At 69.2% G+C, this 57,020-nt stretch carries 47 protein-coding genes and 4 pseudogenes (1 of these 51 running past the window's edge); 27 read left to right on the top strand and 24 right to left on the bottom strand.

Annotated elements, in window-relative coordinates:
- Positions 1-640: 640 nt before the first annotated feature.
- Positions 641-934: a hypothetical protein gene (locus tag FREUN1FDRAFT_RS43695; RefSeq protein WP_157474643.1), complete on the top strand. Its 294-nt coding sequence runs from the start codon at positions 641-643 to the stop codon at positions 932-934.
- A gap of 203 nt (positions 935-1,137) precedes the next feature.
- Here the strand turns inward: FREUN1FDRAFT_RS43695 and FREUN1FDRAFT_RS11180 are convergent, their stop codons facing one another.
- Positions 1,138-1,596 carry an SRPBCC family protein gene (locus FREUN1FDRAFT_RS11180; protein ID WP_006540141.1) on the bottom strand — a complete coding sequence of 153 codons (459 nt, stop codon included), beginning with the start codon at positions 1,594-1,596 and terminating at the stop codon, positions 1,138-1,140.
- Between the two features lie 270 nt (positions 1,597-1,866).
- Between FREUN1FDRAFT_RS11180 and FREUN1FDRAFT_RS11185 the strand changes: the two genes are divergently transcribed.
- Positions 1,867-2,403 (top strand): DUF6328 family protein, encoded by a 537-nt coding sequence (locus tag FREUN1FDRAFT_RS11185; protein WP_006540142.1) that lies wholly within the window; start codon positions 1,867-1,869, stop codon positions 2,401-2,403.
- Positions 2,404-2,539: 136 nt separating this feature from the next.
- On the opposite strand, the pseudogene FREUN1FDRAFT_RS11190 reads toward FREUN1FDRAFT_RS11185, so the two are convergent.
- From FREUN1FDRAFT_RS11190 to FREUN1FDRAFT_RS11215, 5 genes and pseudogenes are all read right to left on the bottom strand, one after another.
- A pseudogene (locus FREUN1FDRAFT_RS11190) lies at positions 2,540-2,728 on the bottom strand (iron-containing redox enzyme family protein); the annotation flags it as partial.
- A 49-nt stretch (positions 2,729-2,777) separates the two neighbouring features.
- Entirely contained in the window at positions 2,778-3,860 is a 1,083-nt protein-coding gene (locus FREUN1FDRAFT_RS11195; protein WP_006540144.1) for a CHAD domain-containing protein, read from the bottom strand.
- 429 nt (positions 3,861-4,289) lie between these two features.
- Complete coding sequence (surE, locus tag FREUN1FDRAFT_RS11205) at positions 4,290-5,081, bottom strand: 5'/3'-nucleotidase SurE (protein WP_006540145.1); 792 nt, start codon at positions 5,079-5,081, stop codon at positions 4,290-4,292.
- Positions 5,081-6,004, bottom strand: coding sequence for a 1-phosphofructokinase family hexose kinase (locus FREUN1FDRAFT_RS11210; RefSeq protein WP_006540146.1), 924 nt, complete (start codon positions 6,002-6,004; stop codon positions 5,081-5,083). Before FREUN1FDRAFT_RS11210 ends, surE begins: the two co-directional genes overlap by 1 nt.
- A 265-nt stretch (positions 6,005-6,269) precedes the next feature.
- A complete protein-coding gene (locus FREUN1FDRAFT_RS11215) occupies positions 6,270-8,558 on the bottom strand; it encodes a SpoIIE family protein phosphatase (RefSeq protein ID WP_006540147.1) in 2,289 nt (762 codons plus the stop codon).
- Between the two features lie 182 nt (positions 8,559-8,740).
- Here FREUN1FDRAFT_RS11215 and FREUN1FDRAFT_RS11220 point away from each other — a divergent pair.
- Positions 8,741-12,786, top strand: a pseudogene (locus FREUN1FDRAFT_RS11220) (HAMP domain-containing protein).
- A gap of 162 nt (positions 12,787-12,948) precedes the next feature.
- Here FREUN1FDRAFT_RS11220 and FREUN1FDRAFT_RS11225 read toward each other — a convergent pair.
- Both FREUN1FDRAFT_RS11225 and FREUN1FDRAFT_RS11230 read right to left on the bottom strand, forming a co-directional pair.
- A complete protein-coding gene (locus FREUN1FDRAFT_RS11225; RefSeq protein ID WP_035951303.1) occupies positions 12,949-13,527 on the bottom strand; it encodes a hypothetical protein in 579 nt (192 codons plus the stop codon).
- A 766-nt stretch (positions 13,528-14,293) separates the two neighbouring features.
- The gene (locus FREUN1FDRAFT_RS11230; RefSeq protein ID WP_035951296.1) at positions 14,294-14,752 is read right to left on the bottom strand and encodes an SRPBCC family protein; all 459 of its coding nucleotides are present in this window, start codon (positions 14,750-14,752) and stop codon (positions 14,294-14,296) included.
- 337 nt (positions 14,753-15,089) lie between these two features.
- Here FREUN1FDRAFT_RS11230 and FREUN1FDRAFT_RS11235 point away from each other — a divergent pair, with 337 nt between their 5' ends.
- The 3 genes and pseudogenes from FREUN1FDRAFT_RS11235 to FREUN1FDRAFT_RS47970 form a co-directional block, all read left to right on the top strand.
- Positions 15,090-16,217 carry a glycosyltransferase family 9 protein gene (locus tag FREUN1FDRAFT_RS11235; protein WP_006540152.1) on the top strand — a complete coding sequence of 376 codons (1,128 nt, stop codon included), beginning with the start codon at positions 15,090-15,092 and terminating at the stop codon, positions 16,215-16,217.
- Positions 16,218-16,491: 274 nt separating this feature from the next.
- The gene (locus FREUN1FDRAFT_RS11245) at positions 16,492-17,349 is read left to right on the top strand and encodes an SDR family oxidoreductase (protein ID WP_006540153.1); all 858 of its coding nucleotides are present in this window, start codon (positions 16,492-16,494) and stop codon (positions 17,347-17,349) included.
- Between the two features lie 21 nt (positions 17,350-17,370).
- Positions 17,371-17,517, top strand: a pseudogene (locus FREUN1FDRAFT_RS47970) (glutathione-dependent formaldehyde dehydrogenase); the annotation flags it as partial.
- Positions 17,518-17,562: 45 nt separating this feature from the next.
- Here FREUN1FDRAFT_RS47970 and FREUN1FDRAFT_RS11250 read toward each other — a convergent pair.
- From FREUN1FDRAFT_RS11250 to FREUN1FDRAFT_RS11270, 5 genes are read right to left on the bottom strand one after another with little or no spacing between them, the layout of a single operon-like run.
- Positions 17,563-18,669 (bottom strand): NAD-dependent epimerase/dehydratase family protein, encoded by a 1,107-nt coding sequence (locus FREUN1FDRAFT_RS11250; protein ID WP_006540154.1) that lies wholly within the window; start codon positions 18,667-18,669, stop codon positions 17,563-17,565.
- Between the two features lie 53 nt (positions 18,670-18,722).
- Positions 18,723-19,691, bottom strand: a complete 969-nt coding sequence (locus FREUN1FDRAFT_RS11255) for a glycosyltransferase (RefSeq protein WP_006540155.1) — start codon at positions 19,689-19,691, stop codon at positions 18,723-18,725.
- A complete protein-coding gene (rfaE2, locus tag FREUN1FDRAFT_RS11260) occupies positions 19,688-21,244 on the bottom strand; it encodes a D-glycero-beta-D-manno-heptose 1-phosphate adenylyltransferase (RefSeq protein WP_006540156.1) in 1,557 nt (518 codons plus the stop codon). Before rfaE2 (FREUN1FDRAFT_RS11260) ends, FREUN1FDRAFT_RS11255 begins: the two co-directional genes overlap by 4 nt.
- Positions 21,241-22,173 (bottom strand): glycosyltransferase family 2 protein, encoded by a 933-nt coding sequence (locus FREUN1FDRAFT_RS11265; RefSeq protein WP_006540157.1) that lies wholly within the window; start codon positions 22,171-22,173, stop codon positions 21,241-21,243. Before FREUN1FDRAFT_RS11265 ends, rfaE2 (FREUN1FDRAFT_RS11260) begins: the two co-directional genes overlap by 4 nt.
- Positions 22,170-23,261, bottom strand: coding sequence for a glycosyltransferase family 9 protein (locus FREUN1FDRAFT_RS11270; RefSeq protein WP_006540158.1), 1,092 nt, complete (start codon positions 23,259-23,261; stop codon positions 22,170-22,172). The genes FREUN1FDRAFT_RS11265 and FREUN1FDRAFT_RS11270 overlap by 4 nt, the downstream gene beginning before the upstream one ends.
- Positions 23,262-23,395: 134 nt before the next feature.
- Between FREUN1FDRAFT_RS11270 and FREUN1FDRAFT_RS11275 the strand changes: the two genes are divergently transcribed.
- The 8 genes from FREUN1FDRAFT_RS11275 to FREUN1FDRAFT_RS11310 all read left to right on the top strand — a co-directional run bounded on the left by FREUN1FDRAFT_RS11275 (position 23,396) and on the right by FREUN1FDRAFT_RS11310 (position 33,269).
- On the top strand, positions 23,396-24,736 hold the full coding sequence (locus tag FREUN1FDRAFT_RS11275; RefSeq protein ID WP_006540159.1) for a glycosyltransferase: 1,341 nt from the start codon (positions 23,396-23,398) through the stop codon (positions 24,734-24,736).
- A complete protein-coding gene (locus FREUN1FDRAFT_RS11280; RefSeq protein WP_006540160.1) occupies positions 24,687-25,928 on the top strand; it encodes a glycosyltransferase family 9 protein in 1,242 nt (413 codons plus the stop codon). The genes FREUN1FDRAFT_RS11275 and FREUN1FDRAFT_RS11280 overlap by 50 nt, the downstream gene beginning before the upstream one ends.
- A 51-nt stretch (positions 25,929-25,979) precedes the next feature.
- Complete coding sequence (locus FREUN1FDRAFT_RS11285) at positions 25,980-26,678, top strand: HAD-IIIA family hydrolase (RefSeq protein WP_006540161.1); 699 nt, start codon at positions 25,980-25,982, stop codon at positions 26,676-26,678.
- Positions 26,675-27,724, top strand: a complete 1,050-nt coding sequence (locus FREUN1FDRAFT_RS11290; RefSeq protein ID WP_006540162.1) for a glycosyltransferase family 9 protein — start codon at positions 26,675-26,677, stop codon at positions 27,722-27,724. Before FREUN1FDRAFT_RS11285 ends, FREUN1FDRAFT_RS11290 begins: the two co-directional genes overlap by 4 nt.
- A complete protein-coding gene (locus FREUN1FDRAFT_RS11295) occupies positions 27,721-28,974 on the top strand; it encodes a glycosyltransferase (RefSeq protein WP_006540163.1) in 1,254 nt (417 codons plus the stop codon). Before FREUN1FDRAFT_RS11290 ends, FREUN1FDRAFT_RS11295 begins: the two co-directional genes overlap by 4 nt.
- Positions 28,971-31,253: a D-glycero-beta-D-manno-heptose 1-phosphate adenylyltransferase gene (gene rfaE2 / locus FREUN1FDRAFT_RS41350; RefSeq protein WP_083828659.1), complete on the top strand. Its 2,283-nt coding sequence runs from the start codon at positions 28,971-28,973 to the stop codon at positions 31,251-31,253. Before FREUN1FDRAFT_RS11295 ends, rfaE2 (FREUN1FDRAFT_RS41350) begins: the two co-directional genes overlap by 4 nt.
- Positions 31,240-32,049, top strand: a complete 810-nt coding sequence (locus FREUN1FDRAFT_RS11305; protein WP_006540165.1) for an SDR family oxidoreductase — start codon at positions 31,240-31,242, stop codon at positions 32,047-32,049. Before rfaE2 (FREUN1FDRAFT_RS41350) ends, FREUN1FDRAFT_RS11305 begins: the two co-directional genes overlap by 14 nt.
- A 245-nt stretch (positions 32,050-32,294) precedes the next feature.
- Positions 32,295-33,269, top strand: a complete 975-nt coding sequence (locus FREUN1FDRAFT_RS11310; protein WP_369809787.1) for a glycosyltransferase family 9 protein — start codon at positions 32,295-32,297, stop codon at positions 33,267-33,269.
- Positions 33,270-33,286: 17 nt separating this feature from the next.
- On the opposite strand, the gene FREUN1FDRAFT_RS11315 is transcribed toward FREUN1FDRAFT_RS11310, so the two are convergent.
- A complete protein-coding gene (locus tag FREUN1FDRAFT_RS11315; protein ID WP_006540167.1) occupies positions 33,287-33,481 on the bottom strand; it encodes a DUF2795 domain-containing protein in 195 nt (64 codons plus the stop codon).
- Between the two features lie 95 nt (positions 33,482-33,576).
- Between FREUN1FDRAFT_RS11315 and FREUN1FDRAFT_RS11320 the strand changes: the two genes are divergently transcribed.
- Positions 33,577-33,876, top strand: a complete 300-nt coding sequence (locus FREUN1FDRAFT_RS11320) for a hypothetical protein (protein ID WP_035951299.1) — start codon at positions 33,577-33,579, stop codon at positions 33,874-33,876.
- Positions 33,877-34,112: 236 nt separating this feature from the next.
- Here the strand turns inward: FREUN1FDRAFT_RS11320 and FREUN1FDRAFT_RS11325 are convergent.
- The 4 genes and pseudogenes from FREUN1FDRAFT_RS11325 to FREUN1FDRAFT_RS11340 form a co-directional block, all read right to left on the bottom strand.
- Positions 34,113-34,340, bottom strand: a pseudogene (locus tag FREUN1FDRAFT_RS11325) (transposase); the annotation flags it as partial.
- Positions 34,341-34,563: 223 nt separating this feature from the next.
- Positions 34,564-35,910 (bottom strand): ABC transporter substrate-binding protein, encoded by a 1,347-nt coding sequence (locus tag FREUN1FDRAFT_RS11330; protein ID WP_006540170.1) that lies wholly within the window; start codon positions 35,908-35,910, stop codon positions 34,564-34,566.
- A gap of 335 nt (positions 35,911-36,245) precedes the next feature.
- Positions 36,246-37,445 carry a cytochrome P450 gene (locus FREUN1FDRAFT_RS11335; protein ID WP_006540171.1) on the bottom strand — a complete coding sequence of 400 codons (1,200 nt, stop codon included), beginning with the start codon at positions 37,443-37,445 and terminating at the stop codon, positions 36,246-36,248.
- A gap of 197 nt (positions 37,446-37,642) precedes the next feature.
- Positions 37,643-38,443 (bottom strand): class II aldolase/adducin family protein, encoded by an 801-nt coding sequence (locus tag FREUN1FDRAFT_RS11340; RefSeq protein WP_006540172.1) that lies wholly within the window; start codon positions 38,441-38,443, stop codon positions 37,643-37,645.
- A gap of 332 nt (positions 38,444-38,775) precedes the next feature.
- On the opposite strand from FREUN1FDRAFT_RS11340, the gene FREUN1FDRAFT_RS11345 reads away from it, so the two are divergent.
- Positions 38,776-39,153, top strand: a complete 378-nt coding sequence (locus FREUN1FDRAFT_RS11345; protein WP_006540173.1) for a VOC family protein — start codon at positions 38,776-38,778, stop codon at positions 39,151-39,153.
- Here the strand turns inward: FREUN1FDRAFT_RS11345 and FREUN1FDRAFT_RS11350 are convergent.
- A complete protein-coding gene (locus FREUN1FDRAFT_RS11350) occupies positions 39,150-39,779 on the bottom strand; it encodes a TetR family transcriptional regulator (RefSeq protein ID WP_006540174.1) in 630 nt (209 codons plus the stop codon). The two genes, FREUN1FDRAFT_RS11345 and FREUN1FDRAFT_RS11350, sit on opposite strands and share 4 nt — an antisense overlap.
- A gap of 300 nt (positions 39,780-40,079) precedes the next feature.
- Here FREUN1FDRAFT_RS11350 and FREUN1FDRAFT_RS39675 point away from each other — a divergent pair, with 300 nt between their 5' ends.
- From FREUN1FDRAFT_RS39675 to FREUN1FDRAFT_RS11395, 9 genes are all read left to right on the top strand, one after another.
- The gene (locus FREUN1FDRAFT_RS39675; protein ID WP_006540175.1) at positions 40,080-41,450 is read left to right on the top strand and encodes an amidohydrolase family protein; all 1,371 of its coding nucleotides are present in this window, start codon (positions 40,080-40,082) and stop codon (positions 41,448-41,450) included.
- Between the two features lie 33 nt (positions 41,451-41,483).
- Positions 41,484-42,341, top strand: a complete 858-nt coding sequence (locus FREUN1FDRAFT_RS11360) for a phytanoyl-CoA dioxygenase family protein (RefSeq protein WP_006540176.1) — start codon at positions 41,484-41,486, stop codon at positions 42,339-42,341.
- A gap of 11 nt (positions 42,342-42,352) precedes the next feature.
- Entirely contained in the window at positions 42,353-42,913 is a 561-nt protein-coding gene (locus FREUN1FDRAFT_RS11365; protein ID WP_006540177.1) for a VOC family protein, read from the top strand.
- Positions 42,913-44,568: a class I adenylate-forming enzyme family protein gene (locus tag FREUN1FDRAFT_RS11370; protein ID WP_006540178.1), complete on the top strand. Its 1,656-nt coding sequence runs from the start codon at positions 42,913-42,915 to the stop codon at positions 44,566-44,568. Before FREUN1FDRAFT_RS11365 ends, FREUN1FDRAFT_RS11370 begins: the two co-directional genes overlap by 1 nt.
- A gap of 42 nt (positions 44,569-44,610) precedes the next feature.
- Positions 44,611-45,585, top strand: coding sequence for an enoyl-CoA hydratase/isomerase family protein (locus FREUN1FDRAFT_RS11375; protein ID WP_006540179.1), 975 nt, complete (start codon positions 44,611-44,613; stop codon positions 45,583-45,585).
- Between the two features lie 145 nt (positions 45,586-45,730).
- Entirely contained in the window at positions 45,731-46,888 is a 1,158-nt protein-coding gene (locus tag FREUN1FDRAFT_RS11380; RefSeq protein ID WP_198144298.1) for an amidohydrolase family protein, read from the top strand.
- Complete coding sequence (locus FREUN1FDRAFT_RS11385) at positions 46,885-47,640, top strand: SDR family oxidoreductase (protein WP_006540181.1); 756 nt, start codon at positions 46,885-46,887, stop codon at positions 47,638-47,640. The genes FREUN1FDRAFT_RS11380 and FREUN1FDRAFT_RS11385 overlap by 4 nt, the downstream gene beginning before the upstream one ends.
- A 145-nt stretch (positions 47,641-47,785) precedes the next feature.
- The gene (locus tag FREUN1FDRAFT_RS39680) at positions 47,786-48,199 is read left to right on the top strand and encodes a VOC family protein (RefSeq protein WP_006540182.1); all 414 of its coding nucleotides are present in this window, start codon (positions 47,786-47,788) and stop codon (positions 48,197-48,199) included.
- A gap of 4 nt (positions 48,200-48,203) precedes the next feature.
- Complete coding sequence (locus FREUN1FDRAFT_RS11395) at positions 48,204-48,668, top strand: nuclear transport factor 2 family protein (RefSeq protein WP_006540183.1); 465 nt, start codon at positions 48,204-48,206, stop codon at positions 48,666-48,668.
- A 45-nt stretch (positions 48,669-48,713) separates the two neighbouring features.
- Here FREUN1FDRAFT_RS11395 and FREUN1FDRAFT_RS11400 read toward each other — a convergent pair whose 3' ends face one another.
- The 5 genes from FREUN1FDRAFT_RS11400 to FREUN1FDRAFT_RS11420 are packed head-to-tail and all read right to left on the bottom strand — an operon-like array spanning position 48,714 to position 54,496.
- Positions 48,714-49,844, bottom strand: coding sequence for an acyl-CoA dehydrogenase family protein (locus FREUN1FDRAFT_RS11400; RefSeq protein WP_006540184.1), 1,131 nt, complete (start codon positions 49,842-49,844; stop codon positions 48,714-48,716).
- A complete protein-coding gene (locus FREUN1FDRAFT_RS11405) occupies positions 49,844-50,839 on the bottom strand; it encodes an acyl-CoA dehydrogenase (RefSeq protein ID WP_006540185.1) in 996 nt (331 codons plus the stop codon). The genes FREUN1FDRAFT_RS11400 and FREUN1FDRAFT_RS11405 overlap by 1 nt, the downstream gene beginning before the upstream one ends.
- Positions 50,840-50,891: 52 nt before the next feature.
- Complete coding sequence (locus FREUN1FDRAFT_RS11410) at positions 50,892-52,262, bottom strand: SRPBCC family protein (RefSeq protein WP_006540186.1); 1,371 nt, start codon at positions 52,260-52,262, stop codon at positions 50,892-50,894.
- A gap of 37 nt (positions 52,263-52,299) precedes the next feature.
- Positions 52,300-52,764, bottom strand: coding sequence for a VOC family protein (locus tag FREUN1FDRAFT_RS11415; protein ID WP_006540187.1), 465 nt, complete (start codon positions 52,762-52,764; stop codon positions 52,300-52,302).
- A gap of 22 nt (positions 52,765-52,786) precedes the next feature.
- The gene (locus FREUN1FDRAFT_RS11420; RefSeq protein ID WP_157474647.1) at positions 52,787-54,496 is read right to left on the bottom strand and encodes a class I adenylate-forming enzyme family protein; all 1,710 of its coding nucleotides are present in this window, start codon (positions 54,494-54,496) and stop codon (positions 52,787-52,789) included.
- A 126-nt stretch (positions 54,497-54,622) separates the two neighbouring features.
- On the opposite strand from FREUN1FDRAFT_RS11420, the gene FREUN1FDRAFT_RS11425 reads away from it, so the two are divergent.
- Both FREUN1FDRAFT_RS11425 and FREUN1FDRAFT_RS11430 read left to right on the top strand, forming a co-directional pair.
- Entirely contained in the window at positions 54,623-55,555 is a 933-nt protein-coding gene (locus FREUN1FDRAFT_RS11425; RefSeq protein WP_006540189.1) for an SDR family NAD(P)-dependent oxidoreductase, read from the top strand.
- Positions 55,556-56,276: 721 nt separating this feature from the next.
- A protein-coding gene (locus tag FREUN1FDRAFT_RS11430) for an enoyl-CoA hydratase/isomerase family protein (protein WP_006540190.1) crosses the window boundary here: on the top strand, positions 56,277-57,020 show its 5' portion. The gene runs 66 nt beyond the window's last position; 744 of the gene's 810 nt are visible here — the first part of the coding sequence; it begins with the start codon at positions 56,277-56,279; its stop codon lies beyond the right edge, outside the window.

The following is a 57,020-nucleotide window of genomic DNA, read 5'->3' on the forward strand; positions in this document are numbered from 1 at the left end:
AAATAGGATTCAGTGACAATCAAATGGCCATCGTGGCGCCTGCCTGTTCGCCGTTCCCCTACCGGACGAATCGTCCGATACTTGCATTCTCATGCTTCACGCACCAGGCGTGGGAGACCCCATTTCCCTGCATCTTCATGACTTTGGTCCCGGCGCTCTGGACCGTACTTCAGTTCACCTGGCTTTAGCTCCGGTGTCTTCGCGTTGCCGTGCAGGATGATCCGTTCAAGCCAGAGTCGACCGAACGCGCCACGGGCGATCTCACCATCCGAACACATGTCGAGCGACAGCCCTCGATCAGGCTCGACGACGCGGCCCAGTGCACGGTTGCCCCGATACAACCGTTGCCACTGGAAACGTTGCAAGATTCACCCGAGCTCACCGAAGGGCCTCACGGAATGGGACGCAGGCGGGCTGGTCGGTTCATGTTGGTGTTCGGCCAGCTCAGTTCGCAGTTCGACCTGTCCACGTTCGCCGTGCTATGGCGGTTCTTCGACGCGGGAGCCCACCCCGCGCTGTTCCAGACCGGATGGTTCGACTCCGTGACGGGTTGGAGGGGGCCCGCGGCCTGGCCGGCGGTGGGGATGGGCGGTCATGGTCCTCGACGCCGCCCGGAAGACGAGGCCGATGGTCAAAGCCAGTGCCTGCGTTTGAAGAAGATGTACAGGCTGGTGCAGACGACGGCGAGGAGGGCGAGGACAGCGGGGTAGCCCGAGACCTGACGCAGCTCGGCATGTGCTCGAAATTCATCCCGAAGATCCCGACGATGGCTGTCGGCACGGCGGTGATCGCCGCGAGGCTGGACCGCAGCGCGGTGAGGCTGCCATGGGGGCCGCGGCGCAGCGTCACCACGAAGTCAGAGCCCAGGAATACGGTGACGTCGCCGGTCTCCACGACTTCCGAGGTTTCGGTGAGCTTTTCGTGGTCGACGTAGCGGGCGTTCTGCGCCGCCGTACCCCGCCCCTACAGTAGAACCCAGCGGATGCGGGGGCGACGGAGAAGAAGGTCCTCAGCCCGGTCAGTGACGAGGATGACCCCCGCGTGAGTGGGGACGACCAGACGACGCGGACCGGAACACTGGCCGCCCAGGAGAAGGCCCCGTTCCGGTTCCACGCCCACCACGATTGACGGACTGGGTCAGGGTCGGTCGACCTGACGACGCCAGGAACCGGATTCGGTTCCGCGCTCCTCGATGAAGGCCTTGAATCGCCTCAGATCGGCCTTCACCCGCCGGTCGTCCGCGCCAACGGCTGAACCGATCTTCTCGGCGACGCCTTCGGGCTGCCAGTCGAGCTGGACCGTCACACGGGTCTCGTCGGAGTTGAGCCGGTGGAACGTGACGACTCCGGCGTGGTTGGGGCCGTTGGTGCTTTTCCAGGCGACCCGCTCGTCGGGCAGTTGCTCGGTGATGGTCGCGTCGAACTCGCGGTCCTGGCCGCCGATCCTGACATGCCAGTGCGTGTGGGTGTCGTCGACCTGCTGGATCGACTCGACGCCGTTCATGAAGTGCGGGAAGGATTCGAACTGGGTCCACTGGTTGTAGGCAGTGCGGACCGGCACGGCGACGTCGATCGACTCCGCGACTGTGGTGGCCATCAGGTTCCTCCTGGTAGTGGACGTTGGTCCCTACGCCCCTTCCCAGGCACTGGCCGACAACACCGAATCGGCCACCGTTGTGGGAGGGAGGCCGGAGAGCCACCCAGTCACAGGTGGACCGCAGTTCCCGGTGCGCGGGACCACCCGCTGCCGCGGGTTCGGCCGCGGGTTCGGTCACGTACGTGCGCAGGGTCGACGCGCGGCATCGGCTATCCATGCGCAAGCGTTCGCCGACGCATTATGCCGACAGGGCAGGGTAGGCGGTAGATCATGAGCGAGATCGCGCGGCCAGGCACTGCGCACGAGCGTGCGGAGAGCGTGGACGAGGAATGGGGAGGCCGAGCGGCTGGTGAGTCTGCGGAAGCTCGGCGCAATCGGAACTGGGCGGAGATTCTGCAGGAGATTCGAGTCGCGCAGACTGGGGTGCAACTGCTCGCGGCGTTTCTGCTGGCGCTGCCGTTCCAGAGCAGGTTCGCCACCCTGAGCGACGGCCAGGAATGGCTTTATCTGACTGTTGTGGCACTGTCCATCGTGGCTACCGGGCTGCTGGTGACGCCGGTCAGCCTGCACCGCGCGATGTTCCGCAAGCGGGAGAAGGAGAAGCTGGTCGTGATCGCGAACCGGCTGGCGCAGGTCGGCCTCGGCGTGTTCGCGGTGGCCGTGGCCGGCGTGGCAGTTCTCATCTTCGACGTGACGAAGGGTGCTACCGCTGGCGTCACTGCCGGCGTGATCACGCTGGTGCTGTTCATCGCGCTGTGGGTCGTGGTGCCCCTCGCCGTGCAGTCCGTCCCGGCTGAGGGCGACTGAGTTAACCCCGTGCCCGCCATTCCCGCCTGCCTGCCTGCCTATATGGGGTCCGTGGACGGGAGCAGGGAGGAACACCCATGGTGCCACTAGGCCGTGTCGGCGGAGGGCCGCTTCATAGACGGCCATCGGCTCGACACGCTTCATAGACGGCCATCGGCTCGACAGAGGTCATCTCGAAGACGGCGAGGTGTCCGACGAGCGCTCCGCGCGGCCGGCGGTGCAGGCCGAAGTAGGAGGCGATGTTCAACGTGGCGAGGGTCGGGCCGGGCACGCGGTCGAGGTAGGCGCCGTAGCGGGCGTCCAAGCCGAGCCCGCGCATCGTCACCCTGCGACGGCGAGAGCGGAGGGACCCCCTCATGGCACGTCCAGGGCGCTCAGCTCAGCCAGCGGCGGTGGTGCCGGCGAGCGAGTTCGGGCCAGCGTGCGGTGAAGGCATCCCTGGCCAGGTGGGCCTGTTCCCGTTCACCGCCGAGGAGGAGGCCGTAGGTGAACGAGGATTCGCCGGCCTGGTTCGCGGCGATCGCGAACTCGCGCAGGACGCCTTGGGCAATCACGCAGTCCTGGTGCTCACCCAGACTGTTCTGGATCTTCTTGGCTCGCCGGGCATGCTCTTCGGCCAGCTTCCCGTAGACCGGTGTGGCGGTCTCGGCGGCGTAGCGCAGTTGTTTCGCGGCCTTCCGCGCGGCGTGCAGGGCGGCGTCCTGGCCGGCGCCGGCGGGGGTGTGCAGGGCCCGGTCGACCCGGCGGCGCACCTTGCGGTCGGCTTTGCGGATGGGCGCGCGCAGGGCCCGCGCGGCCGGACGTTGCGCGCGCGGGGAATATGGCGGCTCCGCGACGAAAGTGATCAGGTCGTCGAGGAAAGTCAGATACTGGGTGTCGCGCATCCAGGCGAGGGCCTGTTCACGGCCGCGCAGGTGCTGCGAGCGCAGGTGGCCCTGAACCCGCGCGGCGACGGGGCCCAGCAGGTCGCGATCGTCGAGTGCCTCGATCGCGGTGGTGAACCGATCCAGCTGGACCTCGCCGTCGCGGGCAGGGTTGAGCAGCAGGTTGAGCTCTCGCAGCCGGTCCTGCAGCGCGCGTGTGGGGGTCGGGTCGAACAGCCGCCGGAACGTACGCAGGGAGCTGCGCAGCCGACGGGCGGCGACTCGCAGGTCGTGTACGGACTCGGGGTCGCCGAGGCGCACGCGGGCGTCGGCGGCGAGCAGGGTTCGGGTCTGGGTCGCCAGGTAGCCGCGGACGATCTCACCCGCGTTCTCTTCGGCGTCGGCGCCTCGGCTGGATGGCCTGCGGAGCTCGGGGAGTTCCGGCTGGGGCACCTGCGATCCGAGTGCCCGGGCGAGCTTGGAGGGCCCGGCGGCTGGCTGTGCCCCGGCACCGCGCAGGACCGCGCCGGCCGCCGGCAGGACGCGGGGGTCGTCGCCGAGGGCCTCGATCTCGATCTCGCGCCAGCGGGACACTGTCGTCGCCGAGCCGAGTGTCTGGGCGTGGACCTCGTCGTCGGCGAGTTCCGCCAGGTCCTGTCCGTCTGGGGAGCGCAGCGTCGTCGCGCGACGGAGGGTCTGTACCCGCGCGACCGGGGCCAGCGGCCGGCCCCGAGTGGTGGCGGCGACGATATCGGCGAACTCGCCCGGAACGGTGCCCTCCCTGGAGGGATCCCGTTCGCGTGCTCAGCGGCCGACAGGTCGGGCATCCTGCTTCCGGCCGTCGATGATGCCGCCCCGGGCCGTGCTGGCCTGGCTTCACCTCTCCGCCCGGATTAACGAGTCGGGCGAGGGGGGAAAAGAGAGCTACCGGTCGGATTCCGGGAATCCGGCGGAGCAACGGGACGGAGCCGGCCGGGCAGACGCGGACCAACGGTCCGCGCCCAGAGACGCTGCCGGTCATGTTCAGGCATCAGCGTCGCCGGCGAGCCCCGCGAGATCCACGGCACCCGACGCCGCGGGTGCGGCGAGGGCCGTGGCCGTTGCCCAGCCCTGGCGTAGCAGCTCGACGTCGCTGCATGGGGCAGCATCTTCCGAGACTTCGCTGAACGTCGTGGTGACATAGCCGCGTCCCCGCTCGCCGATCCGAGCCTGCACCGCGCCAAATGTGGCCAGGCTCGCGGGCCGCAGCCCAAGCAGCCGCTCGGGCGGCAGGTCGGGCACATTGACATTGAGCAGAAACGGTGGCCCGTCGTACGACACCAGCCACCTGAGGGCACGACCGGCGACCATCGCCGAGGACTCCCAGTGAGAGGGGTCCGTCGCGACGCACGAGACCGCCATCGCCGGCAGTCCGTGGGTGACGGCGGTGAGACCCGCTCCGACCGTGCCGGAGTGCAGTACGGCCTGCCCGGCGTTCGGCCCGTGGTTGATTCCGGACAGCACGAGGTCGGGAGCCGGCCCGAACGCGCCGCGGACGCCGACGAAGACAATCAGCGCCGGGGATGCGTCGGCGGCAAGGGCCACCGCGTCTGCGAGGTGGTCCAGACCCGCGGCTGCGGCCCCACGATCGAGCGCGCGTTCGGTGACGAGGAGGCGCCCGTCCGACTCCAGAGCGGACAGCGACGCACTGCTCCCGCTGCGCTCGCCGTCCGGCGCCACCACGGTCACCTCCATGCCGTTGGAGAGGGCGGCCTTTACGAGGACGCGCAGACCATGGCTGTCGACCCCGTCATCGTTCGTGATCAGTGCGTGCATCAGCGCGCGGTCTCCCCGTTCACCGGGCGGACATCCACCCGGGTGGCCAGGCGTTCGATCAGGTCCCGTACGCCGGTGGCGAGGCCGTGTCGGGTGGTGTTCAGCGCACCGGCCGCGGCGCCGATCCGCAGCGCCCGGTCCAGGTCAGCGCCGCGGGCCAGCGCGGCCGCCATTCCGGCTGTCATGGAATCACCCGCGCCGTGGTGGTCGAGCATGGTGAACCGAGGCGTGCGGATCTCGGCTTCCCGGTCGCCGACCAGCACCAGCGCCGGTTGTTCCGCCCGCGACACGATCACGATCTCCGCGCCGGACCGGGCCAGCTCCGTCATGACCGCCCGCAGCTCTTCCGGCTCGTCGGAGCTGGCATGCCCGTCGCGGATGAGATCATCGTGGCTGACCTTTAGCACGGTGACTCCGCCAGCCAATGCCGCCAGCAGGCAGTCTCCCGACAGGTCCGCCACCACCCGGGCGCCCCCGCCCCGCAGGTCCGCCGCGAGCCTCCGATAGGTGTCGGCGGGCAGGATCTCCTCGTTGTCCGGGCCGCCGAGAACCGCCACACCGGCGTCAAGCCCTTCGACCAGCGCCGTGTTGTACAGCTCATCGAGTTCGTGGCGGGTCAGCGACGGCGCGGGCGTGGTGGCCACGACCTCCCGCCGCCCGGCGCGCCGGTCGTGCACATAGCCTCCGTTCTCCCCGCTCACCGTGACCGGCCGGGCGACGATGCCGCTGCGCCTGACCAGCGCCGTGAGCACCGCCCCCGTCTCCCCTCCAAACGGGGCGCACAGCCGGGCCTCCACATCCATGATCGCCAGAAGATGCGCGATCCACACACCCTGCCCACCGGCATGCACATGGATGTCACTCGCGTCGTCCGGGCGCGCCTCGATCGTCACGGTCAGCAGCGGTGACGGGGCGAAAACCATGGTGCAAGCCGACCGCGGCCGCCCGGCAGGGGTACTCCCCGGCCGCGAACGCTCCACGACAGATGCCGTCACCCCCTGAGGGTGCCCGTCCACAGCGAGCCGACACGCGGCCCCAAGGACGACTGCGCCCGAGCCGCGCCCGAAAGCCGTGAATTTCGGGTAGTCAGGTCCGGTCGTCACGCCGTGCTCGGCTCGCATGCGCAAACCGGACGTCGCGCTGGACGGGCGCCGCACGTGGGGCGTCACGAGCCAGGAGCACGGGTGGTCATCGGATGTGGACGGCGATGAGGCAGGTGTCGTCGTCGGTGTCGGACGCCGCGCCGGCCAGGAGATGGTCGGCGTACGCCTCGACGTCGTCCACTTGGCGTTCCGCGAGACGGAACAGCGCTTCCATGGATTCGTCGAGCGAGGTCCCCCGTCGTTCGACCAGTCCGTCGGTGAACATCAGGAGGATGTCGTCACGTTCGAGGACGGTGGTGCGCTCCTCGTACTCGGCGTCGTCGACCACGCCGAGCAGGATGCCTTCGGGGACCGGGAGGTGTCGGGCGCGGCCGTCTCGCAGGAGCACCGGCGGGAGGTGCCCGGCCTGGGACCACCGCAGTGTCCGGGTGAGGGGGTCGTAACGCCCGCAGATCGCGGTCCCGGTGACCTGGTCGGTGAGGTGGTGGGTGATCGTGTTGAGCCAGCCGAGGAGCTGAGCCGGCCCTGCTCCGGTGACGGCGAGGCCCCGGAGGCTGTAGCGCAGGTTGACCATGGCGGTGACCGCGTCGATGCCGTGGCCGGCGACGTCACCGACGACAAGCAGGACGTCGCCGGTGGGCATGGTCACCGCGCTGTACCAGTCACCACCGACGAGATCGTCCTGTTCCGCCGGGCGGTAGCGGACCGCGATGTCCAACCGCGCCGATCGCGGCAGCGGCGCTGAGGTGGCGATGATCGCCTGTTGCAGACGGAGCGCAATTCGTTGTCTGTCCTCAGAAAGCCGTTCCGCCTCGGCGAGCCGGTCACGGATGGCGGCGAGGGCCACGTGGGCGCCGTAGGCGGCGGTGATGTCCTGGTAGGCCCCGCGCACGGCGGTCCGGGTGCCGTCGGCGGCGGTGACCGGTTCGCCGAAGGCACGGATGCTGCGGGTCGAGCCGTCGGAGTGCATCAGGCGGAACGCACTCACCGCCGGTCGTCCCAGCCGGACGAGACTGTCCCGGAACATTCGCACCCGCTCGGCGTCCTCGGGGTGAGCGTGACCGTCCAGCTCTTCGAGCCGGATCGGGGGCTGCGGCCGAGGGCGGTGGAACACCGCGTGCGCGTTGTCGGTCCAGAGCACCTCACCTGTGACGAGGTCCTGTTCCCAGCCGCCGAGCTGACCCAGCTTCTCCGCGTTCTCCAGCAAGGCCCGGAGCTGAGCGCTGTGGTCGGTAGCCCGCCACCCGACAACGATTCCGTCGAACAGTCCGACCGCGCGGACCTCGAGGTTGACGGCCTTCACAGCGCCCTCGACGAGCACGTGGATGGGGAACTGACGGGCGTAGAAGGGCTTCTCGGCGGCCATGGCCTGACGCAGATGTTCGAACAGTCCGCCGGGCGTCGCGGTGAGCGGGTAGAGGGTGAGGAACCGGCGGTCGAGCAGTTCGGCGCGGCTGCGGCCGGCTGGGTCGAGGAAGTCCTGGGTGAGGTGGTCGACGTGGAGGTCGACGAGGTCTCCAGCCGGGTCTCGGACCGCGCGCGCGAGCATCCCGGATTCGAAGAGTCCGTCCAGGAGGGCTGGCAACCAGTGAGCTCGCTGGTCACGCGACGGGTCCCCGTGCAGAAAGAGTGCCTGCACCGCCACCTGAGCGGCCGCGAGCAACTGACGGCGAAGCACGACGTCGAACTCCGCGACGGATTCAGGCCAGCAGACCTCCATCACCCCGACCAGGGTGCCTGTGTCGGTCATGGGGAGCAGCGCCCGTGCTGCCGCTCGGCTCCCAGCCGTGGGGACGGGTTCGCCGGGTGGGATGCCGCGAGGCCACCACTGGGCGGCCGCGTCGTGGAGGACACGCAGGGGGAGACTGTCGAACTGCGGCGGCACACGTGACCAGCGGCTGGCGTCGAGTGAGCTGAGACCGGCGTGTCCGACCAGGCCGAGGCTGCCGTCGGGCTCCAACGCCCACAGCGCGACCGATTGTGCTCCTGTCCCGGCGAGCATCTGGTCGAACACCACGGCGGCGACGTCGCCCCCGCCGGCCGCGGTGTGCGCCTCGACCTGCGCGAGCCGCGCCTCCCGCCGCCGGCTGACCGGCAGATCCGAGTGCGCGATGTCGTCGAGAGCAGTCTGGTCGACGAGGTCGAGCGCGAGTTCCCGCACTGGGACGCCGGTCTGGCCGGCGAGCCGTGCCAGTTGGGCGGCGGCTTCCGCAGGGGAACAGCGCAGGCGTTCCATCAGGACGCCTTTGGCGAGCTCCACCACAGCCTGGGCGGTCCGCCGCTCCCGTTCGAGGTCGAGCTCGAACTGCAGGCGGGCGACCAACGTGCTCCACGACCGCCAGCGCGGGTCGTCAACAGCTTCGCCGCCGTCCACTCGACCTCCAGAGTCCGCCTGCCAGTCCGAGAGGCATGCCCTACACCGGGAGCGAGATTCTGATCACCGCGTGTGCGCGGCGGTGCACACGCACACACGTTCGGCTGTGTTTACCCTAGCCCACCGCGCTGGACCTAAAATTGATCCATGCCCGGTTACATGGGCCGACATCTGGAGCTCGTGTGACTGAGGCTGAGACGTTTGACCGAGCACTCGACGACGCCGCTCTTCGCCGTCTGCTCGCCGGCCTGTCGGCGGTGCGTGGCGGTGACTTCGGCACCAGACTGCCACAGAGCGGCGACGCGCTGTTGGACGAGATCGCCACCGTGTTCAACGGGATGGCAGACCAGCTGGCGCTGTTCACCTCCGAGGTCACCCGGGTCGCCCGGGAGGTCGGCACCGAGGGCAAGCTCGGTGGCCAGGCCGTGGTGCCCGGGGTGTCGGGCACCTGGAAGGACCTCACCGACTCGGTCAACGCGATGGCCGGCAACCTGACCGGCCAGGTCCGCGACATCGCGCAGGTAGCCACGGCGGTGGCCCGCGGCGACCTGACCCAGAAGATCACCGTGCCGGCCCAGGGCGAGATTCTCGAACTCAAGAGCACGATCAACACGATGGTCGGGCAGCTGTCGTCGTTCGCCGACGAGGTGACCCGGGTGGCACGCGAGGTCGGCACCGAGGGCCGGCTCGGTGGTCAGGCCGACATCAAGGGCGTCGCGGGTACGTGGAAGGACCTCACCGAGTCGGTGAACGTGATGGCGGCGAACCTGACTGACCAGGTCCGTTCGATCGCGCAGGTGACGACGGCGGTGGCCAAGGGCGACCTGTCCCAGAAGATCAGGGTCGACGCCCGTGGCGAGATCCTGGAACTTAAGGAGACCATCAACACGATGGTCGACCAGCTGTCCGCGTTCGCCGATGAGGTGACCCGGGTCGCCCGCGAGGTCGGCACCCAGGGCAACCTCGGCGGCCAGGCCAACGTCCGCGGCGTGTCGGGCACCTGGAAGGACCTGACGGACAACGTCACGTGATGGCGTCCAACCTGACGGCCCAGGTCCGCTCGATCGCTCAGGTCGCCACGGCGGTCGCCCGCGGTGACCTGTCACAGAAGATCACAGTTGAGGCGAAGGGCGAGGTCGCGGCCCTCGCGCAGACCATCAACACGATGGTCGACCAGCTGTCGTCGTTCGCCGCCGAGGTCACCCGGGTGGCGCGGGAGGTCGGCACCGAGGGAATACTCGGTGGTCAGGCCGACGTCATGGGCGTGTCGGGCACCTGGAAGGACCTCACCGACAACGTCAACTCGATGGCGAACAACCTGACCAGCCAGGTCCGCAACATCGCCCAGGTGACCACGGCCGTCGCGCAGGGCGACCTGTCGAAGAAGATCGACGTGGACGCCCGGGGCGAGATCCTCGAGCTCAAGACAACGATCAACACAATGGTCGACCAGCTCTCGTCGTTCGCCGCCGAGGTCACCCGGGTCGCCCGGGAGGTCGGCACCGACGGCGCCCTGGGCGGTCAGGCCGAGGTCGAGGGCGTTTCCGGAACGTGGAAACGGCTCACCGAGAACGTCAACGAGCTCGCCGGCAACCTGACCCGCCAGGTGCGGGCGATCGCCGAGGTCACCAGCGCAGTGGCCACCGGCGACCTGACCCGATCAATCACGGTCGAAGCGAAGGGTGAGGTCGCCGAGCTCAAGGACAACATCAATGCGATGGTGAAGTCGCTGCGCGAGACCACCCGGGCCAACCAGGAACAGGACTGGCTCAAGACCAACCTGGCCCGGGTCTCCGGCCTGATGCAGGGACACCGCGACCTCGCCACCGTCGCCGAACTGGTCATGGACGAACTCACGCCGTTGGTCGACGCCCAGCACGGCACGTTCTTCCTCACCGACGTCGCCGACGGCGACGAGGTGCTGCGGCTCATCGCCAGCTACGGCTACGCCGGGAACGCGGCCGTGCCGGTGACCTTCAAGGTCGGCGAGTCGCTGGTAGGTCAGGCGGCGAGGACGAAAAAGCCGATCCTGGTCGCCGAGACGCCGGCCGACTACGTCCGTATCTCCTCCAGCCTGGGACAGGCCAGACCGGCCAACCTGATCGTGTTTCCGATCCTGTTCGAGGACCGGGTGCTCGGCGTCATCGAACTCGCCTCGTTCACACCGTTCACCGAGGTGCACCGGGACTTCCTGAACCAGCTGATGGAAACCATCGGCGTCATCGTCAACACGATCATCGCCAACTCGCGGACCGACGCGCTGCTCGTCGAGTCGCAGCGACTGGCTGGCGAGCTGCAGGCCCGCTCCAGCGAGCTGCAGGTCAGGCAGGAGGAGCTGCAGCGGTCCAACGCCGACCTCGAGGAGAAGGCGGCGCTGCTGGAACGTCAGAACCGGGACATCGAGATCAAGAACATCGAGATTGAGCAGGCCCGGCAGGAGATCGAGGAGCGGGCCCAACAGCTCGCGCTGGCCTCCAAGTACAAGTCCGAGTTCCTGGCCAACATGTCCCATGAACTGCGGACTCCGCTGAACAGCCTGCTGGTGCTGGCGCGGCTGCTGGCGCAGAACCCGACGCGCAACCTCACACCCAAGCAGGTCGAGTTCGCCAACGTCATTCATTCGGCTGGCTCGGACCTGCTGCAGCTCATCAACGACATACTGGATCTGTCCAAGGTCGAGGCCGGCAAGATGGACGTTCACCGGGAGTGGGCCGATCTCGGCAAGCTGGTCGACGACCTGCAGGCGACGTTCCAGCCGCTGACTGCCGAGAAGGGCCTGGACTTCGCCGTCGAGGTCGCACCGGATGTGCCGACCCGGCTGTTCACCGACGAGCAGCGGCTCGAGCAGGTGCTGCGCAACCTCCTCTCGAACGCCGTCAAGTTCACCGAGGACGGCCAGGTGGCGCTGCGCATCCACACCAGTCACCCGCTCGAACCCGACAGCGGTGCCACCTCGAAGATCGCGTTCGCCGTCGTCGACACCGGCGTGGGTATCTCCGACGAGAACCTCAAGCGGATCTTCGGCGCTTTCCAGCAGGGCGACGGCACCACCAGCCGCAAGTACGGCGGCACCGGGCTCGGCCTGTCCATCTCCCGCGAGGTGGCGGCGCTGCTCGACGGCGACCTCCGCGTGGAAAGCGAGTTCGGACGCGGCAGCACCTTCACCCTCTACCTCCCACTGGACGACCTGGCGCTGTCCGGAACCGCATCGTCCGAGCCGGCACCGTCCCCGCCGGCGCGGTCCGGGGTGGCGCAGCACGACGCCGTCGTCGTCCAGAACGTGGCGGCCGATCCCGCGGCCCGGCCGGCTCACCCGGCTCAGGCCGGCCAGCCGGACGAGCCGGAGCTGCCGTCGTCCGGCGAGGCTCCGCCGGACCGCCGCCTGCTCGTCCTCGAACCCGAGGCCAACGGACTGCTCGGTCTGATCGCGCAGCGGGCATCAGCGGACCTCGCCGACACCCACGGCCCCGTCCAGGTCGCCACGGTCACCACCCCGGAGGACGCCGTCCGAGCCCTGGCGGCGGCGCCGCACCGCTGCGTGGTGCTCGACCTGACGCTGCCTGACGCCTCTGCGTTCGCCTTCCTGCAGCGGCTTCAGGAGGACGCGGACCTGCGGGACGTCCCCGTCCTCGCCCACCCCACTCAGAAGATGCACGACGCGCACGAGCGGCTGGCGCAGGCTCGGTACCGGATCCTCCGGCTGGAGCTGCTTCCGTCGCTGGACGAGGTGCGGGAACGCATCACCCTGCACCTGTCCGCCGACCGGCCTGATGACCTGCCCCCGCTGCTCGCCGACGACCCGGCGGCCGTCGAGCGCGGCGGCGTGACCGAGCCGCCCGCCCGTCCCCAGCTGCGCGAGCGGAAGATCCTCGTGGTCGATGACGACGTCCGGAACGTGTTCGCGATCTCGAGCGTGCTCGAGGTCTACGGACTCACCGTGCTGCATGCATCGAACGGCCGGGAAGGCATCGAGGTGTTGCTCGGCAACACCGACGTCGACCTGATCCTGATGGACGTGATGATGCCCGAGATGGACGGCTATGCGACCATGAGCGCCATCCGGGAGATGCCGCGCTTCGCGGACCTGCCGATCATCGCCGTCACCGCGAAGGCGATGCAGAGCGACCGGGAGAAATGTCTCGCCGCGGGTGCAACCGATTTCGTCGCCAAGCCGGTGGACACCGAGATGCTGCTGGCTCGGATCGAGCAGCGGATGCCCGGTCGGTAGCCGTCGAGACTGGAGCGTCGCAGCACAGACGGACCGCCACCGAGATCACGCGACTCCGTTGCCACACCCGTTGCCATAAAGTGATCAGCCGGTGATCGACAAATCCCGCTATTTCCGCAGGTCAACGGTGCCGGCGGAAGTCACTTCAGATCGTCGTCCGCGTCATCGGGTACGTCCACGGGCAGATGTCAGCGCCGCCCGTCCCTGCGGCTCGCGGTGTGCATCCCGGCGCGGTCCTGGGGACCTGTCCCGGACCCGACGCTCGGCGAAGCCCTTCCCGAACTCGTCGCTGTCCTGCTGATCGGCGGTCCGATCGTCTCCAGCTTCGCTTTCCCGGTCGCCGTCATCGGTCCGGTCAGGCGCACCCGACGCGGCTTCGCCTCGGACGGATTCACGGGCAGTCCCAGCTCCCTCCCCGGAGATCTTCTCCGAGCCACCCAGAGTCTTCGTCAGGCGCTCCGCGCGTTCCGCCAGCGCACCGGAGAGCCGATCAAGCTGCGCCTCGTACGCCCCCGCCGCCGCGCGCCGGCCGGCGTCCACGGCCGGGCCTCTGATCTGGTTGATCAGCTGCTCGCCCTCCGTCGAGTGCATCAGCCGAACCGCCTGGTCACGGAGGACGTCCTTGGCGTGGTAGTCGCGACCGGAGAGCCAGAGCCCCACACCGAGAGCCGCCTTCGCCTTCTTGGTCCGGCCCAGGACGTAGCCACCCATCAACGCCAGGGCGTATTTGGCGTTGCTCATCACGGGTCCTCTCCTCCGGCTGGCTCCGCCCTCCGCGGAGTCGTCCTGGGCCACGTCGAACCGGACCTCGCGATCACCGCGGCTCTTCAGCGCGCCGCGCAGCACGGCGGAGTCAAAGATGGGATCGGTCGGGCGTGTCGCCAAACGACCCCGCGCCGGAGCCCGCATCTTCGGTCGCTCCTCCTGATCGGACGACACAGCTCTCACCGCAGGTCCGCGAGCGGCATCGCGTGCCCGGTGGTGTTCGACGCGACCGGCCGGACGGCCCACCGCCTCTGAAATCCCGACCGGGTCGGTCACACCGCCGCCCGGGCTGCCGTTTGATCTGCACCGTGGTGCACTCGGCCGCCGACTGCCTTGCCTCCAGCTAACAACTCTGGTCCGTCGACGTCTCCGCGAGCAGTAAACGAAATTCAAGAAGATCATCCGTTAGTGCGATGGTCTGCGTAGTCCGCGGCATCCGGCGAAGCTCCTCCAACATCGAGTCGATCTCCGATATCGACGGAACGTCGCCCGTGGATGCCGCCAGCGGTACTATGCCAGTCAAGGGATCACCGCCAGTCAAGGGATCACCCCCGTTGACAAATCAGGGTCTGACACGCTCGACGAGACACCGGGTTTTGTCCGGAGCACGCAAAACCCTGTCCTGGCCGTCGCGAACCCTGGCTTCCGACCGTTCGTCCGAGTGGGGGATCGGCGCCGTGTGACGCTGAGCCGCTGCCGTCTCGTGGCACGTACCGGAAATTGTCGGCGAGCGGCCGTGGCGTCAGGGCCGGCTGACCTGACCACGCCAGGAGCCGGATTCCGTTCCGCGTTCCTCGATGAACGCCTTGAACCGCTTGAGGTCGGCCTTCACTCGCCGGTCGTCCGCGCCGACGGCGGAACCGACTTTTTCGGCCACACCCTCGGGCTGCCAGTCCAGCTGGACGGTCACCCGGGTCTCGTCCGTGCCCAGCCGGTGGAAGGTCACCACACCCGCGTGGGTGGGGCCGTTGGTGCTCTTCCAGGCGACTCGCTCGTCCGGCAGCTGCTCGGTGATCGTCGCGTCGAACTCGCGCTCCTGCCCGCCCACCTTGATATGCCAACGGGTGTGTGTGTCGTCGATCTGGTCTATGGATTCCACGCCGTTCATGAAATGCGGGAAGGATGCGAACTGGGTCCACTGGTTGTAGGCGGTGCGGACCGGTACCGCGACGTCGATCGATTCCGCGACTGTGGCCATCATCTCTCCTCAAAGCTGTTCATGTGGTCGTCCTTGGCCTTCCCGCCCGGCGGCTGACAACACAGCTGCTTTCCGGCGATCAGTTGATGGGGCCCAGACACCGTCGACGTCGACAGCCCAGAGGGTGACCGCCGAGAGGTCGCCCCCGGCGCTCGACTCCGGTCGGTGGGCGGTCGAAGTGTCGGGGCCGTGTCGATGCCCGAATCCCCGTTGGGTGTCGGAGCTCCGTGGACGGGCATCGACACGGCGTGACCGCATCTGTCGGGGGACTCAGGGCTGGACAGCCCCGCCCGCGAGCGGGTGTGTCTGACAGCATCGCGTCAATCCCTGTCGGATAGCCGTGTGGAGTCCTGAGGATCGTCGGGCCACCTCCCGCGTCGAGGACGTACGCGGGATCGTCGTGCTGCGGGCGAGTGGGCTCGGGGACCTCGTCCTCGCCCTGCCCGCACTGGACGCCCTGCGTGCGGCGTACCCAACGGCGCACCTCGTGTATCTCGGACTGCCGTGGCACACACAACTGCTCCGGGGCCGCCCAGGCCCCTGGGACGAGGTCGATGTCGTCCCGGCCTGGCCGGGCGTGACCAGCCGTGCGACGGCCCACCCGCAGACCGGCGACGGGCAGCGCAAGGCCTTCGTTCAGCGGCACCGGGCCGCCGGCTACGACCTCGCGGTGCAGCTGCACGGAGGCGGGGCCTATTCGACGCCACTGCTGGACAGCCTGGGCGCAAGGATCACGGTGGGCGGGCGGGACATCGGCGCACCCCGGCTGGACCGGTCTCTCCCCTTTCGTCATCTGCAACACGAGACGCTGCGCGCCCTGGAGATCGTCGGGCTTGTCGGTGCCGGCCCGGTCGACCTCCTGCCGTCGTTGTCGGTACTGCCCTCCGACCACTGCGAAGTGGTTGATGAGATGGCCGGTCTCCGCGACGCTCGGCCGCTGGTAGCCCTGCACCCGGGGGCCGGTGATCCGCGGCGGCGGTGGCCGGTGGATCGTTTCGCCGCTGTCGCCGACGAACTGGCCCGCGAGGGGGCGCGAGTACTGATCGTCGGTGGTCGAGAAGACAGCGTCCTGGCCGCGCGGCTGCTCGCCCATGCCCGCTCACAGCCATCGGACCTGACCGGACGGCTCTCACTGCCAGGCCTGGTCGGCCTCCTCTCCGAGGTCGACCTGATGATCGGGAACGACTCCGGGCCACGGCACCTCGCCGCGGCGGTCGGCACGCCGACCGTGGGGATCTTCTGGTGCGGGAACGTGGTGAACGCCGCCCCGCTGGTACGGGCCCGGCATCGTGTCGCAACATCCTTCCAGACCACCTGCCCGGACTGCGGCGCCAGCCAGACCCGGGGGCGCTGCCCCCACAACCCCTCCTTCGTCGCCGAAGTGCCGGTGGACGAGGTACTCGACGAGGCCCGCAACCTGCTCATCCGGGACTGGGAGGAAGCCTCCGAATCATCTGGTCATTCCTGACCGATGCGGCGACGCACGGCGCGAACAACCCAGGTGACGTTGAACCGATCGAACTCGTGCGCGGCCTTTCCACGCAGAATGTCCGGTTCCGGCAGTGAAAGCGAGTCTCGCCGCGATCCCGCGGCCTGGCGGTACGTCGGGATCTGCCCTGGTGCAACGGTCAGCTCCGGGAAGACGAGACCGGGCACGCGGCCACGTTTACCGCCCCGCCTTCTGAACAGACCTCGGTCAGGTTTGGTTCCGGCAGGGCCCCGATGTGGGAGGTGCGGCATCCATGGGCAACGAGCAGCAGCGCCCGGAGCAGGAGCAGACCTGGCCGGGTGAGACAGCGACGATGATCCCGCAACCCGAAGACGAGATGTCCGCCTATGTGGGGCGGAACCTGCTTCTCGACCGGGTCGCACTGATCACGGGCGGTGATTCCGGAATCGGCCGGGCGGTCGCGGTCGCTTTCGCCAAGGAAGGCGCCGATGTCGCGATCTCCTACCTTTCCGAGCACGCCGATGCCGAACACACCGCGAAACTGGTCGAGCAGGCCGGCCGGCGTGCTCTGCTGCTGCCCGGGGACGTCGGCACCGAGGCGCACTGCGAGGAGCTGGTCCGCCGCACGGTGGACGAGTTCGGCCGGCTCGACACCATCGTCAACAACGCGGCGGTGCAGCGCAGCACCGAGGACCTCACGCAGATCACCAGTGAGGAGTGGGCCTACACCTTCGCCGTCAACATCCACAGCTTCTTCTGGGTGACCAGGGCCGCCCTCGCCCATCTTCCCGACGGCGCGGCCGTCATCAACACCGCGTCGGTGAACGGCCTGCGCGGTAATGGCTCGCTGCTGGCCTATTCGGCGACCAAGGGAGCGGTGCTCGCCTTCACCTACGCGACCGCGCAGGCGCTCATCGACCGGCGTATCCGGGTGAACGCGGTCGCCCCCGGTCCGGTCTGGACGCCGCTGATTCCCGCGACGATGCCGCCGGAGAAGGTCGCGAGCTTCGGCGCCCAGGCGCCACTTGGTCGCCCCGCGCAACCCGACGAGATCGCGCCCAGCTACGTCTTTTTGGCGTCCGAGCAGCTGTCGAGCTATTACAGCGGGCAGGTCCTGACTCCGGTCGGCGGCGAGGCCAAGCCGGGATGACGCCCACTCATCCGCCGCTGCCCGCCCGACGAGCGGTTCGTCTACCTGTCGGATGTCCTGCCGACCGCGTGGCAGGCGGTGCGGTACGCCGCCGTGCCCAAAGGCGGGACGGTCGCGATCCTCGGTCTCGGCCCGATCGGGGATATGGCCGCGCGGGTGGCGGCGCACGCACGAGGGTAGCCGGGTGATCGCGCGCTGACAGGCGCCGCAGTGTCAGGAGCGCTGCCCGACGCCGGTGAGGACCTCGCGGACCCGGCCGGCGGGTGTGGCCGGGGCCAGTGCGGCGGTGTCCCCACCGGCGCCGGCGCGCAGGCCTGCCAGGAGGCTGCGGAGCGCGGCGCGGGAGTCGTGTCTGGGGGCCCAGCCGAGTTCCTCCCGGGCGCGGGTGGTGTCCATGAGGGGCAGGTTCAGCACCGCGTCGAGGAGCCCCGGGGCGGTGGGCACCAGGTGCAGGTGCCAGGCCGCGGCGAGGGCGGCCCGCGTCGCCTTCGCCGGTAGTCGCACGGTGCGGGCGTCCAGGGCCTCGGCGAGCAGTCGGCTGTCGACGACCGGTTCGGTCGCGATGTTGAACGCTCCGTGCACGGCCCGCTCGGCGGCGAGCCGGTAGGCCTCGCCCACGTCCTCGGAGTGGACGACCTGGAACCGCAGACCGGGAAGGTCGGGAACCACGGGCACCACGCCCGGCCGGACCAGCGCGCCGGGCAGGAACGGCCCGGCGAACAGGCGGCGCTGCTGGCTGGCAGCCATCCGCTGGAAGACGAAGCCCGGCCGCAGGCGGACCACCCGCATGGCTGGATGATCGCGTTCGAAGGCGTCGAGGACGCGTTCGACGTAGGCCTTCTCCCGCGTGTAGGCCGCGCCCGGCCAGCCATGGGTCGGCCAGCTCTCGTCCACGGTGTGGTCCTTCGGGCCCGGCGAGTAGGCGCCGACCGACGAGGCGCAGACGAGAGCCGGCACACCCGCGCGGGCGGCGGCGTCGAACGCGCGGATGCTGCCGAGCACGTTGGTCCGCCAGGTGGTCCTCGGGTCGTGCGTGGGCTGGAACAGCCATGCCAGGTGGATGACCACGTCCGCACCGTCGAACACCCGGACCAGGTCATCCCGGGCCACGTCGGCGGATACCCAGCTGGTCTTTGCCGCCGCCGCGGCCGGCGGCCGGCGGGCGACACCGGTGACGTGGGAGATTCCGGCCGAGCGGGTGAGGGCGGCCACGACGCTCGTGCCGACGTTGCCGGAAGCACCCACCACAACGACCCGTCGCGCGACCGGAACAGCCGCGGCGCCGGCTGTGGATGTGGATGTGGATGTGGATGAGCTCATTGATGGCCTCCCGTCAGCTCGCGCGTGCTTCGAGTCGCTCTGGCGCTTTTCGCTCAGCTGGTCACGACGTCGCTGAACAGCTCGTCCCAGTCCCCGAGGAAGCGCCCCAGCCCGTAGCGGGTGAGCACGGCCTCGCGCGCGCGGCGGCCGTGGTCCGCCGCGAGTTCCGGGTCCTCGATGTATGCCCGGGCAGCGTCGACGAGTGCCGTGGGGTCGGTGGAGAGCACCCCGGCACCGGGCGGGACTGCCGCTGTCGCCTCGGTGGTGGCCAGCGCAACCACCGGCATCGCCAGGTGCATCGCCTCCAGCAGGGACAGTCCCAGTGAGGTCCAGCGGGGCAGGTGCGCGTAGACCCGCCGGCGGGCCATCCGGGCATGCAGCTCGGCCTGTGGGGGATCGTCGAGCACGGTGAGCCGGTCGGGCGGCAGGCCGGTGGCCTCCGGCAGCCCGCGCACGCCCAGGCCGAACACGTCGATGGGCGCGGTGGCGGCGAAGGCCGGGAGCAGGTCCGTGCCGGTGATCCTTCCCCGCCGGACGGGCTCGTTGACGGCCATGGCAATCCGGGGCAGCTCGCCGGTGTAGCGCGGCCCGGGATCGACGATCCCGTGTTCGATGACGCGGGTCGGGGTGGTTCCGTTGTCCCAGAACAGGCGGTTGAAGTGGGTCACGTGCACCAGGACGACGTCGTCGCGGTCGGCGACCGGGTGTCGGGTCAGCGGGACGTCGCCGCGGGGGGTGTTGTGCTCGACGTACACGGCCGGGATGTCCCGCCCGACCCGTCGGCGCAGCCAGCGGGAGGCGAGTTCGATCTCGTGCGGGCGTTGCAGGAGCACGGCGTCGACGGGTCTGTCGGCGAGTTCGGCGGGCGGCACCTCCGTGACCGAGAGCGGCCAGGGATACGTCCGGGCCCTGCCCAGGCCGTCCGGGCCGCGTTCCGGTGTCACCGGCACCAGGTAGTCGTGCTTGCCCTGGACGAACGAGGTCGTCCAGGAGCCGTGCACGTGCCAGAGCAGGATCCTCATCGCCGCCTCCGGGCGAGGGCGGGGACCCGACCGCCGCGGATCCGGTCGAGAAGCCCGCTGGTGGAGTGGTCGGGTACGTAGTCGACGAAGCGCACCTGCCCGCCCTGGGCGCGGACGAGTGCGGCCTCCGGCAGCATCGCCTCCGTGTAGTCGCCTCCTTTGACGTACACGTCCGGCCGCAGCGCGGTGATCAGGTCGGTCGCGGTGTCCTCGTCGAAGACGACGAGGTGATCGACGTCGGTGAGGGCGGTGAGTACGGCCAGCCGGTCCTCCAGGGCGTTCACCGGGCGTTCGGGGCCCTTGAGCCGGCGCACGCCGGCGTCGCTGTTGACTCCCACGATCAGGATGTCCCCGAACGCCCGGGCGGCGGCTAGGTAGGCGATGTGGCCGCGGTGCAGGACGTCGAAGCACCCGTTGGTGAGGACGACCCGGTTTCCTCGGCCGCGCTCGGCGCGTACCTGCTCGGTGAGCGCGGGCAGGTCGATCGCTCCCGGGGGCCTCGGGCCCAGGCAGGCGCGGAGATCGGCGGCGCTGCACACGCTCGTACCGGGCCTGCGGACGACGACGCTCGCGGCGGCGGCGGCGAGGGTGACAGCGGGTGCCAGTGCCGCCCCGCCGCCCACCGCGGTCGCGAGCGTGGCGGCGAGGGTGTCGCCGGCGCCGGCTGTGTGGCCGTCCGGGGCGGGATCGGCAGGCAGGTGCAGTGGGGGATGCGCGCCGTCGAGCACGACGAGCCCGTCGCGGTCGAGGGTGACGATGACGACACGGGCTCCGGTCGCGGCGAGGATCGCCTCCGCGTGGGCGGCCACGGCGCGTGGCCGGTCAGCCAGGAACGGGCCGGCCGCGTCGGGGGGCAGCAGGCTGGATGTCTCCGCCGCGTTCGGTGTCACGATGTCCGGCCGGGCGGGGGCCCAGCGGCGGGGTTCGTGGGCGTCCACGACCAGCGGCCGACCCGCGTTCCGGGCGGCTGAGCCCAGCCGCCGCACCAGGTCCGGGGAGAACAGGCCGGTGCCGTAGTCGCAGGCGAGTACGGCGGCGGAGGAGTCGACGAGGCTGAGGGCTCCCGCCGCGGCGTCGAACAGCCGGCTCCTGATCCCGGCGCCGGCCGCGGGGCCGGACGGTGCCTCGTCACCGCTGTCGACGCGGAGGTGAAGATGCTCGCCGGAGCAGATCCGCTGCTTGTGCACGGTTCGCCGGCCGTGGTCGTCGAGGACCGCGGCGGTGTCCACGCCGGCGTCGTGCAGCAGCTCCCGTAGCCGGGCGCCGTCGGGATCGTCGCCCACGGTGGCGACCAGCCGCACACGGGCACCGAGCCCGGCCGCCGCGGCCGCCGCGTTGCCGGCACCGCCCGGTGCCTCGGACCTCCCGGCGACCGCGACCACCGGCACCGGCCCCTCACGGGAAAGGCCGCGGGGCGGGCCCCAGACCCAGCTGTCGAGCATGATGTCGCCGACCACCAGGAGGTCGAGGGCGTCGAGGGCGTCGAGGGCGTCGAGCGCGTCCCGTCTGGCGAGCGGATCCCGCGCCGCGGGCAAGGCCGACACGGCGTTCATAAGCCCTCCCCTCCGGATCGACGACTGTGCCGGGCCTTGAGACCGGCGTCGTCGGCCTCGATGATCTCCGCGTAGGCGTCCACCCGCCGATCCGTCAGCGTGGTGGGCAGTTCCAGATGGACGGTGCCAGGAGGCAGGATCCCCACCCCACCCGACCGTTCGAGGACACGGAGCGCCGCCACGACGTCCTCGCCGCGGTGCCCCGGGGGCAGGCGCGTCCAGAAGCCGAAGCCGCCGGCCTCCTGGAGCCGGACGCGGTCGTAGAGGACGCAGCCGGCGATCCAGGCGACCCGGTACGCGGTCCACTCCCGCCGCCGGGCGGCGGTGCCGGCTACCTGGGTGAGATGAGTGAGATGGGTGAGGTTTGCCGCGTTGTGCAGGCGCCAGCGCTGCCAGGACGGCATCCCCTTGCGTACCCGCTCCGGGCCCGGTGGACCGGCGACCGGTTCGAATGCGGCCCACTCGGCGGGCCGCACGTCGTCGAGGAAGCTGAGTCCCTGCGGCGCGGCTCCCACGAAGCCGCAGCGCAGCGTGCCGAGAGCCGCCAGCATCCGGGAGAGGGTGCGGGGCTCGCACAGAATGTCGTCATCGAGGAAGAGCACCCGGGTCGCCCGCGCCCGGGACAGCAGGAAGTCCCGCTGCTCGGCCATGCCACGCCACGGCCGCCCGCGGTGCAGTTCCACCTCGCTGCCGCGCAGCCGCAGGACGCGCATCACCGCGCGGCACGCCGGGCGGTCCACGGACGGCTCGTCCGGCGCCGGGGTCTGGTCGGACACGACCACCCGGAAACCGCGCACTGTCTGTGCCGCCAGACCGCCCAGAGTGACCGCCAGGGCGTCCGGCCGGCCGCAGGTAGGCACCAGGACGTCGAGATCGCGGGCGGCGTCGGCCTCCCGGGTGCTTTCGCCTTCGTGCGCCCCGGCGTTCATGCGGCGCTCCGGGCGCGCAGTGCCAGAGCCGCGTCCGCGACCCGCGCCGCTGTGATGTCAAGGCACTCGTGGTGGCCCAGCGGGCAGTCGAACGCCCGGCAGGGCGCGCAGGGGGTGGGGCGGCGCAGCACGCGGGAGCGCGTGGACCGTGGGCGGTACTCGGACTCCCGCTCCGTCCCGGCGAACAGTGCGAGCAGGGGCGCGCCGACCGCGTCGGCGAGATGCATTCCGCCGGAGTTGTTGGTGACCGCGATCTCGGCGCGGCGCAGGAGCGCGGCGACCGTCGCCAGGTCCAGCGCCCCGGCCAGATCGACACCGGCGGGGCCGGCCCCGGCACAGACCTGTCGCACCAGGTCGCGCTCCCGGCTGGTGCCGGCGACGAGGACGCGAAGGCCTGCGGATGCGAGGTGTCCGGCCAGCTCCGCGAACCGGTGCGGCGGCCAGCGCCGTGCCGCGCAGGACGCGCCAGGCAGCAGCACGGCGTAGGGGTGCGGCCCGGAGATGGCCTGGGCGTCCTGCTCGGCCTGCCGGGGGATCTTCACTCGCAGTGCGCGTTCGGGCACTGGCACGCCGAGTCGGGTCAGCAGCTCCGCGGCCCGGTCGACCTGGTGCGCCTCGTCGGGAAGGTCGTCGATCCAGTGCGTAAGCAGCGCTCCGCCGAACTCGCGGGACGCCCCCGCCCGGACCGGGATCCCCGCCAGCGCGCAGGTGTAGGCGGCCGGCCACGGTGACTGCGAGAACGAGGTGAACACCACCGCCGCCTGGTAGGACCTCGCCGTGAGCCGGGCGACGAGGCGGTGCAGGGATTCGGGCGTCGCCGAGCCTCCGGACGCGTCCTGCCAGGGCACCGCTTCGACGAGGCAGGCGTCGAGCCCGTCCAGCAGCGGTGCGGCGGCCGCCCCCGAAGGGGACGCGAGCAGCTCCAGCCGCGCACGGGGTGCCGCCGACCGCAGCGCACGCAACGTGGGCCCGATCATCAGGACGTCGCCGAGATTGTCAGGCCGCAGGACCAGGATTCGCGCCAGCCCGGCCCAGTGGATCGGCGCGCCCCGCAGGGCAGCCGGGTGGGTGGGCGGTTGAGGACGCATCGTGAGCGGGCTGCCCGGGCGGTCGCGTCCCAAACCGGTGTGCCGGTACCTCGGTGATTGGCACGCCGCCGGCTCGCTCAGCGTGCCAGGCCGCTCCCGGCGGGCCGCTTGAACGGCTCGGACGAGGGCACACGGTGCCCGTGACCCGAGCCGCGCCCGCCTCGCAGCGGACGGACCGGCCGAGGATCGCGCTCGTCTGCGGCAACCTGGAACCGGCGCGGGACGGCGTGGCCGACTACACGCTGCACCTGCGCGAGGCTCTCGGACAGCGGGCGGATGTCTGGCTGGCCACGGCTGGCCCGGCGGCCGGTGCCGCCGAACTGCCCGCCGGCTCGCGGCTCATCGAGGTGGCGGGCGGATGGAACGCGCGAGGCGTCGCGGCGCTGGCGGGCGCGCTGCGCCGGGCCGCACCGGACGTCGTCCATGTCCAGTTCGCGCCGTCCGCGTTCGGCTACTCGCCGGCTGTAGGACTGCTTCCCCTCCTGCTCCCCACGGGTACGCGGCTCGTCACGACCCTGCACGAGTACGACTGGTGGAGCTGGCCGGCGCACGTACCGGACCGGCTGTGGCGGCTGGTCGAGCGGCGTCGCTGGTGGGACCGCGAGACCCTCGCCCTGGCGCCGCGAAGCAGCCGCGTCATCGTCACGAACGGCGCGCATGCGAGCGCGGTCCGGAGCAGGCTGGGAATCAGCCCGCGATCTGTTCCGGTGGGCGCGAATGTCGTTCCGGATCCGGGCGCGGACCGCCGGGCTGTGCGGCAGGCGGCGCGGTCGCGGCTCGGGCTGCTACCCGACGCGCCCTTGCTGGCCTTCTTCGGCTTCGCGCATCCCGTGAAGGGCCTGCGCTATCTCATCGAGGCGCTCGCGATGCTGGTTCCCGAGCATCCCGGGGTCCGCCTTGTGATCGTGGGCGGATTCGCCTCCCTGGCGCTGAGTGAGCCCGAGGCCGACGCCTTCCGGCGTGAGCTCGCGGGTCGGGCCCGCGAGGCGGGTGTCGCTGACCGGGTGCTGATGACCGGTCATTTGCCGTCCGCGGAAGCGTCCCGGGTGCTGGCCGCGGCGGACATCGCCGTGCTCCCCTTCACCGCGGGCGTGACGGCGAAAAGTGGCGCGCTGGCCGCGGTCGCGGCGCACGGCCTGCCGGTCGTGGTGACCGCGGCGGACCCACCGGACCCGGCGCTGGTCGAGGCCCGGACCGCGGTCGTGGTGCCCCGGGTCCGCGATGCCGAGGCGCTGGCCGCGGGCATCCGACGGCTGCTGAGTGACGCGGACCTCGACGCCCGGGTCCGGGCCGGCCTGGCGACACTGCTCGCCGACCGCGGCTGGGCGCGGATAGCGGACGCACATCTGAAGCTCTACCGGGAATGCCACGACGAAGGCGCGGGACGGCGACGGTCAGCGCGGGCCCACGGCATGTGGCCCGCCGGTGGCGCGCCTGGCGGCGGCGGTCACGACCGCCCTGATCAACGTGGCTGAGCGGCCGCCGATCCGCGGGCCGCGGCCAGCGCTCCCCGCGCCTGGCACCGCCCGCGACATCCTGGTCATCGAGCTGCTCGGCGGCTTCGGTGACCTGCTGCTGGCGCTGCCGGCCCTGGAGGCCCTCCTGGCGGCGCATCCGCGCGCCCGGATGCGGGTCGTGACCTTCCTGCCGGGAGCCGACCTGCTGGCAGCCGATGACCGGCTGGACCGCGTGGTCGGAGTGACCGATCACAGCGGCGGCGGCGTGCGGGCCGCCGTGCGGGCCGAGATCACCCGGCGCTACCCCGATCTCGCAGTCACGACCACCCGGCACAGCGGCATCCCGCGCCTGCTGTCCGATCTCGGCGTCGCCGCCGTTGACGATCTGTGGCGCGGGCCGCCGCCGGACGAGGCGGTCGACGCACGCTTCGTCCGGTTGCTCGCCGCCGACGGTGTGATCGACGCGGCCTCCGCCGAACTCGCCCGCGCGCGGTCAGGGCGTCTGCGGCTCACCGCCGCCGAACGGCTGCGGGGCAGGGCATCACTCGCCGAGGCGCTCGCCCGGCCCGGGACGCTCCGCGGCACCGGACCTCGTCACCTGGGCGCATCGGGATGGTCGGCCGGCCCGCCCGAGGAGGGATGGACCACCGGTGGGCACCCACCGGTGGTCCTGATTCCAGGAGCGGGTATGGCGATCAAGCAGTGGCCCGCCGACCGCTGGCGGCAGCTGGCCGGCCGGCTGCTCGCCGCCGGCTGGCCGGTAGCACGGCTGCCGTCGCCGGAACCCCCGTCGGCGGAGCCCGCGGTGCCACGGGGGGAGTCGCGGGCCGAGCCCTGGCCTCCGGTGGCGGTGCTGCCAACCAGGGGCCTGCGGGAGGCGGCCGGGATGTTCGCGGCGCTCGCGGAACGCGGCGGCCTGGTGGTGGGCGGCGACACCGGGCCGTGCCGTCTCGCCGCCGTGATGGGCGCGAGAACCGTGGGTCTGTACGGTCCGACACTGGCGACCAGATACGGGCTTCACCGCGGCTGGACGGTCGACCTGCAGGGCCTGCCGGGCTGTTCCGTGCGCCGGCCGACCGCGATCACCGCCCAGGAATGCTGGTGGTCCGGGCGCTGCCCCCTGGACGCGCGCGAGCCGGCCTGCCTCGCCAACATCACGGTTCAGGACGTCGTGGATTCTGTCCATGACCTGCGTCGGTCTTCACAGTAGGGTCACTCTTCGTAGTAGGACTGCTTCTCGGAGTGGAACAGTTTTCCCTGGATGAGGTCGGGCACCACGGGGTGCGTGACTCCCGACACGACGGAAACACCCCGGCCGGGTCGAAGAGCCGCCGTTCCGGCCCGGCCGGAGGCCGTCCTCTTCGACCGGGACGGGACGCTCTGCCGAGACGTCCCCTACAACGGCGATCCTCGACGGGTCGTCCTCATGCCCGCCGCCGCGGCCGCGCTGCGACAGCTGCGACGGGACGGCATTCCCACGGCCGTCGTGTCGAACCAGAGCGGTATAGGGCGCGGCCTGCTGACCTGGAAGGCCGTCCACGCGGTCAACGCCCGGCTCGCGGCGATGCTCGGCGGCCCCGTCGCCTTCCATGTGTGTCCGCACGTCCCGGCGGACGAGTGTGACTGCCGCAAACCCGCCCCCGGCCTGCTGCTGACGGCCTGCCGCACCCTCGGAGTGCGGCCACAGCGGATGGTCATGATCGGCGACATCGGCGCGGACATGGCGGCCGCGGCGGCCGTGGGCGCCCGCGGCGTACTCGTGCCGACCCCGGCCACCAGGCCGGAGGAGATCGCCGCCGCGCCCGAGGTCGCGCCCGACCTGCTGGCCGCGCTCGCCCACGTGTTCTCGGCGTCTCCTGCGGATCCCGACCTGCACCGAGCAGCCTCGCCCGCAGCGCAGATGATCTCCTCGATCGCGTCGACCGGACGTCGAGCGGCCGCTCCCCTCGGTCTGGCATGAGTACGCGGGTGGTGGTCGCGCGGCTCGACAGCGACGGTGACGTCCTGCTGTCCGGGCCTGCCGTGCGCGCGGTGCGGGCTGGTGCCGGGCACGTGACCATGCTCGTCGGGCCGCGCGGCCGCGCGGCGGCGGGTCTGCTGCCCGGCGTCGACGACATCATCGTGTGGCACTGCCCCTGGATCGACGCCGAGCCGCGAGCGGTCGAACCGGCCGACATCGCCGGCCTGGTGCGACGCCTGAGCGCCGGCGCGTTCGACGAGGCACTGATCCTCACGTCGTTCCATCAGAGCCCGCTGCCCCTCGCGCTGCTGCTGCGCCTGGCCGGGATCCGGCGAGTCGCGGCGGCGAGCGAGGACTACCCGGGCTCCCTGCTCGACGTCCGCCATCGGCTGCCGGACAGCGGCCTGCACGAAGTCGAGCGTGCGCTCTCGACCGCGGCCGCGGCGGGATACCGGCTGCCCGCGGGGGATGACGGGCTCCCCCGCATCCGCGGGCCGATCCCAGGCACCCGGCGGCTGACCGGCTCCCAGCCCTACATCGTGCTGCATCCCGGGACGTCGGTGTCCGCCCGGCGGTGGCAGCCCGGCCGCTTCGCCGCTCTCGCCGCGGCGCTGGCCGGGAACGGCCATCGGGTGGTCGTCACCGGAGCTGCCGACGAGACCGCTCTGACGGCGTATGTCGCCGGTGCTGTCGGACGCGACCTGGGTGGGGCGACCGACCTGGTGACCCTCGCCGGGGTGCTGGCGGGCGCCCGTGCCGCCGTCGTCGGCAACACCGGGCCGGCGCACCTGGCCGCGGCCGTGGGGACGCCGGTCGTCTCGCTGTTCGCGCCCACGGTGCCGGCCGAACGCTGGGCGCCCTACACCGACCGCAGGGTCGTCCTCGGAGATCTCGACATCGACTGCGCCGGGTGCAGAGCGAGGCTGTGCCCGGTGCCCGGCCACCCCTGCCTGTCGACCGTCACGGTCGGCGACGTGCTCACGGCGGTCGAGGCGATGACCCGTGGTACCGCCCGAGAGAACCGGCCCCTGGAGGCGACAGCATGAAGATCTGCATGGTCTCCGAACACGCCAGCCCCCTCGCGCTCCTGGGTGGGGTCGACGCCGGCGGCCAGAACGTCCACGTCGCGGCCCTGTCCAGCGCCCTGGCGCGGCGCGGGGCGCAGGTAGTCGTACACACCCGGCGCGACTCGCCCGGGCCGCCGCGACGGGTCCCGCTGACGGACGGCGTCGAGGTCGACCATGTTCCGGCGGGGCCGACTCGTCCCGTTCCCAAGGACGACCTCCCGCCCTACATGCGCGGCTTCGCCGCGGATCTGCGCGACCAGTGGGCACGGGAGCGCCCCGACGTCGTGCACGCGCACTTCTGGATGTCGGGGAAGGCGGCGCTGGCGGCCGCCGAGCCCCTGGGAATCCCGGTGGTGTTCACCAGCCACGCGCTGGGCGTGGTCAAGCGCCGCCACCAGGGCTCCAAGGACACTTCGCCACCTGACCGGGTGCAGACGGAGGCAAGCCTCGTCAGAGAGGTGGACGCGATCGTCGCCACCTGCACCGACGAGCTGTTCGAGCTGGTCCGTCTCGGCGCACCCGGCAGCCGTGTCAGCGTCGTGCCGTCCGGGGTGGACCTGGCCGCGTTCACGCCGGACGGGCCCGTCGCGCCGCGCGCTCCCGGCCGGCTTCGGGTCCTGTTCGTCGGCCGTCTCGTCGAGCGCAAGGGCATCGGGAACCTGATCGAGGCGGTCGCGGCGCTGCCGGGGACCGAGCTGCTGATCGCCGGCGGCTCGGACCGCTCCGAGCTGGACCAGGACCCCGAGGCCGCCCGACTGCGCCGGCTGGCCCGGATTTCCGGCGCCGGCGACCGGGTGACGCTGCTGGGCCGGGTGGGGCGGGCCGAGCTGCCGGCGCTCTACCGGTCGGCCGACGTGGTCGCCTGCGTCCCGTGGTACGAGCCCTTCGGGATCGTCCCGGTCGAGGCGATGGCCTGCGGGGTGCCGGTGGTGGCCAGTGCCGTGGGCGGTCTCATCGACACCGTCGTCGACGGCGGGACCGGGCTGCATGTGCCGCCCCGATGCCCGGAACGGATCGTGGAGGCACTCTCCGAACTCGCCGCGGACCCGGCCGAGCGAGCGCGGCTGGGAGCCGCCGGAGCACAACGGGCCCGGGCTCTGTTCTCCTGGGAACGCGTCGGTGCCCTGACGATGAACGTCTACCGCAGGCTGAGAGACGCGAGCGGTCAAGGTGTGAAGCGGACCGGGACCCGGACCGGTGCATGTCGACCCGTCGGGACGCGGCCATGACCTGGGGTCCCCTCGACAGCGACCGCTCCCGCCGCGACCGTCTCGACGACGCTGATCGCCACGTCCGGGAGCTGGCTGCGACGCTGCCCACGCTCGACATCACCTGCCTGGAGCGGTGGGGCGGCCGGCTGGCCGGCCTGCTGCCCGCCGGTGGACGTCTTCTGGCGGCCGGCAACGGCGGTTCGGCGGCCCAGGCACAACACCTGACCGCCGAACTCGTCGGCCGCTTCCAGGACGAGCGACCGGCGATGTCGGCCATCGCCCTGCACGCTGACACCTCCTCGCTCACCGCGATCGGCAACGACTACGGCTACGACGAGGTCTTCGCCCGCCAGGTGCGCGCCCACGGCCGGCCCGGCGACGTGCTGATGCTGCTGTCGACCTCCGGACGCAGCGCCAACCTGCTGCGGGCCGCCACGACCGCCGACGAGATGGGACTCACCGTCTGGGCCCTGCTGGGCCCGCCGGGCAGCCCTCTGGCCGGACTGTGCCACGAGACTGTCAGCGTCGGCGAGACTGCCGGCGTCGGCGGGACCGGCGACGCCGGCAGGGCCGGGTCGCGCCCGTCTCCCTCCATCCCCACCTCCACGGTGCAGGAGATGCATCTGGTGGCCGTGCACGTGCTGTGCGCGGCGTTCGACGGCGCACTGAGCGCGGTGCGGGGCGCCGACCAGGCCGTGGCGGAGGATGTCCGTACCGTCGGCGGAGCCGACTTTCCGGCCTGTGCTGGGGAGCGTCCCGCGGACCAGCGGACAGCTCGTGCCCGGCCACCGGGCCGGGCACGACGGACAGACCGCGATCCGCCGACAGCACCGGACAGCGGCAGGCCCGGCGGTCGGGCCGCGCGGCGAGGAGGTCACCGACCCATCGTGGTGGTGGGCGACACCCTGCTCGACCGCGACATCAGCGGCCACGCCGCCCGGCTCGCCCCCGATGCGCCGGTGCCCGTCCTCGACGGCCTCGACGTGACCGAACGTCCCGGCGGCGCCGGCCTCGCCGCGATCCTGCTGGCCGGCGACGGCGCGCCCGTCACGCTGATCACCGCACTGGCCCGGGACGACGCGGGGCATCGGCTGGCGGCGATGCTCACCGAGGCGGGTGTGGAACTCGTCGACCTCGGCCTCACCGGAGACACCCCGAGCAAGATCCGGATCCGGGCCGGCGGGCGTTCCCTGGTCCGGTTGGACGAGGGCGGGGAAGGCCAGGTGGAGGGCGTCGTTCCCGCCGCGGTGCGCACCGCGCTCGACCAGGCCGCCGCGGTGCTTGTCTCGGACTACGGCCGCGGAGTGGCCGCCACGCCGCCGCTGCGTTCCGCGCTCGCGCGACGCGGCGGAACCCCGCTGGTGTGGGACCCACATCCGCGCGGTGCCGCGCCCCTGGCCGGCGCCACCCTGGCGACACCGAACGCGGCGGAGGCCGCGGGCGCGACGCCCGGCATCGAGGGCGCGTCGCTGTCCGCCGTCTGCGCACGGGGACGGACACTGGCGGCACGCTGGGACGTCGGTGCTGTGGCGATCACTCTTGCCGAACGCGGCGCCATGCTGGTGACTGCGGGAAGCACACCCCCTCTTCTCGCTCCGGCCCTTCCGGTCAGCGGCGGCGACGCCTGCGGTGCCGGGGACCGGTTCGCCGCGAGCGCGGTCCTGGGGTTCGCCGCCGGGCGGCTTCCGTCCGAGACGGTGACGGCCGCGACCCGCCACGCCGGCGAGTTCGTCGCCGCCGGGGGCTCCGCATCCGTCCATCCGCACGGCGCTGTACCGGCGAACCTCCGGCAGGCATCCCCTCGGGCGCCAGACGGCGATCCGCCACAGACACGGAAATGCGACGGCCACGCCGTGGCGGCCGCGGTACGGGCGCGGGGCGGCACCGTCGTCGCGACGGGCGGCTGCTTCGACCTTCTGCACGCCGGTCACGTCGAGGTCCTGCGTGCCGCCCGTTCGCTGGGTGACTGCCTGGTGGTGTGCCTGAACAGTGACGACTCCATACGCAGGCTGAAGGGCCCGGACCGCCCGATCGTCGGGGCGGCGGACCGTGCGGCAGTGCTGCGGGGGCTCGACAGCGTGGACGCCGTGATGGTCTTCGACGAGGACACACCCGCGCGGCTGCTCGCGGACCTGCGCCCGGACATCTTCGCCAAGGGCGGTGACTACGCGGTGACGGACCTTCCGGAAGCCGGGATCGTCGCGTCCTGGGGTGGCCAGGCGGTCGTCCTGCCATACCTGGCCGGCCGTTCCACCTCGACCCTCATCAGAGAGGCGGTGCGTCGTGGCAGCAGCTGACGGTGACCTCAAGGTATCGGAGACACCGGGAGCGGCCGGGACACGGGCGAGCTCGAGCCCTGCAGGGCCGGGCACGGTCCTGATCACGGGCGGGGCGTCCGGGCTCGGCGCGGCTACGGTCGCCGCGGTCCGCGCGGCCGGCGGACGCCCCATAATCCTGGATCGGATCCCGGCACCGGGCGTTCCGGAGACCGATCGCGAAATCGTCGACCTCGCCGCCACCCGGGACGCCGAAGCGGCGGTGCGCACCCTCGTCGACCGCGCCGGAGGACAGCTTCACGGTGTCTTCACCGCCGCGGGCACCGATACGCCCGCACCGCTTGACGAGCTGGACGGAGCGGCCTGGGAGCACATCGTGGCGGTGAACCTGCTGGGCACCGCCGCAGTGGTGCGCGCGGCACTCCCCTACCTGCGCCGCGGCCGCGACGGACGGACCGGTGAGGAAAGGACGGGTGACGGTCGCACCGGCCGGATCGTGACCTGCGCATCCACCCTGGGCCTGCGGGTCGCCGGAGACGCCTCTGCCTACTGTGCCTCGAAATTCGGCGTGGTCGGCTTCACCCGGGCCCTCGCCGAGGAGCTCAAGGGCCAGGTCGGCGTCACCCTCCTGGTACCGGGAGGCATGTCGACCGCCTTCTTCGACGACCGCGACGAGCAGTACAAGCCCGGGCCCGACGCGAAGCTGAACCGTCCCGAGGACGTGGCCGCCACGGTCGTGTTCGCGCTCGGCCAGCCGCCAGGATGCGAGCTCCGAGAGATCGTCATCACCTCCTCGTGGGAGACGTCCTACCCGTGAGCCGAAGTCGTGCGGCGGGCACCAGGCGTGCGGCGGGCACCCGGCGTGCGGCGGGCACCCGGCGTGCGGCGGGCACCGTCGTGGCCCTGCGCGCCCTGGGCCTGGGGGATCTGCTCACCGCTCTTCCCGCGCTGCGCGCCCTGCGCCGCCACCTGACGTCCGAGCTGCCCGGACACCGTCTCCTGCTCGCCGGACCAGCCTGGCTCGAACCCGTGGCCAGGCTCTCCGGGGCCGTCGACGGACTCGTGCCGACAGATCCACTCGGGCCGGTGGCGGTAGCGGCACCCACACTGGCGGTGAACCTGCACGGGCGAGGACCCGAGTCGACCGAGGCGCTGCGGCGGACCAGGCCAGCCGCCCTGTGGGCCTTCGATCTGCCCGGCGAGTGCCCCTGGGAGCCACCGAACCTCGCACAGGCAGGCAGCACCACAGCGGATCCCGGAAGCGTCGCCACCGGCCACAGCCGCACCTTTTCCGCCGGCACAGCGACTTCCGCCGGCACAGCGACCGGATACGTGCCTGGGCCGGGCAGCGAGCATGAGGTGTCGCGGTGGTGCCGGCTGCTGGCGGCGCACGGGGTGACTTGTGACCCCACGGAGCTCGGGCTTCCGGTGCCGCCCGGGTTGCCGCCGGTGTGCGGGTGGGCGCGGGACCCGACCGCCGACCGTGGCGCCGGAGGCGGGGAAACCCAGGGTCGCGGGAGCGAGCCTGGCCCGACCGTCGTCCATCCAGGCGGAGCGGCTCCCGCCCGGCGGTGGCCCGAGCTCCGATGGGCGGCCGTGGCCAGGCAGCTCGCCCATGACGGCCACCAGATCGTGCTCACAGGTTCCTCGGCGGAACACGGCCTCGCCCTGCGGGTGGCCACGGCCGCCGGACTTCCACCCTCCACCGTGCTGGCCGGGAGGCTGGACCTCGTCGCGCTCTGCGCGCTCGTCGCGCGAGCTCGCCTGGTGCTCAGCGCCGACACCGGAGTCGCGCACCTCGCCACCGCCTACCGCAGACCGTCCGTGGTGCTGTTCGGGCCCGTCTCGCCGGCCGAGTGGGGACCGCCCCCCGACCAGCCGAAGCATCGCGCCCTGTGGGCCGGGCAACACAGTGATCCCCGGGGCGGGTTTCCCGCCCCGGGGCTGCTCGCCCTCACTGTCGATCAGGTTCTGCGCGAAGTCACGCTCCTGAAGCAGGGCGCGTGCCCCGCGCGATGGAAGGCACGTGCTTCATGATGCGGACATCCTGCGGATCAAGATATAGAAACGTGGCTGACTTCCTGCGAGACGGCGTTCGGGCCGTCGTAGGACCGATCGGTGATGTGCTCCAGTGCGGCCACCACCTCCCTGGAAGCGCCCTTCTGGCGGGCCGCCTCGACGAGAGTGCGCCGGTCGGCCGGGTAGTCGATGCCCTTGAGGAACTTCTGAACCTCGATTGGATTGGCCATAACGGCAGGGTCACCGCCCACGAGCAGGCAAAACCCGAGGAGAGGCCATGACATCGGCCAGGTCGAGGCCAGGTCGACGGCCAGTTCGACCCTGCGTGACGTCCGATCTCCGCCAGACCAGCAACTCCCAGCTCTACCTCAAGCGAGCCGAGGAGGCCCTCGCCGAGGTGGACCTGAGCGGCCTTAGCAACGCCGAGCTGATCGCCTACGCGCAGGCCACGGCGTCGATCGCGGCGGCCGGCTCGCTTCTGCGCATCGACGAGGATTCCCGGATGTCTACGCTGCGGCGCACTCGGTGCTCCGGCACCTGGGCTGAGCCTGTTGTTCGCGCCGAGCCGAGCGGTCCGGACGGCGGGCTTCCGCGCGACGTCGTGCTGTCGCGGGCGCCCGCCTGACCGAGGCCCACGCCGCCGGCGGCCTGGATGGCTCGGCCTCGTACACCGCCGCAGGCGCGGAAGGGCCTGGCCCGCGGGGTGCAGTCCCCGCAGGCCGGGATGGTGCCGACCGGGCTGGAATGCTGATTCGCACCGCCCACGCTTCGCACCGCCCGCGCGCATCGCCTGAGCTTCATGAATCAAACGGCCTACGCCTCGAGCTCAGAACCGCTTGCGGGGCTGAGCCAAGATGATCCTCCGACGGCGAGCAGGCAGTGCACGTTGATCACACGGCCGCCCTCGCGGACCTTCATCGGCAACGCGTCGGCCTGCACGAACCGGTACGGACCGGCGTCCAACGGCCGGGACCGGAACGCCTCGACCTGGCCGTCGAGATGCTTCGCCAGCTCGGACACTTGCGACTTCGAGATGTGCGCCACCCCGAGCTGCTCGACGAGTTTGTCGACACGGCGGGTCGACACTCCGAGCTGCTACGCCACCGTCGGCGCGGCGCTCGCGCTGCGCGCCAATGCCGAGAAGCTCGGCGTCGACCTCTATCTGTACTCCGCTCGGGGTCCTTCCCCCGGGCCAGGACCACCGGCTCCGCCACCGCTACGGCTCGTGACCAAGGCTCATCCCTGCCGGACGTCCCGTGGCCGCTGGCCGGCGGGGCCGCCGGCCAGCGATTCCACGTCAACTACCTGCGGTCTAGTCGAAGGATGTCAGGGTCGGTTCGCTCCAGTCGCGGTTCTCGTTCGACCAGCAGACGAACGGCTTCGCCGCTGTTCCGCCCACCATGTTGAACTTGCCTCCCCTGACCTGCACAAAGCTCACGCATTCCTGGACGGGGCCGTGCGAGGTCGGGTCGTCCTGGGTCGCGCTCTCGTGCATCCGGGTCCAGTCGATGGGCGGCACCAGACCACCCGCGGTGAAGTCAGTGATCTTGTTCGTCGCGTCGGTTACGCTCTGCCGGGTGAACGAGGGTCCAGCCGCCAGGATCCCCTGGTAGGCAATGTCCGCGTCGATCCAGCCGACCATGGCGACCTCACTGACCTCCGCGCCGCTCTTGGCCATCCACTTCTGGAAGTCGGCGAGGGCACTGTCACCCGCCTCCGCCTGGAAGGGCCGGAAGGCGACCTGCACGATGTCGCCTTCGAACAGGTCGCCGGCCTTCTGTACGAACTTCTCCTCGTAGGTGTTCGGGTGGAGGATCTTCACGTCCGCCAGGCCCTGGCGCTTCAGCTCCTGCGCGAGGGTCTTCTGACCGTTCAGATCGAAGCAGCTCACGATCATGTCGACGCGCGCGCGCTTCATCGCCGACACTTCGGGGCCGACGCCGTTGGGAAGACCGAACGCGAGCGTGTCGTTGAAGTACGACACCTGCTGGCCGGTGTCCGGGGCGTACAGGTTGATCGAGTCCCGGGCGGACTGGGCGCACCGCTTCGAAGAGTCGGAGATGCCGTAGCCCAGGGCCGCGATATGCGTCGCGCCGACGAGCTTGGCGCTGTAGGGGTAGTAGCGGGCGGTGCACTCGAGGCACGTGACGCCGATATTGCCCCAGACGTTGTCGTGGCCGGCCATCGCGGCGGGTTGGATGGCCCACACGTACTGGGGAACGCCCGCCTTCGCCAGATCGCCCCACCCGGTGGGAAGCTGGGCGGCGCTGAACGTGCCGAACGTGTCGTCCGCGGTGATGATCTGCAGCGCGCCCTGCTGGTTCCGACCAAGCTGATCGTCGATCTTCCTCGTCAGTTTCAGCTGCCGGCCGTGAACACCGCCTTCGCTGTTACGGAAGGCGAAGTAGGCCTCGATCCCCTGGGCGAAGCATTCGTAGATGCAGGCTCCGGTCGGGTTGTTCGTCTTGGTCGCGAGCATCGAGAAACTGATGGCGTTGGCGGTCACGCCTGGCGCCCCGTTCGCCGGAGCCGGTCCCGTGGTGGCGCCGTTCTCGGCCGAGTCTCCACCGCCCGAGTTCGAACAGGCCGCAACCAGCGCGAGCGCCAGCGCGACCAGGAATACCGGCAACCGACCTACACCGGCGTGTAATCGCTTCATGAGAATCTGGTGGCCCTTCGGATCGGGCGCCTGAGAACTCCGTCTCCGAGCGCCAGCTACCTCTGACGGTAAACGGTGATCTCAGGCTGCGATTCAGAGCCGAGCGGGAAAACCAAGCCCGATAACAACGGTGACCTTAGTACCCTGAACCAGAACTAGGCGACCCTTGATCGAAAAGTCAGGTTCTCGGCCAGAGACCCGAAGTCGGCAGACCACATTTTTTCAGTCCACCAAAATTCCTCGGCCCAGCCCGGAGCCGCTATCAGCAGCCTTGCCGCAACCTGAGGTCCGGGTGACAACGCGGAAACGTTACCACGGAAGCGACGTATTAACCTTCACGGGAGGTGGACCGGCAGCGTCGCCCAGCCGCGTACCTGGGAAGAGTCGAGCTTTGCCTTGTCCATGTCGGGCTCCCAGTCCGGGAAGCGTTTGAGGATCTCTTCGACGGCGATACGGGCCTCGAGGCGAGCGAGGGCCGCTCCGAGGCAGAAGTGGTTGCCTCGGCCAAAGGTCAGGTGGCGACCGATCTTGCGGTGGATGTCAAAGCGGTCACCATCTGGCGGAAAGACCCGTTCGTCGCGGTTCGCCGACCCCATGAGCAGCATCAGAACGCTGCCCTCGGGCATAGTCTGGCCGTGGATCTCGACGTCCCGGGTGACGTACCGGCACGCTTGCAGTGCAGCCGGCTGCAGGCGCAGGATCTCTTCCACCGCGTTGGGAATCAGCTCGGGATTCGCGACGAGCTCTCGCCGTTGGTCAGGGGCGTCGCCGAGGATCTTGCCGGACCAGCCGATGGTCCGATTCGTAGTCTCGTTGCCGGCCGTGGCCAGTACATTGATGAAGATGAGAAGCTCGTCACGAGTCAGGCGGCGGATCGTGCCCTTCTCGTCCTCGAACTCAGCGTTTATCAGTGCCGTCATCAGGTCATCGGACGGGTTCTTCACCCGCCAGTCGATGTATTGCGTGAAGAACGTCCCGTCGGCGAACTGGTCGTCGTTGAACTCGCCGGGCTCCCCTTCCTCTCGCCGCAGCTTCTCGTCTTGGTGGACCCTGATCTCCTCCTGATCCTGCTCCGGGATGCCCAGCAGCATCCCGATCACCCGCATGGGCATCTTTGCCCCGAGGTCGGCAACAAAGTCAAGCTGTCGGGAGCCCACCAGCGGGTCGAGTACCTGGGCGCAGAAGTCGCGGATCCGACCCTCGAGGGCGGCCATCTTCCGCGGGGTGAAGATTCCGGTAAGGACGCCGCGATGCACGGGGTGCATCGGCGGGTCCTCGAAAATGAAAACCCCTGACGGGAGGTCCATGTTCGCTTTGATCAACTCAAGAATATTTCCGCGGGCGGAGCTGAAGGTGGCAACGTCCACGAAGGCCTTGTCTACATCGTCGAACCTGCTGAGCGCATAGAAATCATGCTTCTCGTTGTAGTACAGCGGCTGCTCGTCCCGCATACGACGGAAGATCGGGAAGGGGTCGACCTGGAGTGCCGGCTCATACGGGTCATAGTAGATCTCCGGTTGTTGTGTGATTGTCACAGCTTCGTCTCCTCGACAGGATGCTTTATCAACGTGCCCAACATGGCACGAGATGCCACGGGTCGTCCAGAATTAATGTTGTCGGCTAGCGCCGTCGCCGGCTTCGGCGGCCTCGGCAGCGGACAACCTGAATTGGATCCTTTGGAGCAGGCCGCGGATTGCGGTGGGCGGTCTGGAGTTCGCCGGCCGAACAAGGCCTAGTCAAGTAGATCGGGCTGCTCCTTGACGATGTGCTGGTAGTACGCTTCGAACCCCCAGCGTGCCAGGGTCTCGCCGCCGACCTGCCTGGCTGTGCGCTTGGCCGTCACGTCGTCGAGCAGCCGCAGCTTTCCTGCCGCCTGTGCGACGAGCTGCACCTGGGCGGCCCGCTCGGCAGCGATGAACCAGTACGCCGCCGACTCCACGGTGGTGCCGACGGTCAGCAGTCCGTGATTGGCGAGGATCACCAGCTTGCCCGGGCCGAGTGCGCTGGCGATGCGCCGGCCCTCGTTGGTGCTGAGGACCACGCCGGTGAAGTCGTCGAAGATCGAATGTTCCTGATGGAACGCGCAGGCGTCTTGCGTGATCGGATACAGCGGCTCGCCGAGCACGGACAGTGCCTTGCCGTAGCGAGAATGAGTGTGCGCGGCGGCAACCACCTCCGGCCGGGCCGTGTGGACTTCCGAGTGGATCGCGAACGCCGCGGTGTTCAACGGCGGCCGCCCCTCCACGATCTCACCCTCGGCATTCACCAGAAGCAGACTCGAAACGCTGATCCGGCGGAAGTCAACCCCGAAGCGGTTCACCCAGAAGTGGTCGGTCAACTCCGGGTCGCGGGCGGTGATATGTCCTGCGAGGCCTTCGCCGTATCCGAGCTGGCCAAAGATCCTGTAGGCGCCGGCGAGCCGCTGCTTGCGGTGCAGTCGCTCCTGTTCAAGGGTGCGCGCCGGCTCGGGACGAGGCCACTGGCCGTCGATCGCAGGCGACACGAGCGCGCCGTCTAGCGGGGCAGCTGTCATGGCGAATGCCTCCGGTGGCACTTTGCAGGTCGGGACGAGCTGAGCCGGCTGCGGTCGAAAGTGGCAACGCGCTGGACCACAAGGCGGCTGTGGATCTTGTCGAGCGCGACGCGTGCCTTGCGGAGCGCAAACGCCGCTCCGGTCCAGCGGTGGATGCCACGTCCGGCGGTGAGGAGGAGGCAGCAGCACGGCACTGCATGCCACCCCTCGGGGAGGCAGGTCCGGAGCGTGGCATCCTGTGGGGCCTCTATCAGCAGTGAAGGGAATTGCGATCTCTGGACAACGATGGCACGCAGTGCCATCGTTGTCCAGAGATCGCAAGAGAGGTCCTGATGCCTGCATACATCGTTCTCGATAGCCAAGATCCAGTACGTCTCGCCGACTTCTATGGCGCACTCCAAGGAGTCGAGACGCTGCTGACCTACGACGAGGGGCGGTATCACGCGATGGCGCCGAACCGCGAGGGTCTGATGATCGTCCTGCAGCGGGTCCCCGAGGCCAAGGCGGGCAAGAACCGAGCGCATTTCGACCTCGTCGTCGACGACCTCGAGGCCGAGACGGAGCGAGTCCTCGCGCTGGGCGGGACGTGGATCGAGCCTGGGAAGACGCACGAGCTGGAGACCTTCTCCTGGCGATGCATGGCCGACCCGGAAGGCAACGAGTTCTGCCTTTACCTCCTGCCAGCGGGCATGAGCAACGATGCCTCCTAGCTGCCTTTGAACGACTCCCGGTCCAGTCGCCAACTGGACCGGGTGGTAGCAATGTCCAGCTCCGCGAGCGTGCGCGCCATGCGAAACGCGCGACGCACGAGCTCATTCAGATCAGCGGAGGCGTCACGCAGCCAACGCTCGTAGGCGGCGTTCGCGGCACCCAGTGAGACATGACCGATGAGCTGCGGCCCCAGTGCATCCTCTGGTTCGTCGAGCCGGCGTGCGGCGTACCGTGCGATCACAGCCAGCCATTCGGCGTTTCGGAGCGAGGCGTTCGCCTTCAGCGCGGGAGTGAGCAGGATCAGCTCCATGCGCTGTCGATGGGCGACCGGGCCGTCAGTGTTCGCCCGGTTGAAACGCATCACCCCCTCGGCAATGGCATCGAACATGGGTCGATCATCTGGCACCGACGCGAACCAGTCATCGAGTTCCTTCAGGAGCCCGGCGAAGTTTCCGAACAGGATGTCGTTTTTCGACGCGAAGTACCGGAAGAAGGTTCGCCGTGAGACGCCGGCCGCATTGGCGATCTCCTCGACCGTGACGTCCTGGAAGCCGCGCGCGGCGATCATCTCCAGGGCGGCTTTCTCGATGGCCTCGACCGATGTCTGTTGGGGTGTGGGGGTCACAGAGCTCTTCCGTCTCGCGCCACAGCCCGGGTCCTCGCCACACGAGCGAGGGCGGTCCGTGAGCAGGGTCTTCCTATCATCGCGCGACACCGAGGGCCCCTAGCCGGCCGCGCGTTCTCACCCAGTGTCGTATCCGTCATATGCCAGGAAGATTCTATCCTTCAGGGCTGGCACGCAGTGCCATCCAGATCTACGTAGCTCGGCTGCGATCTTGCCAACTGGCAGGCGTGAGGTCGCGGCCGAGCTGGCACTGAGTGTCATTTCGCACTACAGTGTTCTCAACCGGGCGGAAGGAGCGTCATGCCGCAGGTCGCATCCGAACAGAGTGAGCGCTACATCGTGGTGTCGACTGACAGCCACGTCGGCCCGTCGGTCGCGGGTCAGTTGCGGGACTACTGCGAGGCGAAGCACCTCGATGACTTCGATCGGTTCGTCGCGGAGATGGAGGGCCATGGACTGCTCTCGTGGCGGTCGTCGGAGGCCGCGAAGCCCGGCGAGGAGGAGAGCTGGTCGCTCGGTAGGTCCCGCGCGGAGCTGGGCAAGGAGCAGGCCGCCGCGTTCGGCAAGGTCGCGGGGATCCGCAACGCCGACCAGGTCGACCGGGGTTTTCTTCAGCGAAGCTACGAGGCTAGTCTGGTTCCAGGTTTGCAGAATCATGCCGCGCGCATCGCCGACATGGACAGGGCGGGCACCGCGGCGTCCGTTATCTACCATGGAGGCCTCAACGGCCAGTCCATCCCGTTCTCGACCACCGGCCTGATCTCCTGGGGGAACTCCAGCTACAACCACCTCGAGCCAGCCGGTGTCCGGATCTACAACCGGTGGCTCGCCGATTTCGTCTCCGAGTCCCCAGAACGCCATGCTGGCATCGCGCACATACCGATTTCCGACCCGGAAGCCTGCGTGCGTGAAGTCGAGTGGGCGGCCGCAGCAGGTCTGAAAGGGATCAACCTGCCGGCGCCTCGCAGCGACCTGCCGATGCTCAATGACCCCGTCTGGGAACCGCTCTGGGCGGTGTCTGAGGAGACGGGGCTCTCGCTCAACACGCATGGTGGCGGTGGGGAGCATTACCCCTACAAGGGCCCCGGCGCCCAGTCCATGTACATGATGGAAACTACTTGGCGTACCCGCCGGGGGGTCTGGGTGATGATCCTCGCTGGCGTCTTCGCCCGGCATCCCACACTGAAACTCGTGATGACCGAACAGTGGATGGACTGGGCGCCACAGGTCATGGCCGACATGGACGGCCTCTACTCCGGGCCCGGTGGATCGGCGCTGCGTGCGACATTGCCCGAGAGGCCCTCCACGTACTTCCACCGCAACTGCTTCATCGGCGCGAGCTTCATGGCCAACTGGGAAGCGAAGTTCGGCGTCGAACACAACCTCGTGGCGAACACGATGTGGGGAGACGACTACCCGCACGCCGAAGGTACCTGGCCTCACACCCGGGAGGCGATGCGGTCGACGTTCTGGGACATCGACCCAGAGCACACCCGCCGCTATCTCGGTGACACGGCGATCGAGGTCTACGGTCTCGACCGCGCCAAGCTGCGGGCGGTCGCGGACCGCATCGGCCCAACGCCCGACGAGATCGCCAACCCATTTACTCCCGCTGAGGACGAAGCCGTCGGCCTATACGCATTCCGCGAAGGCCCGGGAATCTTCGCCTAGACGACCAGACGCGCGCACGCTGAGGAGATCGAGATGACTGCAAACCCGGCGACTTCACCGTCACCGCCATGCCGGTCGGTGACGGAAGAGGAGATCGATCATCTTCGCGAGTTCGGCTGGGTCAAGCTGAAGCGCTTCGTGGATCCGCAGTACCTGCGCTCGATGCTCGATCTTGCCCGTGAGGTGATGGGAGAGGACGCCGACAGCAACCCCATCTCCCCTGTCCTGGAAGCTGCCGTCACCGAGGGCAAGCCCGGTCTCTCGTACTTCAACGCCCAGCGCAGCTTCGGTCTGGCCCACCCCGTGCTGCGCCCGCTGATCTTCGAAATCGGCAGGAGCGCGAAGCTGCTGCAGCGACGGCGCAGCGCGGACGGGGCCGGCGTCGACGTCCGCTACTACTCGGACTTTTTCGTACCTAAGCTACCCGCGGCGAAGGCCGCGCGCCACGGCGGCAACGGGCCTACCGCCTATCACCAGGACTTCATCACCTTCGCCGTCGACCGATCCGGCGGCATGACCTTCTGGATCCCGCTGGAGCCCTGTGGGCCGCCCGCGGGAACGATGTCATTCGTCAGCGGCTCCCACCGCGAAGGCGTACTGGGCGATTACACCTGCTACGGCGACGGAGACGCCCTGGACGTCTTCCCCGAACTCCGCCGGCTTGAGATGTCCGAGCATATGACCTATGAGCTCGGCGACATCACCGTCCACACCCACCTGACCATCCACGGCAGCGGGCCCAATATGACCGACCGCCCCCGGTGGACCTACCTCCTCGTCACACAGCCGGCTGACGCCTGCTGGAACGGCTCGCCCTGCCCGAACTTCGACTCAAGCGATATGACGCCCTGGCAGCCGTTCGGTGGCGGACGTTTCCCGGTCATCAGCTGAAAGGGAAGCCAGTGATCCCTGCCCTCTTAACCAACCGCAGTTTCATGCAGGTGTGCTGGGTCGTGCCCGACCTCCATGCGGCCATTGACGCATGGGTCGGGTCCGCCGGCGTCGGTCCGTTCTTCTGGTTCGACGGGGTGGCGTTCGCGGACGGCCACCACCGCGGTGAGCCAGCGGCCTTCCCCGCGGTCAGAGCCGCGATCGCCTACGCCGGCGACCTCCAGGTCGAGCTTGTGTGTCAGGACAACGACGATCCTGGCGTGTTTCGAGACGTATTCCGCCGGGGTGAGGGCGGCGTGCACCACCTGGCCATCACCTGCACCGACTACGAAGCCGAGCGCGACGCCTACCTCGCAGCAGGAGCCGTCCTGGCCTTCGAAGGGGTCACTGGCACGAGCCGTACGTGCTGGATCGACACCAGCCCAACCTTGGGATTCATGATCGAACTTTTGGAGCCGAGCGAGACGCGAGAGGCCTGGTTCTCGACCATGCGCGCGGCTGCGCGTACCTGGGACGGCTCCGACGCCATTGTCGTTCCCGGTGCGGGGACTACTGAGATCGCCCGACACTGATGCATCCGACCGATCACACCGCGACTTTTCCAGCTCTGCTCGCCGAGATGGTCGCGTCGCGCAGCGAACACCCGGCAGTGATCCACGGCGAGGAGGTGCTGACCTATCGTCAGCTGGAGCGCCGGTCAGGCGAGATGGCGCGGGCGTTGCTCGCCAGCGGCGTCGGCAAGGGCACTCGGATCGCTCTGCTCGCACCCGATGGCGCCCTGTGGCTGACCACCTTCTACGCGGCGCTGCGGATCGGGGCCCTAGTTACTCCGATCAGCACGCTGACGACGCCTCCGGAGCTGGCTCACATCCTGCGGACCAGCGATGCGCAGATTCTGATCGGCGCGCGCCGTTTCCTGCGCCGCGACTTCGCCAAGAACCTGACCGCGGCGCTTCCAGGGCTGGCCGCTGGTACCGCGGGTGCGCTCCGTCTGCAGTGCGCCCCGCACCTGCGCTCCGTGTGGCTCCAGGACGGTGACGGGCTCTCCTGGGCTGCGCCGGTCAGCGATCTACTCGCGCGCGCCGCGCTGCCCGGCGCTCCTGATGACGATCTGCTCGCGGCCGTGGAGCGTGAGGTCTCGCCCGCCGACGACGCGCTCGTCGTCTATACCTCGGGGAGCACCGCGACTCCCAAGGCCGTGGTTCACGGGCAGTGGGCGGTAGCGTGCCAGCCGCGGGCTCTCGCCCGGTACTTCCTGCTGACCGACGCGGACCGTACCCTGTGCCTGCTTCCCGCCTTCTGGATGGGGGGTATCGCAGCCGCGCTACAGGTCCTGAGTACCGGCGGGACGCTGATCTATCCGCGCTCGCCCGACATCGCGGACGCCATCGAGATGATCGAGCGGCACAGCGTCACCTATGTCGTCGTCTGGCATGTGCTGCCGAGGCTGCGAGCGGCCGCTGTCGCCCGGGGCATCGACGTCGACGCGATCCGCGGCATGGGCGGGCCACCTCGTCGGGAGAACGGTGAACTCATTCCCCCGGGCCTGCGTGCCAACCTGCTCGGGATGTCCGAAAGCTTCTCCATGCACAGCGCCGAACCCATCAACCAGCGCATGCCCGATGACAAGACCGGCTCCTGTGGGCGTGGTGTGAACGGGATAGAGCGGCGGGTTGTCAGCCCGGACACCGGCGTTGAGGTTCCCCCCGGCGAGGTGGGCGAGCTTCAGCTGCGCGGGGGCGCGTTGATGACCGGCTTCTACAAAGTCGAACGGCGCACGGTGTTCACGGCCGACGGGTTCTACCCCACCAAAGACCTGGTGCGCATCGACGCGGATGGCTACGCCTACTTCGTCGGCCGCACCGGAGACATGATCAAGACGAATTCGGCAAATGTGTCCCGCCTTGAGGTGGAAGCGGCGCTGCGCGCGCTGCCCGAGGTGGACGTGGCGTTGGTCGCGGGCCTCCCGGATCCGGAGTTCGGCGAGATCGTCGTCGCGGCGGTCGTCCCGGCACCGGACACGAACCCGACAGCCGAGGGTATCCGCGCGACGCTGCGTGAACGGTTGTCCAGCTTCAAGATCCCACGACGCGTCGTGTTTATCACGCACAATGACGTCCCCCTTACGGAGACAGGAAAAGTCCGGCTGTCCGAGCTCAGGGAAATCATCCCATCCTGGTTCTCGGAGCCACCGCGGGTGGACCGAGACACAGCAGAGATTCACTGATCGTCACCGATCTGAGTTCCACGAGTCACAGGAGCAACGCACATGGCTGAGGCAACGGGGCGTCCTTCCGCCGAGGAGATCGTGTTGTACGAGAAAGACCCGGACACACGTATCGCCACGATCACCCTGGACCGCGCTGACGAGCTCAACGCCATGACGATCGACGCCCAGCACCGCTACGCCGACCTGATCCGGCAGGCCGGCATCGACGACGAAGTCAAGGTGCTAGTCATCCGGGCTAACGGACCCAACCTGGGTAGCGGCGCTGACCTACCGGAGCTGATGGACATCATGGCTCGCCGCGGCGACGTCACGATGAAGCACATTGTTCGGATCCCCGAGGACGCCGACGTCGAGTACCCGCGGACGGGCACTTATCGCTACGGGGCGTCGAACGTGCAGTTCTACACGGATCCGAGCGCCGGGATGCGAAGCCTTCAGGATTTCAAGAAGATCAGCATCCTCGAGGTCCGCGGCTACTGTTACGGCTGGCACTTCTACCAGGCAGCCGATGCCGATATCGTCATCTCCGCCGAGGACGCCCTGTTCGGCCACGCCGCGTTCCGCTACGCCGGATTCGCGGCCCGACAGTGGCAGTGGTGCTCGATGATGGGTATTCGCAAGTTCATGGAGATGGTCTTCACCGGCCGGCCGTTCACCGCCAAGGAGATGTACGACTGCGACTTCGTCAACGCCGTCGTGCCGTTCGACGAGCTCGAGGCGATGACGGCCAAGTACGCGCTCGCGTGCGCACGCTCACGGCCGACCGACACGGTGTTCGTCCAGAAGACCTTCTTCGAAATCTTCAAACAGCACCAGGGTGAATACATGGGCAGCATCCTTTCCGGGCTTCTGGAGTCGACCGGGCGCCTGCTGCGACCCGACGGTGAAGGGCTTGAAATCAACCGGGAGACCCTCGACCGCGGGCTAACGGGCGCCGTCCGCGACAATGACGAGCGCTTTCCACCCGAGTGGCGCCTCAGCCGGCGCGGCCGCGGCGACGCCCCGCAGGTGTGAAATGGTCGTCCTCGCGAATGCTCGTATCTTCGACGGTCACACGATGCGCCCGGGCATGAGCTCGGTCGTGGTGGATGGCAATATCATCACTGCTGTAGGCGAGACCGCTGGCCGCGATGGCAACGATGTCATCGACGTGGGTGGCATGACTGTCATGCCCGGTCTGATCACCTCTCATCTGCACCCGGACTTCTACAAGTTCGATATCTTCTCCGGTGAGAAGCCCGGCAAGGAACTGCCGCCCGGGGTGATGATGGCGATCGGCGTCCGCACCTGCCGGGTGCTGCTGGAAAGCGGCTTCACCGGCTATGCGGGTGCCGGGTGCGCCCATGACATCGACGCGCAGCTGAAGATGGCCATCGCCCAGGACATCATCCCGGGACCCCGGATCCGGGCCTGCGGGCACCATATCGGCACCACGGGCGACATGAACAACCGCAGCCGCTGGTGGAAACGCTACGAGACGCCCGGCATCGACCTGTGCGGCGATGGTCCCGACGCTATCCGCATGATGGTCCGGCAGGAGATCAGTCGCGGCGTGGAGATCATCAAGGTCTTCGCCGGCGCCGGGCACGGCATTCCCAACGCGACCTCGCGGAACATCTCGCGAGACGAGCTTTCCTCGTTGGTACGCACAGCCCATGAACGCGGAGCCAAAGTCCGTGCACACGTGGCCGACAAGGAAATGATCCTCGAATGCCTCGATCTCGGCGTCGACATCATCGACCACGGTGACGAGATCGACCAGGAGTGCATCGACCTGATGGTCGCGGCCGGCACCTTCTGGGTACCCAGTCTTGTCTACCTGTGGAGCCTGCTCGAGATTGGTTATGCGGCGAAGTTCGGTGTTACGCCGGCGCTCTACGATCACGTGCGCGAGATGCTCCCTGTCGCCCAGCAGGCGGGTGTGCGGATCCTGCTAGGGGACGACTACAGCGGCGTATTCCGCACGATGATCGAGGATGATCCGCTTGATCACCAGGTCGGCAACTACGGCCGCGAGTTCGCGTTCTACTCCGAGATCGACGGCCTGTCACCGGCGGAGGTACTCACCTGGGGGACGAGCAACGCCGGGCAGCTTCTCGTCGACGCACCCGCGACGGTCGGTGTGATCGCGCCTGGCGCGCTCGCTGACCTGATCGTCGTCGACGGTGATCCACTCGCTGATCCGACCCTGCTCTCACGGCCCGACGAGGCCCTGAAGGCGGTGTTCCGGGACGGAGTCCTGGTCATCGACTATCTGCCGACGTCGAAGGCTCCGACGGAGCGCTCGACAGCTCTGGGACGGGAGGTCCGACGGTGACGGGCGACGCCGCGTCGAGAAAAGTTGCTTTTATCACTGGCGCCGGTTCGGGCATCGGCCGGGCGGCGGCGCAGGCGTTCTTGCGCCGCGGGTATGCCACTGTGCTCGCCGACGTGAACGAGCAGGCCGGGCAGGAGGCCCAGGGCGAACTCGGCGCGCTGGGAGAATGCATCTATGTCCGCTGCGATGTGGCGGATGACGACACGGTGCGGGCCGCCGTCGACACCGCCGTGGCCGCCTACGGACGGTTGGACGCGGCTTTCAACGCCGCGGGCATCGACGGCGAACAGGGCAAGCTCGTCGCCGAGTCGAGTCTGGAGAACTGGAACCGCGTCATCGCGGTCGATCTCACGGGCACCTGGTCCTGCATGCGTTATCAACTGCCTGCGCTGTTGGCATCGGGGGGCGGTGCCATCGTGAACTGCGCCTCGGTCGCGGGAATCCGGGCCGCACCGACGGTCTCCGCCTACACCGCCGCCAAGCACGGGGTTGTGGGGCTCACACGGGCGGCGGCTCGCGAGTATGCCTCCCGCGGGGTGCGCGTGAATGCCCTGTGCCCGGGGACCGTCGACACGCCGATGTTCCGGGCGTCCATGTCGGAGGAGACAATCGAACGTCTCATTCGCGCCAATCCGTCCGGCCGCGTCGCCGAAGCGCGCGAGATCGCCGACACGGCGGTCTGGCTGTGCACCGATGCGCCGGCATACCTCACCGGTCAGGCCATCGCCGTTGACGGAGCAGCCGGCGCCTGACCCGGCTGCCGGGTGGATCCAAGGCGCGATCCGTGGCGCCAACTTCCACCTGATGAACCCGCGTGCCACCAGGCCAGCTGGATCATTCTCGCATCGAGTTGCTACCGGAAGGCCGAAGCCCACCAGTGAGCTAGAAAGGACCGCGATGCATCGCATTCTGTTGAGCACCTTCGTCATCGACACCCCCGGGCAGGCCCGTGACCAGACGGTGGCTTTCTGGTCGGCGGCGTTGGGTGCAGAAGCACATGCCACCAAACTTCCGGCGTACCATATTCTCGCGGACGCGGCTGATCCCAACCGCATTGTTGTCCAGGATGTCGGCCCCGGCGCGGCCGGCGTCCATTTCGACATCCACACCGACGATCTCGAGGGCGAGGTCAAGCGCCTCGTCGACTGCGGCGCCACGGTCGTCGACGCGTCGTGGGCGAACCATCCAGGGCGCTGGGTGATCATGCGGGACCCGGCCGGCATGGAGTTCTGCGTGGTGTTCGCGCTGAACGAACTGCGCCCGCAGGCCGACCGCGACGAATTCGAACGTCGGGCCAAGGTCGTTGGTTGATCTGGTGACACCGCCGACGGACGATGCCGCTGAGATCATCCACCTGTGTGCTGTGTACGCGCTCAAAATGTCCCAGGGCGATATTCACCACATCATCGAGCATCTCATCACTCCGGACGGGAGCTACTCCGCGTTCGGTGACACGTACAGCCTCGCGGACTGGCCACGGCTGGTCGAGGCCGCGCCGAAGGGCCTGTTCCTCACCGGAGCACCTGTGCTCGATCTCGACGGTGACTCCGGAACGGGCGAGGTTCCCCTTCTCTTCATCGACCAGACCAACCACCGGATGCGCATGGGTTGGTACAGCGACACCTACCGTCGAACCGCGGACGGCTGGCGCCTCGTCACCCGGAAGATGACATTCCTCCGTCGTCACGGCGGCGCGGACTCGGGCATGCCCCACGACCCGACCCGGCCGGCACCCACGGGGAAGGGAACATCCGTCACAGATGTGGCCGGTCTGGCCTGATCGTCGTCGCCGTCGAGCCCGACCGCGAGCGGGCTCGACGGTCGATCAGGATCTCGGCATGCCCAGAACGCGGTGGGCGATGAGGTTCCTCTGGATCTGGGCCGTGCCGCCCATGACGCTCTGAGCCCTGCTGTACAGGTACGTGGCAAGCATGCTGGCCCCGACCTCGTCGTGGGTGGCCCCGGCGATGTCGACGGCCGCGTGGCCCACGGTCTGCTCGACCGAGGTCATGAGAAGTTTGTCGATGGAGCCCTCGACGCCATGATCCAGGCCGTCGAGGCGCTCAGACAGCCGCCGGCTGACGAGGTGCGCCAGCATGTCGGACTCCACGATCGCCCACGCGAGCTGCCGGAACTGCTCCGCGTCGTAGCCCGCGGGATCGTCGCGCAGGAACTTCTGCAACTGCTTCACGGTCTTGCGGTAGCGGCTGGCGTTGCCCAGCTCCTGCGGTTCGCGTTCGTGCGCCAGTACGGTCATCGCGACGGCCCACCCGTCGCCGGACGAGCCGATCATGTTGACCGCCGGGACGACCGCGGCGTCGAACGTGACCTCTCCGAACTCGCGGGCCACGCCGCTGATCATCTTCAGGGGTCGTTGGGTGATGCCCGGCTGGTTCATCGGGATCGCGAAGGCGGACAGGCCCCGGTGGCCGCGCGCGTCCGGATCTGTGCGGGCCAGCAGCAGGCACCAGTCGGCCACGTCCGAGTAGCTCGTCCAGACCTTGTGACCGGTCACGATGAACTGGTCACTGTCGCGCACAGCCCGGGTGCGCAGGGACGCGAGGTCGGAGCCCGCGTCGGGTTCGCTGAACCCCTGGCACCAGCGCGCCCGTCCGCTGATCAGATCGGGGAGGAACCTGTCTTTGACGTCGTCGTTCGCGTGCGCACAGATCGCTTGGACGAGGTAGCCGAGGTTGGGGCGCGGCGGCGCGTGGGCGGCCGCGAGCTCCTCGTCGACGATCACGTCATAGACGGTCGGCCTGTCGTGGCCACCGTAGCGGACCGGCCACGAAAGCCCGAAGAACCCGGCTCGATACAGAGACCGGTGCCATTCGGGCTGCTTTTCCCAGTACTCGTCCGAGGTGGACGAGGCGGGCAGATGCGGGTTGTTCTCGCCGAGCCAGGCCCGCAGCCGCACGCGGAACCGGGCCTCCTCGGCCGAGTCGGCGAAGTCCATCAGAGATGACCTCCCAGGCCGGCGTGCTCGAGCACGCGCGCCAGGTTGGGACCGACGCCACCGAGTACGTCGGTCGCGAGCAGGGTGCGACGCAGGTACACATGCGCGAGGCACTCCCAGGTGTTCCCGATGCCGCCGTGCACCTGGATGCAGGTCTCGCAGACCAGCCGTGCGCCGCGCGCGGCGTAGGCCTTGGCGGAGGCGGCGGCCGCGACGGCATCCGGCGGGGCAAGCGAGTCGACGCCCCACGCCGCGTACAGCAGCGCTGCCCGCGCACCCTCGATCTGGACGAGAGCGTCAGCGAGCAGGTGCGCCACCGCCTGGAAGGAGCCGATCTGCTTCCCGTACTGGACGCGCTGCCCGGCGTAGGTCACGGCGAGATCCAGCGCACCCCTCATCGAGCCGACGAGGTCGGCCGTGGTAATCGTGAGAGCGAGGGCGGTCCAGCGCTGCCGGTCGGCTTCCGTCAGCGACCCGACCGTGACCGCTTCTGTGTTCGGGATCAGCGCCATCGGCCGGGTGAGGTCGATCGAACCGGCCTTCTCGTGTAGCCCCGCGGCGACGAGGGTGCCATCCGCGGCGAGCAGCAACGCCGACCCGGCGTCGCGGGCGTCGATCGCGAGCGCCGGCTCACCCGGCGATGCTAGGGCGGCGAGGTTGCGGCGCAGGCCGACCGTCTCGCGGTCAACGGCCTGCGAAGCTCGCGCGAGACGCCGGAGCTCCATGGCCAGCGTCGGCCCGAGGAACGGCGCGTCCGCGAGCCCGCGCCCGAGCTCCTCGGCGACGATGGCGACTTCGACCCCCGACGCAATGGGGCCGCCGCGATCGTCGGGTGCGCGTAGCTCCCGCCATCCCGAGCTCTCGACGGCCTCGTCGAGCGCGGCCGCCCTCCTCTCGTCGGCGAGATCGGCAACCGCCCGTGACCCGAGCCGATCGATCACACGGCGCGCGGCCTGGCACAGTGCCCGCTGCTCAGCGGTGTATCGAACGTCCATCAGAACGCGCCGGTCGCGGCTGCGCGCCGCCTGGGCTCCGGGTGGCCCATGGTCACGTCAGATACGTATCGAGCGTGGCGTGGAAGTGCCGTATCCGGCTTTCCTGATAGAGCGCCAGGGTGGTCCTGGCGGCCACCGAGGCGCGCAGGCCACGCTGGATGCGTCCCATCGTCACCCCGTCCTGGTTGAAGACACGACCGAACACCCCCAGTTCAGGCGCGCTGGTCCAGCTTTCGTCGTCGCGCAGAACCCGCGTCGGCGCGGGGCGCGGCCGGACGCCGCCCTCGGGCAGCGGCTCCAGGACCATGATGTCGATCACGCAGGACTCGGGATCGTTGCCATGGGGCCGGAACCGGTACGCGAACGAGGTGAGCAGGCCTGCCCAGGGCATGAAGTTCGGAAAGAGGAGGTACTCGATCCCGTCGAGGAGCTCCGCGTCACTCACGGCTGAATAGTCGCGCCCGGTGCGTGCGGCCAGCGACTTTCGCACCCGCGCGGCGAGGGTGCTCCTCGCGTTCGCTCCCGGTTCGATGGTGACCTCGGCGTCGCGTGAGCCCAGCATCCTGCGCACGATGGCGACGTCGTCGGGCGGATCCTCGAGATGGTCGCTGCTCACACCGACAGCAGTGATCATTCGGCTCACGTGTTGCCCGTAGACGTCGTACTCACTCAGCGAGTCAGCCGCCGTCGGCAACAGCTGGGGGTGTGTCGCCATGGTGTGGTAGGCCTCGATGAACGCCTCCAGCGCAACCTTCCAGTTACAGGGCATGACACGCACGATGTGAGCTTTGAGGTAGCGGTCCTCCAGCGGCCACCGCGCGAAGTGCCACGGCAGGGTCTCGAGGTATTCGCCGAGGGGGGCCGCGTCTTGGTCGATGTTCACGAAGACGAACCCGCCCCACGTCGCGACCTGGGCCTGGGGAAGGCAGAAGCCGGTTCGGTCGATGTGGGGGAAGTCCCATGCCGAGGGAATCTCGCTGAGCGTCCCGTCGAGGTTCCAGGTGAATCCGTGGAAGGGGCACCGGATGTTACTCAGAGGTCCCCCTTTCGTGCGCAGCTGTGTTCCTCGGTGCAGGCAGGAGTTGTGATAAGCCCTGATGTCATCGGGTGCCGCGCGCAGGACGATGAGTGACCAGTCGGCGATGTCGTAGACGATCGAGTCCCCGACCTCGGGGATCTGCTCTTCCCGGCAGGCCATCTGCCACGTGTGGCCCCAGACCTTGTCGACCTCGCGCCGATGGAACTCCGGGTCGAAGTAGCGCGTCGGCGCGATACCTCCCGGCTCCGTGTAGCCAGCCGAGACCGCACGCAGGCTCTCCGGCACCGGACGCGTCTCCGCATCCAGCAACCGCTGGTAGAAGTGCTGGCCGCGGGCAATCCCGTCGGGCGCGCGTTCCTGGGACAGCGCGTCTGATGTGGTCACGTTCGCTCCTCCTTCACCCGTTGGGGACCTCGGGTCGTCAGTCCGCCGGAAGCAGCACCGGCAGCAGGGCTCGGTCGACGATCTCCACATACAGCCCGCCGCGCGCACGCAGATAGGTGCACATCGGCGGCCGGTCGTCTCTGAGCGCGATCGACGCAGTGAACATCCACCCGAGCGCTTCCAGGGCCTCGGTCGCGGCCGCCAGGTCGTCGACCCAGTAGCCAAGGTGATGAGCGTGGCCCGGGGCCACGGCCGTCCACAGCGTTCCCTCGATGGACTGGACAAGTTCGATGTGGTGTGTGCCTTCTCGAGACAGGACGTAGGCGGTGGAGACCGCGCGCGTCCCCTCGCAGGTGCGCAGCCGCACGTTGGCACCGCCCTCATACCAGGTCACGCCGAGCGCAGAGCCGAGTTCTTCTCTGCCGGCGTCAAGGTCATCGACGACGATGCCGGTGTGAAAAAGATCCTCGGACCGCAAAATGCCGGCCACGGTATTTGTCACAGGTTCAGTCGATCCTTTGCCATCAAGGAGAGTCGAGCATCCTGCACCTTGGTTCCGCTGTGGTTGAGCGGGATCTCACCGTCGGCAAAAAAATAACCTTCTTGGGCACCTTGTAGCTTGCCAACCGTTCCCGCAGGAACGAGGTTATCTCCTGTTCTGTGGCCTCCGATCCGTCTTTCAACTCGACACAGAGAACCACGATCTGGTCCAGGCGGTCGTCCTGGATACCTATCACTCGTGCGAGTCTGACGGGTTCGAAGGCGTGGAGTTGGAGCTCGATTTCCGCTGGGGACACGTTCGCACCACCCGTTTTGATCACCTCAGTGCGGCGACCAGAGAAATAGACGTTGCCATCCTCGTCGTAGAAGCCCAGATCTCCGGTGTGGAAGAAGCCTTCGAGATCGAAACACTGCGAGCGCGTTCGCTTCACATACCGTTCCATGAGTGTCGGCCCACGAACGATGATCTCGCCCTGTTCCCTGACCCCGAGAACCTGGCCTGTCCCGGGGTCGATCACTCGCAGCTGGCTTCCCGGAAGCACACGCCCGTAGGAACCACCCCGTAGCTTTTCCCGCGGTGTGTCGCTCGGGAATCCGGTGAAGAACGACGAGGTCTCCGACATGCCGTAGCCGACGGGCATGTTCCAGGTCACGTCGCCACTGACCGTCGGGTGGCGGGTGAACACGGACTTACCGAAAACCTTGGTACATGACGAGAGATCGGTGTCCGGCCAGCGGGGATCCTCCTCGAGCGCCCGCGCCTGGTGAGCGAAGGCGTGCGGCTCGGTCACCCGTTCTCGTTCCAGGAGCCGCAGGGCCTGGCCCGATTCGAACCGCTCCTGCATGACCCACGTTCCGCCCGCCGCTATCGTCGCTCCCATCGCGGCGTTGAGACCTGCCGTCCAGAACAGCGGGAGAGGGCTCCAGACCCGCGTAGCCGAGTCCCGCCCGAAGAGCCTGGCCTGCATCCACCACTGCAGCGCGACCGCCTGATGCGCGTGGAGAACCCCTTTGGGGCGGTCGGTCGTCCCGGAGCTGTAGATGATGGTCGCAGGGTCGGACGGGTCGACTTGATCCTCGACCGCATTGAGCAACACGTCGCTCACCGCGTTACCGCGGTCGAGGAAGGTGTCCCAGCTCTGGAGGCCTCCGGACTCCGCTGGGGGCCCGAATACCGCGACGTGGCGGAGGAAGGGGTAGGAGGGGTCCCAGACCTGCCCCGCGCCTGACGCGGCCGGGCAGAGCTCGACGAGGTCGGCGGCGAACCGGCGGCGCCCCATCGATGTCTGCGCGAGCAGCACAGCCACGTCGGAATGGGCCATCAGGTAGGACAACTCGGGCCCAGGCGAGAAGGTCGAGAGGGGCACGGCGACCGCCCCGGCGAGCGCCACCCCGAACAGCGAGGCCACGGCTTCGGGGCGGTTTCCCATAAGGATCCCGACGTGCGTGCCCTTGCTGGTGCCGGACGCGATGAGCGCCTTCGCGACCCGCCGGGCCTGGTCGGCGAGATCGCGATAGGTCCAACGCACCGTTCCGTCGAACAACGGGTCGTCGAAGACCAGCGCCTCGTGACCGGGAAATGCCGCTGCCTGATCGGTGAGGACTCGGCCAAGAGTGAGCGCGCCGACGTCGGGTGCCTCCCGTAACGGCGGGCCGCTGAGCGTTCCGGACTCTGACACGCCAGCCACTCTAACCAGAGATGACACCCGGTGCCATAGTGCTGGCTGCAGCACTGGTTTTGGTGAGCCAATTCCCTGGCACCCGGTGCCAGGATGCGTCTAGTCTCCGCGGCAGACCGAAGGCGCGGCAGCCCGGCCCTGACCGGGCCTGGGTACCGCAGGACGCGAGGAGGAGAACAAGTGAGCACGCTGAGCTTTGACGGCGACGTCATCGTGGTGACCGGAGCCGGTGGCGGTATGGGCCGTTGCCATGCGCTGGAACTCGCACGACGAGGGGCACGAGTGGTGGTCAACGACCTCGGCGGTCACCCGTTCGGCGGCGGCAGCGACCCCGGTCTCGCACAATCCGTTGTCGCCGAGATCAAGGCAGCGGGCGGCGAGGCTGTCGCGAACACCGCGTCGGTCGCGACAGTTGACGGTGCTGCCAGCCTCACCGAGCAGGCCATGGACGAATGGGGTCGGCTGGACGGGGTGGTGGCCAACCACGCAATCCTGCGCGACAAGCCGTTCGACGAGATGACACTTGCGGACTTCGACGACGTGATCGATGTGAACCTACGCGGCGTCATGCGGGTCGTTCACCCGGCATACAAGGTGATGAGGACAGGCGGCGGCGGCCGAATCGTCGCGATCACCTCGAGTGCGGGTCTGCTGGGGTCCCATGCCCAGGCCAACTACGCGGCCGCGAAGTCCGGACTCCTCGGGTTGACCCGCACCATCGCCCTCGAAGGCGCGACCCACAACATCAAGGCGAACATTGTCGCGCCCGGCGCGCTCGGCACACGGATGCACCTCGCGATGGTGGAGGCCGCCACCTTCCACGCCGACTCGAGCGCTGATCTCGTGCGCAACGAGCAGGCGGCAGCGGCCCTCAGGCCCGAACGGGTGAGCCCCATCATCCCCGTCCTCACCCACTCGACCTGCCCGGTCACCGGCGAGGTCCTGTACTCGTGGGGTGGCATGTACGGCCGGTTCGGCATCACCCGCAACGCCGGCTGGACGGCCGACACCGACCTCGCGACCGCGGAGGAGATAGTCAGCCACTGGAAGGAGATCGTCGACGAGGCTTCCGCACGTGACGCGGGACTCGATGCCTTCGCTGGTCAGCACTGAGCAGCGGTCATACGCCTGCAGCCCATGACCGGGTAGGTGTCGTGCGGCGGCCGCCTGACGAGCCCGGGTTCCAGGGCCAGGGCAGCCGATGCCACGACCCTGGTGGGGGGACACTGTTTTGCTGGCTCCCGCCGACGCGGCGCACGGCAGGCGAAATACCTGCGGCAATCGCTCGGGCGGCACGACGTGCCCTCTTCGTCGGCGACCAAGGGCTACGACCGCCTGGCGTCTTCCGGCGCACAGGCATCAGTGCGCGCGTCGGGGTTCACCCGGTTAGTCAAGGCGTGATACTCCAGGGATCCCTCGGCGGGTGGGAATGGCCGTGGTGTGGCGGCCCGGGTGCGGGTCCGGGAGATTGATCCGGATGAGGGCCAAGGCGGTGAGGGATCGTCCGGCGGCCATCGAGGCAGCGGTCACCGGGCGGCGGACGCAGATGATCGTACTGTCCGCGCAGGCCATCCCCGGCAAAAATCGCCGAGGTCCACGGCTGGTATCAGCCGTTCACTTGCGATCACGCATCGGCAGCTCTACGCCCGCATTGGTCTAGGTGAGCCAACCGAGATACGGATGGCATCCTGCGGAGAGAGCGTAGGAATGCCGGCCTCCCGGTGTCCCCGCATTCTGCGGGAGGCATGGCGACCAGCTCCCCAATCCAGTTTTCCAAACGATATGAGGCCCTCGGCAGCCGGTGATCGGACGCCGACACCGACAGGAGCACTGAATGTATGACCTGCCCGACGAGGTCCACGTCGAAGCAGACGGGCCCCTGCGGATCATTACGCTTAACCGGCCGGACAAGCTCAACGCAGTCAACCACGAGCTGCACCTCGGGCTGGCCCGGGTATGGACACTACTGAACGAGGACCTCGACGCCCGCGCCGTGGTGCTGACGGGCGCCGGGCGGGCATTCTCGGCGGGCGGCGACTTCGCCTACCTGGAACGGCTGCGCCGGGATCCGCGCCTGCGACGGGTGACCCTCATGCACGGCCGTGACCTGGTTCTGGGGATGGCACGCTGTCGGCTGCCGGTGGTGGCTGCTGTGAACGGTCCGGCAGCCGGGCTCGGATGCAGCCTGGTGGCACTGTCAGACATCGTCTACATGGCCGAGCAGGCCTACCTCAGGGATCCGCACGTACAGGTCGGCCTCGTGGCGGCCGATGGGGGCCCGCTGACGTGGCCGCTGCACACCAGCCTGCACTGGGCGAAGGAGTACGCGCTTACCGGCGCGAAGATCCCGGCTGAGAGAGCGCTGGCAATGGGCCTGGCCAACCACGTCGTAGCCGATCCCTTCGCCGATGCGCTGCACTGCGCGAAGACGATCGCCTCCCTCCCCCAGCAAGCCGTGGAGTCGACAAAGCGAATGTTGAACATCCACCTGGAGCGGGCCGTCCTCGCAACGCTGGACTACGCCACGAACGCGGAGGAGCAATCCTTCAACACTGACGACTTCGTCTCCATCCTCGCC

It is taken from the genome of Parafrankia sp. EUN1f (assembly GCF_000177675.1).
Lineage (GTDB): Bacteria > Actinomycetota > Actinomycetes > Frankiales > Frankiaceae > Parafrankia.

Coding starts and splice junctions, on each gene's coding strand:
- FREUN1FDRAFT_RS11180 (WP_006540141.1), bottom strand. CDS start 1,596: ATGGCCACCACAGTCGCGGAGTCGATCGACGTCGCCGTGCCGGTCCGC.
- FREUN1FDRAFT_RS11185 (WP_006540142.1), top strand. CDS start 1,867: ATGAGCGAGATCGCGCGGCCAGGCACTGCGCACGAGCGTGCGGAGAGC.
- surE (WP_006540145.1), bottom strand. CDS start 5,081: ATGCACGCACTGATCACGAACGATGACGGGGTCGACAGCCATGGTCTG.
- FREUN1FDRAFT_RS11210 (WP_006540146.1), bottom strand. CDS start 6,004: ATGGTTTTCGCCCCGTCACCGCTGCTGACCGTGACGATCGAGGCGCGC.
- FREUN1FDRAFT_RS11225 (WP_035951303.1), bottom strand. CDS start 13,527: ATGAGCAACGCCAAATACGCCCTGGCGTTGATGGGTGGCTACGTCCTG.
- FREUN1FDRAFT_RS11230 (WP_035951296.1), bottom strand. CDS start 14,752: ATGATGGCCACAGTCGCGGAATCGATCGACGTCGCGGTACCGGTCCGC.
- FREUN1FDRAFT_RS11245 (WP_006540153.1), top strand. CDS start 16,492: ATGGGCAACGAGCAGCAGCGCCCGGAGCAGGAGCAGACCTGGCCGGGT.
- FREUN1FDRAFT_RS11250 (WP_006540154.1), bottom strand. CDS start 18,669: ATGAGCTCATCCACATCCACATCCACATCCACAGCCGGCGCCGCGGCT.
- FREUN1FDRAFT_RS11255 (WP_006540155.1), bottom strand. CDS start 19,691: ATGAGGATCCTGCTCTGGCACGTGCACGGCTCCTGGACGACCTCGTTC.
- rfaE2 (WP_006540156.1), bottom strand. CDS start 21,244: ATGAACGCCGTGTCGGCCTTGCCCGCGGCGCGGGATCCGCTCGCCAGA.
- FREUN1FDRAFT_RS11265 (WP_006540157.1), bottom strand. CDS start 22,173: ATGAACGCCGGGGCGCACGAAGGCGAAAGCACCCGGGAGGCCGACGCC.
- FREUN1FDRAFT_RS11270 (WP_006540158.1), bottom strand. CDS start 23,261: ATGCGTCCTCAACCGCCCACCCACCCGGCTGCCCTGCGGGGCGCGCCG.
- FREUN1FDRAFT_RS11285 (WP_006540161.1), top strand. CDS start 25,980: ATGAGGTCGGGCACCACGGGGTGCGTGACTCCCGACACGACGGAAACA.
- FREUN1FDRAFT_RS11290 (WP_006540162.1), top strand. CDS start 26,675: ATGAGTACGCGGGTGGTGGTCGCGCGGCTCGACAGCGACGGTGACGTC.
- FREUN1FDRAFT_RS11295 (WP_006540163.1), top strand. CDS start 27,721: ATGAAGATCTGCATGGTCTCCGAACACGCCAGCCCCCTCGCGCTCCTG.
- rfaE2 (WP_083828659.1), top strand. CDS start 28,971: ATGACCTGGGGTCCCCTCGACAGCGACCGCTCCCGCCGCGACCGTCTC.
- FREUN1FDRAFT_RS11315 (WP_006540167.1), bottom strand. CDS start 33,481: ATGGCCAATCCAATCGAGGTTCAGAAGTTCCTCAAGGGCATCGACTAC.
- FREUN1FDRAFT_RS11330 (WP_006540170.1), bottom strand. CDS start 35,910: ATGAAGCGATTACACGCCGGTGTAGGTCGGTTGCCGGTATTCCTGGTC.
- FREUN1FDRAFT_RS11340 (WP_006540172.1), bottom strand. CDS start 38,443: ATGACAGCTGCCCCGCTAGACGGCGCGCTCGTGTCGCCTGCGATCGAC.
- FREUN1FDRAFT_RS11345 (WP_006540173.1), top strand. CDS start 38,776: ATGCCTGCATACATCGTTCTCGATAGCCAAGATCCAGTACGTCTCGCC.
- FREUN1FDRAFT_RS39675 (WP_006540175.1), top strand. CDS start 40,080: ATGCCGCAGGTCGCATCCGAACAGAGTGAGCGCTACATCGTGGTGTCG.
- FREUN1FDRAFT_RS11360 (WP_006540176.1), top strand. CDS start 41,484: ATGACTGCAAACCCGGCGACTTCACCGTCACCGCCATGCCGGTCGGTG.
- FREUN1FDRAFT_RS11370 (WP_006540178.1), top strand. CDS start 42,913: ATGCATCCGACCGATCACACCGCGACTTTTCCAGCTCTGCTCGCCGAG.
- FREUN1FDRAFT_RS11375 (WP_006540179.1), top strand. CDS start 44,611: ATGGCTGAGGCAACGGGGCGTCCTTCCGCCGAGGAGATCGTGTTGTAC.
- FREUN1FDRAFT_RS11380 (WP_198144298.1), top strand. CDS start 45,731: ATGACTGTCATGCCCGGTCTGATCACCTCTCATCTGCACCCGGACTTC.
- FREUN1FDRAFT_RS39680 (WP_006540182.1), top strand. CDS start 47,786: ATGCATCGCATTCTGTTGAGCACCTTCGTCATCGACACCCCCGGGCAG.
- FREUN1FDRAFT_RS11400 (WP_006540184.1), bottom strand. CDS start 49,844: ATGGACTTCGCCGACTCGGCCGAGGAGGCCCGGTTCCGCGTGCGGCTG.
- FREUN1FDRAFT_RS11405 (WP_006540185.1), bottom strand. CDS start 50,839: ATGGACGTTCGATACACCGCTGAGCAGCGGGCACTGTGCCAGGCCGCG.